Below are 56,052 nucleotides of genomic sequence, written 5' to 3'. Positions count from 1 at the left end.
ACCGAGGACATGCTCAAGCCGCTGCGCGCGGGTATCATGGTCGATGGCCAGAAGTTCCAGCCGATGGAGGTCACCCTCGACCGCCAGCAAGGCGCCAACGCTTGGCTTACCGTCGGGCTGCGCGAGGGCAAGAACCGCGAGATCCGCCGTGCCATGGCCGATATTGGCCTGACCGTGAACCGGCTGATCCGCGTCTCCTACGGACCGTTCCAGCTGGGCGAGCTGAAGGAAGGCGAGGTGCAGGAGCTGCGCCCCAAGGTTGTGCGCGACCAGCTCGGCCTCGAAGGCGCGAAGCCCGACAAGCCTGCCCCGACGCGAAGCCGGCGCGGTGCACCGCCCAAGAAGCGGAAGTGACCGAGGCAAAGACGGCCGCGCGCGGGCAATACCGCCCAAGAGCGGCCAAATTTGACTTAACGCGCCGTTAACGCTCAAGAAGTTTTCACGGATTGGGCCGGAAGGCGCCCTCATTTCGCCCGGATTGAGCGACAATCATCGCAGCATGAGCACGCTTCTCGCCTTGACCATCCTTGCCGCGACCTCGGCCCTCGTTCTGGGGAATATCCGCATCGTGGCGTCGGACACCTTTCGCGCGCTGGCCAATGCCACCTCGCGCGCCCGCGCCAGCGGTACGCTCGGCCCGAAGCTGGCCTTCGCCGGGCTCTGGCTGCTGATCTTCCTGCTGGGTTACTTCTGACCCGGCCCCGCCCGATACCCTCCGGCCTTCCGGCCACCGCAACACGGAACTGACCATGGGAAAGACACGACCGTCTCGCAGGCAGCCCCCCGCGTCCGGCCCGCTGGAGTCCGGCATCGGCATCCTGCTTCTCGCGGCCTTTCCGTTGCTCCTGCTGCTGTTCCAGGGTCCGGCATCCACCGCCTTTACCGCCGTTCTGATGCTGGTGATCTTCGCCACCGCGTTGCGGCTGATCCACCGCGGCGCGGCGATCGCCGCCGCCTATGAGGCCGCCGAGACCGCCAAAGCCCCCCGCCTGCCCCGCAAGATGATCGGCTCCGCCCTGCTCGGCTTGCTGGTGATGATTCTCGCCGGGCATCATTTCGTCTCGCTGGCGATCCCGTCGGCGCTCGGCTTGCTCGGCTTCGGTCTCGGTGTCGCGGCCTTCGGCAGAGATCCGCTCACCAACAAGGAGGGCGCCCCCGACGAGGAACTGCGCCACCTGCGCACCCAAGAGACGCTGGACCGGATCGACGCGGCCATCGCCACTGCGGTTGCCGATGTCTCTGCACTCGGCGACGCCGAGCTCAGCCGCCGCGCCGAGGCCCTGCAGAGCGGCGTCATGGGGCTGCTTCACACGATTTCGCAGGATCCGCTTGCCGCCCGCCGCCTTCGCAAGCCCGTTGCGCGCTTCCTCGAGCTCCTTGGCAAGGAAAATGCCCGGCTGATCGAGGCCTGGGGCAGCGACGACCGGCTCAAGGCCCGGCGCCGCTACCTGACCCGGCTGACCGCGCTTGGCGAGGCCTTCGAAGACCGGTTGCGCAAGGCGGGCACCGAACAGGGGCGCGACGCCTACGATGTCGAAGCTGACCTGCTGTGGAACCGGATGGTCGACAAGCAGGTGGCCTGAGGCTTCGGTCCCGGAACTCCCCCCTAGCAAGTGCCCTGCGAAGCGCTTAGGTTCTTGTTGAACCGAGAGAGCTTGCGGGGATCATCATGACCGACAAGGGCTTGCGTAAGGTGGCCTATGTGCTGCTGATCGTGCTCCTCTTCGGAGTCACTTCCGGCTGGCTGGGAGGGCTCTGATCTTGGCACAGCGCTATGGCGGCAAGTACAGCCCTGACGGGTCTTCCAAGGATGCCGACACGCAAGACGAGCGTCCGCTCTACCATGGCGCGCGTGTCGACCCGGTCGGGGCCCGTTCGAACGTGCTGTTTGCCCCGCCGATCGTTCTTGCCGCCACCTCGCTGACCTCCGGGGCCGCCGGGCTCGCCATCGGGCTGGTCGGTGCCGGGGTGCTGCTTCTGGGCGCATGGCTGCTGCGTGACGGGCTGCGCGCGCAAGCGGCTTACGACGAGCGCAAGATCGCCCGTCGCCCCGCCATTCCACGCAAGTTCTTTGCCGCGGTCTGTGCCGGAGTCGGCGTTGCGCTCGCCGCCTTCAAGAGCGATCCCGGCATGATCGCCCCGGTGCTCTACGGACTGTCGGCCTTTGCGCTTCACATCGGAGCCTTCGGGATCGATCCGCTGAAACACAAAGGCATGGAAGGGATCGACACCTTCCAGCAAGATCGCGTCGCCAAGGTCGTGGACGAGGCAGAGACCTATCTCAACGCCATGGAAGACGCGGTGCGCCGCGCCGGCGACCGGCAGGTCGAGACACGGGTTCAGCGCTTCCACGCCAAGGCCAAGGACCTTATCCGCACCGTCGAGGAAGACCCGCGCGACCTGACCGCGGCGCGCAAGTACCTCGGGGTCTACCTGATGGGCGCGCGCGATGCGGCGGTGAAATTCGCCGACATCTACAGCCGTACGCAGGACCGCGGGGCGAAATCCGATTTCATGATGCTGCTGACCGACCTCGAAGAGAGTTTCGGCCAGAAGAATCAGAAGCTTCTGCTCGACAACAATGCTGACCTGACGGTGGAAATCGACGTGCTGCGCGACAGGTTGCAGCGCGAAGGCGTGCGGCTGACAGAGCCTGAATGAGAGACAGTCACGGAGGAAGTCCGATGTCCGAGAACGTGAGAACCAAGGCCCAGCAGGAGCTGGCACTGGTGGAAGAGGTGAATGCTGTGATCCTGCCCGACCCCAAGCCCGCGGACGACGTGGAGACCTTTGACGCCGCCTCGCCCGAGGTGACCGAGGAAATCCGCGCGCGCATGGATGAGATCGACATGGAGGACACCCAGTCGATCGTGTCCTTCGGCTCGGCCGCGCAGGCCGAGTTGCAGGAGATCAGCCAGGCAATGCTCGCCGACGTGCGCAACAAAGACGTCGGCCCCGCAGGCGACAGCCTGCGCGACATCGTCACCACCATCCGCGGGTTTTCGGTCTCGGAGCTGGACGTCCGCCGCAAGCGGAGCTGGTGGGAGAAGCTGATCGGCAAGGCCGCTCCCATGGCCAAGTTCACTGCCCGCTACGAGGAGGTGCAGACGCAGATCGACAACATCACCGACAATCTGCAGAAGCACGAGCACACGCTGCTCAAGGACATCAAGTCGCTCGATCTGCTCTACATCAAGACGCTGAGCTTCTACGACGAGCTGGCGCTCTACATCGCCGCCGGCGAGAAGAAGATCGCCGAGCTCGACGCCAATGACATCCCCGCCCGCGAAGCGGCGGTCGAGGCGGCCTCCGAGGACCAGAAGGTGATGCGGGCGCAGGAGCTGCGCGACCTGCGCGCCGCCCGCGATGACCTGGAACGCCGGGTGCATGACCTCAAGCTGACACGGCAGGTCACCATGCAGTCTCTGCCGTCGATCCGGCTGGTGCAGGAGAACGACAAGAGCCTCGTGACCAAGATCAACTCGACGCTGGTCAACACCGTGCCGCTCTGGGAGACCCAACTGGCGCAGGCGGTGACCATCCAGCGCTCGTCCGAGGCGGCCGCCGCCGTGCGCGACGCCAACGACCTGACCAACGAGCTGCTCACCGCCAACGCCAAGAACCTGCGCGAGAGCAATGCCGCGATCCGCACCGAGATGGAGCGCGGCGTCTTCGACATCGAGTCTGTCAAGCAGGCCAACGCCGACCTGATCGCCACGATCGAGGACAGCCTGCGCATCGCCGACGAGGGCAAGGCGCGCCGTGCCAAGGCCGAGGAAGATCTCAAGACCATGGAATCCGAGCTGCGTGACACGCTGGCGTCGGCCAAGGCGCGGTCCACCGGAACCGGCGACAACGCGGCCACCTCGGTTCCCGCGGGGTCATGATCACATGCGGAGTTGGGGTCGCCTCGTACTGGGCATCTTGGTTTGCGCGGGCCTCGCGGCCTGCGACAGTTCCGCCCTTGCTCCGCGCAGCACCGGCGTGCTGCCGCAGTCCCGCCCCTCGGGTCTGAGGCCGCCTGAACCGGCCAAGAACACGGTGCCGCGCCAGTCTCTCGCCAGCTACGACCTCGGCGTCTATTACGCACGGGTGCAGGCCGACCTGCTGTCGCAGGGGCTGTTGCGCACCGACGGCGGCGGCCCGGACACACCGATCACCGACACCATGCTGGTGCGCAACTTCGAGCGCATCGCCCTCGCCGAGGAATACGCCCGCGGCGAGGGGCTGAAACCTTCTCGCGGCGAGCTTGGCCGGGTGAAGAAATGGGAAAAACCGGTGCGCGTCGCGGTCGAATTCGGTGCCCATGTGCCCGAGAACCAGCGGGTCACCGACAGCAACATGCTGGGCTCCTACGTCGGTCGCCTCGCCCGGATCACGGGACATCCGATATCCATGTCCACCGGCCGGCCGAACTTCCACGTGCTGTTCATGTCCGAGGACGACAAGGCGACCATAGCCCCGCGCATCAAGCAACTGGTGCCGGACGTAAACCCCACCGCGCTTGCGGTCTTCGACAACCTCCCGCGGGAGATTCACTGCCTCGTCATCGCCTTCTCGGAAGAGCCGGGAGGCTATGCCTACGGGCAGGCGATCGCGGTGATCCGCTCGGAGCACCCAGACCTTCTGCGCCGTTCCTGCGTGCACGAGGAAGTGGCGCAGGGCCTCGGGCTGGGCAACGACAGCCCGCAGGCCCGGCCGTCGATCTTCAACGATGATGACGAGTTCGCTTTGCTCACCAGCATGGACGAGATGCTGCTGAAAATCCTCTACGACCCCCAGCTCAAGCCCGGCATGGACGACGCCGCCGCAAGACCGATCGTGGCGGGGCTTGCCGCACAGATGACCGGCGGCCTCGGACCGAGCTGAGCACCCCCTCATGGGGGCGGACCAACACAGGAGACGATCATGGGAATTCTGGATTTCCTCTCGGGACAGTTCATCGACGTCATCCACTGGACGGATGACACCCGCGACACGATGGTCTGGCGCTTCGAGCGCGAGGGGCACGAGATCAAGTACGGCGCCAAGCTCACCGTGCGCGAAGGGCAGGCGGCGGTCTTCGTCCATGAGGGGCAGATCGCCGATGTCTTCACCCCCGGTCTCTACATGCTCGAGACCAACAACATGCCGATCATGACCACGCTGCAGCACTGGGATCACGGCTTCCGCTCGCCCTTCAAGTCCGAGGTCTACTTCGTCAATACGACGCGGTTCAACGGACTGAAGTGGGGCACCAAGAACCCGATCATCTGCCGCGACCCCGAGTTCGGCCCGGTGCGGCTGCGCGCCTATGGCACCTATTCGGTGCGCGTGTCGGACCCGGCGAAGTTCCTCGTCGAGATCGTCGGCACGGATGGCGAGTTCACCTCGGGCGAGATCAGCTTCCAGATCCGCAACATCATCGTGCAGGAGTTCTCGCGCCTCATCGCCTCCTCGGGCATCCCGGTGCTCGACATGGCGGCCAACACCCAGGAGCTGGGCCAGATGCTGTCAAAGGGCATCTCGTCGACCATCGCCGAATACGGTCTGACCTTGCCCGAGCTCTACATCGAGAACATCTCGCTGCCCGACGCGGTGGAGAAGGCGCTCGACAAGCGCACCTCGATGGGGGTGGTCGGCGATCTCGACGCCTACACCCGCTTCCAGGCGGCCGAGGCGCTGGGGGCCGAGGGATCGGCCGCCGGGCAGGCCATGGGCACCGGTTTCGGCGCGGGCATGGGCATGGCCATGGGCGGCGCGATGACCGGCGCGCAGGCCGGGCCGTGGGGCGCGCGTCCGCAGCAGACAGCGGCGGCGGCACCGCCGCCTCCCCCGCCGCCGCCGGTCGAGCACGTCTGGCACGTGGCGATCAATGGCCAGACCCAAGGTCCCTTCTCGAAGGCGCGCATGGGCCGCATGGCGACCGATGGTGAGCTAACCCGCGAGAGCTACGTCTGGACACAGGGCCAGGACGGCTGGAAACGTGCCGAGGATGTCACCGAGCTGGCGCAGCTCTTCACGGTCCTGCCGCCGCCTCCGCCGGGCGCATAACCGGAACAAAGGAGGCGGGCATCACCGCCTCCGGCTGCATCTCGGTGTCCGTCCGGCCCAGCAACGCCGGGGCAAGACAGGCATCCCCCGGGAAACTGACCGCATCGTCGCGCGTCGCCGGGAAGGGCCGCGAGGGCGTCACCTGCGAGGCGGTCACCAGTTGTCCATTCAGGCACAAGTCCTGCGCCGCGTTGCCGATGTTGAAGCCGAAGCCTTCGCGCCCGCAGTCATTGCCGAAACCGTTCATGTTCCAGGCCTGCGGCATCGGGCTTTCCTCGCCGAAAACCTCGAAGGCATCCTGTTTCGGGCGGAAGGTCAGCGACCAGCTGGTCTCGTCGGTCTTCATACCGAGCGCCCAGCGGCCGATCGGCTTGTCCTCGTGGTAGCCTTCGACGACGAAGCACTCGACGTCCTCGGCATAGACGTAGTCGCGCTCGGCCAGCGCCGCGTCGATGGCGATTGCCCCGCGCATCTCGTAGCCGCCGTTGCCCTGCCATTCGAAGCGCCATGCGAGATCGGCCGCTTGTACCGCGCCCGCCCCGACCGCCAGCGCCAGCCCGGCCATGACCGCGCCCCTCGTCCAACCCGACATGTGTTTCCCCACTATCCCCGTTCTGGCGACAGCCTAGAGGCAACGGCGCGGAATGCAAAAGTGGAGGATGTGAACTTCTCGTGTGCAGGGCGCTGCGACACGCACGCAGCCCGACGGCGGCGCATGCCTCGGATGCCCCGCGCCTGCGACCGGGAGGCAGAGGCTCGGGGCCGACGCAAAACCGGTTTCCTCTCCCGCGCGTCCCGCCTAGGGTGGCCCTGCCGGAAAAAGGCGGTTCTGGAGGATCTTCGGGCATGAACGAAACCCACCGTTTTCCCTGCGAGCAATGCGGCGCCGACTACCGCTTCGACCCTGCCGCCAACGAGCTGGTCTGCGATCACTGCGGGCACAGCCAGCCGGTCGAATCCGCCGGCCCCTGGGAAAGCGACATCCGAGAGCTCGACTTCCGCGCCGCCATGGAGAACCTGCTGCCGCTGCAGGAGATGGAGGACCTGCGGGTCACCAAGTGCCCCAACTGCGGCGCCGAGGTGGAATTCGATCCCGATTCCCATGCCACCGAATGCCCCTTCTGCGCCACACCCGTGGTCGCCGACACCGGCACCAACCGCCAGATCAAACCCAAGGGCGTGCTGCCTTTCGCGCTCGACGAGAAGACCGCGCACAAGGCGATGAACGACTGGCTCGGGCGGCTCTGGTTCGCGCCCAACGGGCTGAAGGAATATGCGCGCAAGGGCCGCAAGATGCAGGGCATCTACGTGCCCTACTGGACCTTCGACGCCAAGACCCGCAGCGAGTACAGCGGCGCGCGCGGCATCGTCTACTACGAGACCCATACCGTCATGCGCGACGGCAAACGCCAGCAGGTTCAGGTGCCCAAGGTGCGCTGGACCCCGGTGCGCGGGCGCGTCGCGCGCTTCTTCGACGACGTGCTGGTGCTGGCCTCCAAGTCGCTGCCGAAGCGTTTCACCGACGCGCTGGAGCCGTGGGATCTGAGCCGGCTGGAGCCCTACCGCCCCGAGTTCCTCGCCGGTTTCCGGGCCGAGGGCTACCAGGTCGATCTGGACGCCGGCTTCGTCGAGGCGCGGCACATCATGGACCGGCAGATCACCCGCGACATCAAGTTCGACATCGGCGGCGACCAGCAGCGGATCACAGCGGTGGACACGCAGGTCTCGGAAGTCACCTTCAAGCACGTGCTGTTGCCGGTCTGGCTGGCGGCCTACAAGTTCCGCGGCCAGACCTACCGCTTCGTGGTCAACGGCACCACCGGGCGGGTGCAGGGCGAGCGGCCGTGGTCCGCTTGGAAGATCGCCGTTGCGATCATCCTCGGCACCATCGCCGCGGCGCTGATCGGCTACATGCTGTCGCAGTCGCAGGGCGGTGGCGGCTTCACGGTGCCCATTGGCTATTGAGCGCCCCCTGCCCGGCGGGCTAGGTATAGCGCTAACGCATCTCGAGGGAAGAGGGAGCGAGAGATGATCCTGTGCTGCGGTGAATCGCTGATCGACATGCTGCCCCGGACAAGCACCGGCGGCGAACCCGCCTTTGCCCCGGTGGCCGGCGGCGCGGTGTTCAACACCGCCATTGCCCTTGGCAGATTGGGAGCACCGGCGGGCTATTTCGGCGGGCTGTCGACCGATCTCTTCGGCACGATCCTCGCCGATGCGCTGACCGCCTCGCAGGTCGCTTTCACGGCTGCCCCCCGCTCGGACCGCCCCACCACGCTGGCCTTCGTGACGCTGGTGGACGGGCACGCGCGCTATGCGTTCTACGACGAGAACACCGCCGGACGGATGCTGGCGGAGGCCGACCTGCCCGCGCTCGGCGACGAGACGACGGCGCTGTTCTTCGGTGGCATCAGCCTTGTCGTGGAGCCCTGCGGCGACACCTATGCGGCACTCTGCGCGCAGGCGGGCGAACGGGTGGTGATGCTCGACCCCAACATCCGCCCCGGTTTCATCAGGGACGAGGCGCGCTACCGCGCCCGGCTCGCAACCATGCTGGCGCGGGCCGACATCGTGAAGATCTCGGACGAGGATATGGCCTGGCTTGGCACCACGCCCGAGGCGCTGCTCGACGGCGGCACGGCGCTGGTGCTGGAGACCCGCGGCGCCGAGGGGGCGCTGGCCGTCACCGCCCGCGGTCGGATCGAGGTGCCAGCGACTCGCGCCGAGGTGGTGGACACCGTGGGCGCGGGTGACACGTTCAACGCCGGGCTGCTGGCAGGGCTGGCGCGCGACGGGCTGCTGACCCGCGCCGCGCTGCGCGAGACCGACATGGAGGCGCTGCGCCCCGCGGTCGCCCTGGGCGCGCAGGCGGCGGCGGTGACCGTAAGCCGCGCCGGCGCAAACCCGCCCTGGCTGCGCGAGCTGGAGGCGAGCGCATGAGGGCGCTGATCCAGCGCGTATCGGAGGCCAGCGTGACGGTCGAAGGCGCGGTGATCGGCGAGATCGGCCCGGGTCTGATGATCCTGATCTGCGCGATGCAGGGCGACACCGAGGCGCAGGCCGACAAGCTCGCCGCCAAGATCGCCAAGCTGCGCATCTTCCGCGACGACGAGGGGCGGATGAACCGCTCGGTTCTCGACACCGGGGGCGCGGCGCTCGTGATCAGCCAGTTCACCCTTGCCGCGGACACCCAGCGCGGCAACCGCCCCGGGTTTTCCACCGCCGCCGCCCCGGCGGACGGCGAGCGGCTCTACGAGTATTTCGCCGGACGCATCGCCGCGCAGGGCATCGCCACCGCCACCGGCCGCTTTGGTGCCGACATGAAGGTGGCACTGATCAACGACGGTCCGGTGACGATCTGGATGGACAGCGAGGGCTGAGGGTCGCGCACCTGGCCCATGCGGGCAGCATTGCGCGCCGGCAGTGCGCGCCGGCAGTGCCATCCAAATAATAGCCTGATTGGGGCGGGTCAGCTCATCAGCGCCGAGATGAGCGGCATCTCGTGCGGCGCGTCACAGAGCGTCATCAGCAGATCGGAGAGTTCGGGCTCGTCCACCCGCTTCGCCGCCGCCTTCGGGGTGAACCACTTGCGCTTGCGCTGCTTGCGCTCTTTCCAGTCGCGCGAGAGCTTTTCGACGATCATCGGATAGACGCGGACGCGGCAGCGCAGTTCGGCGCCATCCTCGAGGCGCTTGGGATAGTGGTAGATGCCGATCTCCTTGCGGCCCACGTGCCCCTTGGCGCCGGCCTCTTCCAGCGCCTCGATCTCGGCAGCGGCCCAGGGTTTCTTGCCGTCCATCTCCCAGCCCTTGGGCATCACCCAGCGCCCGGTATCGCGCGATGTCACCATGAGCACCCGGAGTTTTCCAGTCTTGTCCCATTGCATGGGAAGGGCAGCGATTTGCTCACCGAGTGAGGGCATTCAATAGGATACCTGTTGGGAAACCCGAGCCTGCTACATGTGAAATGTAACCCGGATGTGACAACAGGCAATGAACCGCAGCAAAACGAAAAGGGCGGCCCATGAGCCGCCCTTGCGCGAGAGGTCGGTGACCTTCAGCTGTCGTCTTCGGATTCGGCCACCATGCGCGCGTCCTCGCGCAGTTCGAGCCACATCGCGTTCATCACCGCGAAGAGCGCCGCCAGCGGCAGGCCGAGGATCCAGGCGAAATACCACATCAGTTCTCTCCTTATCTCAGTAGGCGCTGTGCGAGCTGGTCACGTCTTCCTCGGTGACCTTGCCCCAGAGCACTTTGTAGACCCAGGCCGTGTAGGCCAGGATGATCGGCATGAAGATCACCGCTGCCACCAGCATCACGAAAAGTGTCAGGTGCGAGGACGAGCTGTCCCAGACGGTGAGCGAGCTGCGCGGATCGACGGTCGAGGGCAGGATGAAGGGGAACATGGTCAGCCCGACGCTGGAGATGACCCCGAGGATCGCCAGTTTCGACCAGAGGAAGGTCGAGACCTCGAAGCCCTCGCGCAGGCCGCGCACGGCCATGAACATGCCGGCGAAGCCGAGGATCGGCGCGATCAGGATCCACGGGCGCTCGGTATAGGCGATCAGCCAAGAGCCCTCGTGCGCCACCTCCTTGAAGAGCGGGTTGGAGGGGCCGTCCTTGACGATCTCCGAGGTGATGTGGAAGCCGTCGATGCCGAAGGCCAGCCACAGCCCCGCCAGCGCATACCCCCCGGCGGCGACCATGCCGGCGACGGTGCCGATGCGCTGCGCGCGGAAGGCGACCATGCCCTTGGTCTTCACCGACAGCCATGCCGCGCCGTGCATGATCAGCATCGACAGCGACACCACCCCGCAGAGCAGCGCGAAGGGGCGCAGCAGCCCGAGGAACTTTCCATAGAAGCTGCCGTCATACATCGGCATCAGGTCCTCGGTCAGATGGAAGGGCACGCCCAGAAGCACGTTGCCCACCGCCACGCCAAAGAGCAGCGCCGGTGCCGCACCGCCGACAAAGAGCGCCCAGTCCCAGCTGCTCCGCCACTTGGCGCTCTCGCGCTTGGAGCGGTATTTGAAGCCCACCGGGCGCAGGATCAGCGCCGCGAGGATGGCGAACATCGCGAGGTAGAAGCCCGAGAAGCTGACCGCGTAGAGCGGCGGCCATGCGGCGAAGATCGCGCCGCCGCCGAGGATGAACCAGACCTGGTTGCCCTCCCAGACCGGACCGATGGTGTTGATGACCACGCGGCGCTCGACATCGGTCTGCCCGACGAAGGGCAGAAGCGCGCCGACCCCCATGTCGAAACCGTCGGTGAGGGCAAAGCCGATCAGCAGCACGCCGAGCAGCGCCCACCAGATCAGGCGGAGGACTTCGAAACTGATAAGATCATGCAAAATCATGACGGTTACTCCGCAGGCACATCGGCAAAGGGACCCTTGCCGTCATGGGTGCGCAGCCGGTGCTCGTGCCGCTGCATCCATTTCTCGGTTTCCTCGACATCCTCCTGCGGGCCCTTGCGGATGTATTTCAGCATCAGGCCCATCTCGACGATGAAGAGCACGGTGTAGAAAATCGCGAAGCCCGCAAGGGTGAACAGCAGATCGCCGACGCTCAGGTGCGAGGCCGAGAGGGCCGTCGGCAGGATGCCGTCCACCGTCCAGGGTTGGCGGCCGAACTCGGCGACGATCCAGCCCATCTCGGCGGCGATCCAGGGCAGCGGGATCCAGGCGACGGCCAGCATCAGCGCCCAGCGTGGGTAGGCCCCGCGCCGGAAGTTGCTGAGCACGAAGAAGAGCCCGGTGAGCGCGATGAACGAGAAGCCGAGCGCGACCATGATGCGGAACGACCAGAACAGCGGCGCAACGCCCGGAATGGTGTCATCGGCGGCCATCTTGATCTGCTCTTCGGTCGCCTCGCGCGGGTCATCCACGTAGCGCTTCAGCAGCAGCGCGTAGCCAAGGTCAGCCGAATGCTGTTCGAAGCTCGCGCGCACCTCCGCAGGGGTGGCGTCACGCTCGGCCCGGATGGTCATCAGCTCGTCATAGGCGATGATGCCCGAGCGGATGCGCGCCTCGGATTCCTCGACCAGCTCGCTGATGCCGGGGATTTCCTGGGTCAGCGAGCGCGTCCCGATCAGCCCCATGACCCAGGGGATATGCACCGCGTAATGGGTCTCGCGCGCTTCCTGGTCGGGAAAACCGATCAGGGTGAAATGCGCGGGCGCGGGTTCGGTCTCCCACATCGCCTCGATGGCGGCGAGCTTCATCTTCTGGGTGTGGCTGGCCGAATAGCCCGACTCGTCGCCAAGCACGACGACGGACAGCGAGGCGGCGAGGCCGAAGGAGGCGGCGACCGAGATCGACCGGCGCGCCAGCTCCACGTGGCGGCCCTTCAGCATGTACCATGCCGAGACGCCAAGCACGAAGATCGAGGCGGTGATGTAGCCCGCCGAGACGGTGTGCACGAATTTCGCCTGCGCGACCTCGTTGAAGACCACCTCGAAGAAGTTGGTCATCTCCATGCGCATGGTCTCGGGGTTGAACTCGGCGCCGACCGGATTGACCATCCAGCCGTTGGCGATGAGGATCCACAGCGCCGAGAAGTTCGAGCCGATCGCCACCAACCAGGCGACGATGCAATGCGCCACGCGCGAGAGCCTGTCCCAGCCGAAGAAGAACAGGCCGACGAAGGTCGCCTCGAGGAAGAATGCCATCAGCCCCTCGACCGCCAGCGGCGCGCCGAAGATGTCGCCGACGTAGTGGCTGTAATAGCTCCAGTTCATGCCGAACTGGAATTCCATGGTGATCCCCGTGGCCACGCCGAGAACGAAGTTGATCCCGAACAGCGTACCCCAGAATTTCGTCATCTGTCGCCAGATCGGGCGCCCGGTCATCACGTAGACCGTCTCCATGATCGCCACGAGGATCGAAAGACCCAGCGTCAGCGGCACGAAGAGGAAGTGATACAGCGCCGTCATCGCAAACTGCAAACGCGACAGCTCGACAACATCGAGCTCCATGTCAGTACTCCTCAGTCCATGTGCCCGGGGGGAGGAGCCCGGGTCACAATTCAAAAAGTCGAGGTGGGCGGATACTTGTTACCGTGCGACACCTTTCAGATGCCCTGCTACACCCCGGCAGTGTGACAGCGGTTTGATCTGCATCAAGTCATCATGATTCAGGGATATAGCTTTTGAGGTCGATCACCTGATCGGCCGCCTCCAGCTCTGCGGCGCGATGAGACGCGGTGACAATCGCGGCGTCCGGAAGGAATTTTCTAATTCCAGCAAGAACTTCCCTTGCGGTCTCGGCATCCAGACCCTCGGTCGGCTCGTCCAGCAGCAACATCTTTGGTCGCCGAAGCAGCGCCCGTGCCAGCACCAGCCGCCGTGCCTGTCCGCCCGACAGCCCGGCCCCGCCCTCACCCAAAGGTGAACTCAGGCCACCCCGCGCACCGACGGTTTGCGCCAGGTGCACCGCCTCCAGCGCGGCGACCGCCTCGGCCTCGGTCAGCCCGGGGCGGGCCAGCGCGAGGTTCTCCAGCACCGTGCCGGAGACAAGCGCCGCGCGCTGCGGCACAAGGGTCAGCACTTCGCGCAAATCGGTCTCCGGCCATGTCGCCAGCGGCCTGTCGAGCAGCGACACTTCTCCCGCGGTCACCGGCTCCAGCCCCGCGATCACGTCGAGCAGGGTCGACTTTCCGAGACCCGAGGCGCCGCGCAGGGCAAGCGTCTCTCCTGGCGCGAGGGCAAACGACAGGTCATGCAGCAGCAGGCGCGACCAGCCGGGCCGCGCGAGCGACAGGTGGCGCAGTTCCAGCACCGCCTTCCCCGGGACCACCGCAGGCGAGGACTCCGACAGGCGCTTGAGGTTCCGTGCGGGCGGCTCGGCCAGCACCCGACCGGCCGCATCGCGCATCCGTCCGATCTCGGCCATGCCGCGGCGCAGGGGCAGCAGCGTTTCGCCAAGCGCCAGCGCCACGAAGACGCCGATGGCCCCCAGCGCCGGGTCGAGGTCTGCCTCGACCACCAGCCATCCGGCCAGCGCGAAGACCCCGGCCACGATCAGCGTGATGATGGTGCTCAATGCCATGCCCGCGCCGCTGTCGATCCGGTCAAGCTCATCCATCGCCGCGCGCGCCTCGGCCTCGGTCGCATCCAGCCCGGCGCGCCAGCGCGGCAGCGCGCCCTGCAGGATCGCCTCGCGGCGGCCTCGGAACAGGCCGATCGCCCGGCGGCGCAGATCCTGCGTGGCGCTCTCGGCCCGCGCCGAGAGGCCGAGCGTTGCCCGCCCGACCCGCCACAGCACGAGACCGCCGCCCAGAAGATATCCCGCCGCGACCGAGATCGCGACCGCATGTGAAGTCAGGGCCCAGAGGCCGAGGAAGACCGCCGCATGGGTCAGCAGCGCGGCGGAGATGGGCAGCGCCAGCCGCAACACCACACCGTCGAGCGCGTCCACGTCGGCGGTGATCCGGGTCAGTGCAGAGGCGCCGCGCAGGCGCCGGAGTTCGGCGACGGGGAAGCGTTCGAGCCGCGCCAGCAGGGTGACCCGCAGCGCCGCCAGCGCGCGCAGCGTGGCGTCATGGGTGAGCAGCCGCTCGCCATACCGCGCCGCCGCCCGTCCGAGCGCCAGCCCGCGCACTCCGGCGCTGGGGCGGAAGACGTCAAAGGCGATGCCCACACCGGCGATGCCCGCCAGCCCGGTCGCGGTGATGAACCAGCCGGAGAGGCCGAGCAGCGCCGCGCCCATCAGCAGCACCAGCACTGCCAGAAGCGCACCGCGCCACATGGCGGCGGGATGGGCGCGCCACAAGAGGCGCAGGACCTGCCAGAGCTTCAGCATTGCGCGGCCTCCAGGTCGAGCGCGCGTCCCATGGCCGCAGCCAATGCCGGATCATGGGTGGCGACGACCACCGTGCGGCCCTCGGCGCAGAGCCCTTGCAGAACCTCTATGATCGCGGCCCCGGTGGTGGCGTCGAGATCGGCGGTGGGCTCATCGGCAAGGATCACGTCGGCCCCCCGGATCAGCGCCCGCGCCAGCAGCAGGCGGCGGGCCTCGCCTCCGGAGACCCCGGCCCCGCTTTCGCCAAGTACCGTCTCCAGCCCTTCGGGCAGGGCGGCGACAATGCGCGTGGCCCGGGCCCTGTGCAGGGCTTCTGGCGGGACCTCGCTCGTGGAATCTCCGGTGAGGAAGGTCCGCAGGGTCATGTCGGGGATATGCACCTCCTGCGGGATATAGGCGATGCGGGCGCGCCACGCGTCTGCGGTGTCATCAACCAGAGCGTGGCCCGCGACCCGTGTCTGTCCCGTCTCCGAGACGAGAAGCCCCGCCACCACGTCGAGCGCGGTAGACTTTCCCACGCCGCTCGCGCCGCGCAGGGCCAGCGACTCGCCGGGCGAGATCTCGATGTCGGGCAGAGTCACCACCTGCTCGCCTCGCCTCACTGACACCCCGCGCAACGAGATCGCGGCTGGACCGGGCAAGGGCGGGGCGTCACCGCCCTGCCCCAGCACCGGAACCAAGCGGTCCTGACGGAGGTCGCCCAGTTCCTCTGCCACCGCCTCGGCCGCGGCCCTGTCGTGCCAGGCTGCAGCGAGATCGCGCAGCGGCTGAAAGAAATCGGGGGCCAGCAACAGCAGGAAAATCCCCTGAAACAGCGTCAGTCCCGGCCCGAAAAGGCCCCACGTGCCGATGGTGATTTCACCCAGCAAAGAGAAGCCGACGTAGACCGCCACCATCGCCACCCCGAGCGCCGAGAAGAGCTCGAGCACCGTCGAGGACAGGAACGCCACGCGCAGCACCGCCATGGTCCGCTCGCGCAGGCCCTCGGCGCGGGCCGCGAACTCGGCGCGCGACGCCGCTGCGGCGTTCAGCAACAAAAGGTCCGGCAGCGCCGAGATGCGGTCGATGAGCAGCGTGTTCATCGCCCCCACCTCGACCATCTGCTTCTGGCTGGCATCCTTCGCCGCCATTCCCACCAGCGCCATGAACACCGGGATCAGCGGGCCGGCGACGAGCAACACCAATCCCGCGGCCCAGGAGATCGTCAGGATGACGGCAAGGTAGAGCAGTGGCAGCAGACGCGCCCGCGCCATGGCCGGGCGGTAGCGGGTGATCCATGGCCCGAGCACCGCCAGCTTCTCGGTCAGCAGCGCCGAAAGAGCGCCGGAGGAGGCTCCCCCGAGGCGCAGCGCTTCGCGATCCAGCAGGGCCTGTCTCTGGGCGTGCAGCACCTGATCCGCGGCGCGGTAGGCCAGCCGCGACGCGAGGGCGTCACCCTGGGCGCGCAGCAGCCCGAGCAGCGCGAAGACGAGCGCCATCCACAGGGTCCGCGAGAGCGGCGCGTCCTCGGCCCAGCCCGCGATCCCCCAGGCCAGCGCGGCGGCCTGGGGCAGCCAGAGCGCGGCGGCGATGGCGGAGAGGCGCGCCGCGCGGGACAATCGCCGCTGCGCGTCGGGTCCGAGCAGGCTCTCCGCCCGCTGCAGCTCCGGCTCGGCGGCAGAAGACACTGGGGCAGACGACATGGCGGCTCCACGAGAAAATCCGTTTCTCGCTCAATGAGATAGATGAACGCACGGGGTTGCAACCCCATGCCGCGCCGCGCGTCACTCTGCCGCCAGCCACCAAGGTGCCTGCGGTGCTGGCACTGCGAGCACGGCGCACACTGCCAGACACGGCGGAGATTGCATGGCACCCGAGCCCGTGCCACGCTGGCCGGATCAGCCGACAGGAGAATTGCCCGATGCCCCAGCCCCATAGCCGCAAGGCCGTCCGGTCATGAGCGCCCTCGAAGAAGTACTGTCGGAGATTGATTCCGCCAACGCGCAGGACCCGAACCAGGAAGAGGGCCGCCCGGCCGCCCTGCTCTACGGCGAGCGGATGAGCGGGGAACTGGCGCGCCTCTTCCCCGAAGCCTCCGAGGTGCTGCAGATCGCCGCCCGCGGCCAGCACGTCGAGCGCTGGCTGTTGCCGCGCGATTCCTACCCGATGGACCGCCCCGGCTATTTCGCCTGGCGCAAGGAGCAGGGTCGCCGCCACGGCGCGCGCCTCGCCGGGATGATGTCAAAGGCAGGTTACGACGCAGCAACGCAGGAGCGCGTGGGCGTGCTGCTGCGCAAGGAGGGGATCAAGCGCGACGCCGAGGTGCAGGCGCTGGAGGACGTGATCTGCTTCACCTTCCTCAAGTGGTACTTCTCGCCCTTCGCCGAGGGCCGCGATGCCGAGGGGCTACAGCGCATCGTCGAGAAGACCGCGCTGAAGATGTCCTCCGAGGGCCGCGCTCGGGTCCTGCAGGAATTCGACCTGCCCGAGCCGTTGGCAGGAGCCTTCCGCGATTGAGCCATGCAAGTTCCTTCGAAGGAACTTGCAAGAGTTTTCGAAAACTCTTGCGGCGCTAGATGGCGCCGCAGGACCGACCACCGAGAGCCGAAGACATGCCCCGAACTGCCCTCATTGTCGCCCATGGCAGCCCCTCTGACCCCGACCCGCAGGAAGCAGCGCTGAGAGACCTCGCCGTGCGCGTCGCCGCGCTGCTGCCCGGCTGGCGCATCGGCGGCGCGACCCTGGCCAAGCAGGGCTCTTTCGATGCCGCCGTGGCGGAACTGGGGACCCCGTGGGTCTACCCCTATTTCATGGCCCGCGGCTATTTCACCAAGAAGGTGCTGGCCGAGAGGGCCGCGCCGCAGGGCCTGCGGGTGCTCGAGCCCTTCGGCACCGAGCCCGCGCTCGTGCAGAGCGCGGCCCACGCGCTGCGCCGGGAGCTGGATGGCCGGGGATGGCAGGCGGACGGGACGACCTTGCTTGTCGCGGCTCATGGCAGCGCTGTCTCTCGTACCAGCGCGGAGAGCGCGCGCGACTTCGCTGCCGCACTGAAGTCCGAGATGGGATTCGCCGAGGCGCGCGCCGGCTACGTCGAAGAGCCGCCCTTTCTCGCCGACTCGGCGCAGGGACTGGGGCAGGCAGTCTGCTTGCCGCAATTCGCACTCAACGCGGGCCACATGCTGGAGGATGTGCCGGAGGCGCTGGCGGAGGCGGGCTTTGCGGGCCCGGTCCTTCCGGCCTTCATCGACTGGCCTGAAACCCCCGAGCTGATCGCGCAGAGCCTTGAAAGACAGGCCAACTCCGCGTGATCCGGGAGGACGAAAGCACAAAAAAAGAAGGCCACCGCGGTGCGGTGGCCTTCTTTTTTGCCGTCCCCCGGTGGGGAGTGGCGGACCGAGGAGGATTCGAACCCCCGACCCCTTGATTCGTAGTCAAGTACTCTATCCAGCTGAGCTATCGGTCCGTGAGGGCGGGGTTTAGAGTTTGTTCGGAGGATGCGCAAGAGCGATTTCGAAGAAATTTCCAATCTTACCCTAAGTCACCGGTCGGCAAGCGAATTTCGAAGCAGGTTCCCTCTTGGCCAGAGCGAATGAGTTGCAGTTTCCCGCCGTGATTCCGCACCAGTTCCGCGACAATGGCCAAACCGAGTCCCGCCCCGCCCTTTCGCGCGCCGCCCTGGAATGGCTGGAACAGGTGCTCGCGCGCCTTCGGCGGCAGACCCGGCCCGGTGTCGGTCACTTCAATGATCCAGGCCTCTTCCTCGGCGCGGGCGGAGACGGCGATTTCACCCTCCTCGCCGGAGCCAGTGATCGCCTGACGTGCGTTGCGCACGAGATTCGCGATGGCGCGATAAATCTGCTCGGGATCGCCCCTGATCTGCATCGAGGCGGGGATATCCTCGGACAGGCTCACCTCGTGCTCGCCGATTGCCAGCCGCTCGGCCTCAAGCACCTCGTTGACCAACTCGGCAAGGTTGAACTGGGTCAGCAGCGGCGCCGGCTCCTCGGCCTTGCCAAAGGCGAGCGTGGTCTCGCAGAGCGACACGGCCCGGGTGATCGAGCTGACCAGCTTTGGGGCCATGCGCTTGACCGTGGGGTCCTCGGACATCTCGATGCGGTCGGTGAAAAGCTGCGCCGAGCTGAGGATATTGCGCAAGTCATGGCTGACCCGCGCCACCGCGCCGCCGAGCTGCGCCAGCCGCTCCTTCTGCCGCAGCGACTGCGACAGCTGGGTCTCGAGCGACTTCAGCGCCTCCTCGGCCTCGCGAATCTCGCGCACGCTGGCGACGGGCTTGATGATCCGTCGCGCGTCCTCGGGATCTTCGGCATAGCGCTGCATGTGCCCCACCACGCCTTTGATCGGCTTCACCAGCAGCACCCGCACCGCGAGGAAGAGCAGCAGCGCGGTAATCAGCGACAGCAAGGCCGAGACCAGCAGCACGCCGAGCCCGAAGTCGATCATTGCCGTGCGCAGCGGCAGGCTGTCCATGGTGACCTCGATCAGCTCACCACCGTCATCCTTGGGATAGCCGAGCACCCGGATCAGGCGCGGCTGCGTGTCGAAGAGCCGCAGAAGCGCGTCCTTCATCAGGATCACCGGGCCCGCCTCGCGCAGATCGTAGGTCTCATCCACCGATCCCGGCATCGGCGACGACAGCGCCAGCTCGCGGCGCTCATCGCGCTGCAGCACGACGTTGTAGACACCGGCGTTGTCCAGAAGCTCGGCCTCGAGCTCTGGCGCCAGCACGTCGTCGGCCAGCAGCGCGAGCGAAGCGATCTGCGCACGCTCGAGGTGGTCGTTGAGGAAATCCTCACGGAACCGCGCCACGGAGGGCACGAAGATCAGCACTTCGGCCAACATCACGAAAATGGTCGTGAGAACCAGAAAGCGGCCTGAGAGCGAGTTAAACATGTAGACCAGTCTTGGGCTTTCAGGGGAGCAGGCGTTGAACTGTTCGTGTAACAGCCTTGACCGTGCGGTTTTCAAACAATCTGGGTGTGAAATAGGATCCGGCAACCCGTTTGTTAAGCTCTCCCAGCGTCGGATAGGGCGCAACCATGCCCGCGACCTGCGCGATTTTCACTTTGGCCGAGAGCGCGAGCGCCCAGGTCGAGACGAGATCCCCTGCCTGCGAGCCGACGATCGTGGCCCCGACCGGGCGCCCCCTGTGCACCATGACCTTGGCCAGTCCCGCCGTCTCGCGCTCTGCAATGGCGCGGTCATTGTGTTGCAGCGCCTCGCGCAGCACCTCAAGCCGGTCGCCGTAGCGCTGGCGCGCCTCAACCTCGGTCAGACCGACATGCGCGAGCTCGGGGCGCGTATAGGTGGCGCGGGGAACGTGATACGTCGAGGCCTTGGCCGGCAGGCCGAAAAGCGCCGAACGGATCACGATGCCTGCGTGATATCCCGCAAGATGGGTGAACTGCAGACCGCCCGCCGCATCGCCGATGGCGTAGACACGGCGGTTGGTCGTGCGTAGCCCGGCGTCCACGCGGATCCCGGTCTTGGTCGTCTCGATTCCCGCCTCGGCCAGCCCGAGCCCTTCGGTATTGGGCATGCGCCCCGCCGCGACGAGCAGGTGCGAGCCGGTGAGCACCTTGCCACTGCCGAGGCGCAGTTCGATGGCGCTGCCGTCCTGACGCGCCGAGGTCACCATCTCGCCCTCGAGAATCGTCACACCTTCGCCGCGCAGATGGTCGAGCACGATTGCCGCCATCTCCGGGTCCTCGCGCCCCAGCGCCCGCGCGCCCTCGACCACGGTGACCTGGGCCCCGAGACGGCGGAAGGCCTGCGCCATCTCCATGCCGATGGGTCCGCCGCCGAGAATCAGCAGGTGCGAGGGCAGCTCCTGCAGGTCCCACAGCGTCTCGTTGGTCAGGTAGGAGACATCCTTCAGCCCCGACACCGGCGGCACGGCTGGCGACGAGCCGGTCGCCAGCACGATTCGGCGGGCGATGATGCGATGATGCCCCGCCTCGACCTCGCGCTCCGACACGAAACGGGCGTGCGCGCGGATCACCCGCACGCCGAGGCCTTCGAATCGCTCCTGCGAATCCACCGGTGCGATGCGGGCGATGGTTTCCTGCACATGGTCGCGCACCCGGGACCAGTCGACCCTTGCCGGGTCCAGATCGACGCCGAAGGCCCCGGACAGCTCGGGTGCATGGGCCTGCGAGGCGGCAGCGATCAGCGCCTTGGAGGGCACGCAGCCGTAGTTCAGGCAGTCTCCTCCCATCTCGCCGCGCTCCACCAGCACAACGCTGGCGCCCATCTGCACCGCCCCCGCCGCGACCGAGAGCCCGCCGGAGCCCGCGCCGATGATCAGAAGGTCGGTCTTGATCGATTCCATGGCACTCGTACTCCCGAGATCAGACACCTCTGCGCGCCCGCCAGGCACGCAGGACTATGGGCAGCGCCGCCAGCGCGGCGAGACCGAGCAGTGGGCCGATCACCTGCGGCGCCCAGAGCAGGCTGAGGTCCGGCGTCTCGCCCCGGTCAAAGACCGACCCCACCCCAACCCCGATCGAGGTGAAGACCAACGCGCCGGGGATGATGCCCAATGCAGTGGTCCAGGCGAAGTTCCCCAGTCGGACCCCGACCAGCGCGGGCAGCAGATTCGCTACGAAAAACGGCACCGCAGGCACCAGTCGCAGCAACAGAAGCACGCTGATCTCGTTCTCGCGCAGCCCGTCCCGGAGCCGGCGCAGCCGTCCTTCAGAGGCATCGAGCTTGGCCGAGAGCACCTGCCCCAGCCCCGCCCGTGCCGCGAGAAAGATGGCGATCGCGCCGATGCTGGCCGAGAGCACGTTCAGCGCCGTGCCCGACCCGAGCCCGAAGAGAAAGCCGCCGGTGACCGAGGCGACCGCCGCGCCGGGCAGAGAGAAGGCGACGATGGCCACGTAGGCGGCGACGAATCCCCCGGCCATCAGCAGGTAGTTGCTGTCGCGCAACTCCAGCAGCGCGGCGCGATTCTCGCGCAGCGTATCGAAGCTGATGTAATCGCGCAGCGTGACGGCACCGATCACCGCCACAAGCACGATCAGCGCCAGCGGAAGGTGGCGCAGCAGCCGCGCGCGGGGCGCGGTGGGAGGGCGGTCTGACTCGGTCATGGTCCTAGAATGGCGCGGGGAATCGCCCGCGCACAGCCTTATCACGCGGCCTTGATCGACAGTCATCCCGGAGCCGTGTTTTGCGCCTCGCGCGGGGCGCGTGTTACACCACCTCCATCCCTCGTGCCGGAAATGTTGCACCTGCGTCGGGATAGAGGTTTGACACGGAGCCCACTCCTGCCTATAGCACGGGCCTCGAATGACCCGGCCCGGCGAATCCGCTTAGGGCCGTCTGTGATGTAAGCTCTTGCTGCCGAAATGTCGGCACGTCGGGCGGACGCCGCAGGCAGCAATGAGACCATAGTAGACAGACCGGCCTCCCAAGAGGCCAGATCAGACGGAGAAGAGCGCGATGAAACGCACCTTTCAGCCTTCGAACCTCGTTCGCAAGCGCCGCCACGGCTTCCGCGCACGGATGGCCACCAAAGCTGGCCGCGCGATTCTGAACGCGCGCCGCGGCCGCGGCCGCAAGAAGCTCAGCGCCTGAGCCGCGCGCTCTGCCCATGGCGGAGCGTGTGCACAAGACACCGGCCAAGGCCGCTTCGGGAGAGACCGAAGCGGCCTTTGCGCTTGGCGTGCGTGCGGATGCGGATCATAGCAAAGCCGAAGGCGATGCCCTGATGGGGGAGGATACCCCGATGCTCGAGGTCCTGCGCAAGCGCAGCGATTTCCTCGCGGCGGCGCGTGCCCGGCGGCAGCCGGTGCCGTCCTTCCTGCTGCAGGCGCGGTACCGCGATGACGGTTCCGACCTGATCCGCGTCGGCTTCACCTGTTCCAAGAAGGTCGGCAATGCCGTTGCCCGCAACCGCGCCAAGCGCCGGCTGCGCGAAATCGCGCGCCTCGGCCTGCCACAGTTGGGCAAGCCGGGCTGGGACTACGTGCTGATCGGCCGCGCCGGCGCCACCGCCGAGCGCGAGTTCACCGCGCTGCAGGGCGACCTTGCGCAGGCGGTGCGGCAGATTCACGCCCCCAAGTCGCAAGGTCCCAAGCCGCACGGTCCGAAAGGCGCGCGCCCCGGGAAGCCGCGGACGCCGCAGTCGTGAGTCCGCTCGCGCATATCGCCGCCCTGCCCGTCCGCGCCTATCGCCTGATCTTCTCTGCTTGGGTCGGCCATGGCTGCCGATTCCAGCCGACCTGCTCCGCCTACGCGCTCGAGGCGCTCGAAAAGCACGGGGCCTTCAAGGGTTCCTACCTGACGATCCGCCGCATCCTGCGCTGCCACCCGCTCGGCGGGTCCGGCATCGACAACGTCCCCGATTGAGGCCGCCCATGTTCGACGACGACGCCGACGACATCCACCCGCTGTTCTACGGTGCCCCCAAGAGCACCGAGTTCAAGAAGCTGCGCAAGCGCATCGTGCAGAACACCCGCGAGGCAGTGGAGCACTACGGCATGATCGAGCGCCGCGAGGATGGCGCGCTGCCGAAATGGCTGGTCTGCCTCTCGGGCGGCAAGGACAGCTATACGCTGCTGGCCGTGCTCCATGAGCTTAAGTGGCGCGGGCTGCTGCCGGTGGAGATTCTCGCCTGCAACCTCGATCAGGGCCAGCCGGGCTTTCCGGCGACGGTGCTGCCCGAGTTCCTCGAGAAGATGGGCGTGCCGCACCGGATCGAGTATCAGGACACCTATTCCGTCGTCATGGACAAGGTTCCGCAGGGCCGCACCTACTGCGCGCTCTGCTCGCGGCTGCGCCGCGGCAACCTCTACCGCATCGCCCGCGAGGAGGGTTGCTCGGCGGTCGTGCTCGGCCATCACCGCGACGACATCCTCGAGACCTTCTTCATGAACCTCTTCCACGGCGGGCGGCTTGCCACCATGCCGCCGAAGCTGGTCAACGAGGAAGGCGATCTCTTCGTCTACCGGCCCCTCGCCCATGTGGCCGAGGTGGATTGCGAGAAATTCGCCAGGGCCATGAATTATCCGATCATTCCCTGCGACCTCTGTGGCTCGCAGGATGGGCTGCAGCGCCAGCAGGTGAAGCAGATCCTCGACGGCTGGGAAAAGAACTCCCCCGGCCGCCGACAGGTGATGTTCAAGGCGCTGACCAACATCCGCCCGTCGCACATGATGGACCCGAAGCTCTTCGACTTCGCCGGGCTGATGCGCGACATGAGCAAGCGCGCTCCCGATGCGGACGACGGGATTCCCGACCTGCGTTAAGCGGCGCCTTACCCTCTTGCGCTAGGTCTGGATCCGACTCGGATGATGCAGGGGGCGGACCATGCCACCGGATCTCGCGCACAAGGTTCAATTTCCAAAGGCCGCAAAGCTGCGGTCGGCACTGCGCCGCTGGACCTTCGGTCCGCATATGCTCGCCTTCCTCCCGGCGCTTTGCCTTGCCGGGTTCTGGGTGGGGGGCGAGCCGGTCCTCCTCGCCTTCTCGCTGCTGATCCCGCTGGTCTACGGTCTGCTGCTGAGCGGCGAAACCGCTGGCTTGAATCGGGGATTGCGCCAGCGAAACGACGATCTGGTCAGCATGGCAACGGCGCAGGATCTGACCGAGCACGCCTTCGAGCAAGCCCGCGCCGCGCAGATGCACACCGCCTGCCTTCTGTTCGAGGCCGAGGGGCTGGAGACGATTTCCCGACGCATGGGAGACGAGGTCGCGGAAAGCCTGCGCATCCTGTTCCTGCAGCGCCTGCGCGATCTCCTGCGCCCCGAGGACAGCGCGATGCGCATCGGCGATTCCCGCTTCATGGCACTCGTCGCCCCCGGCCTGCGGCTCGACCTCGAAGCTCTGCTCGCGCTGGCCGACCGGCTTCAGCGCGGCCTCGAAGAGCCGGCGGCGACCGACACCGGTGTGCACTACCTCTCGGTCGCAGTGGGTTTCTGCGGCTCGGCGCGTCTGCGCGCCGGGGCGGATGGCACAGACATGCTCGACTGCGCCCAGGCCGCGCTGCGCGAAGCGCTGGAGAATGCGCCCTCGGCCATCCGCGCCTGGAGCGAAGGGATGCGCGCCGAACGGCGGGCACGGAACGCCCTTCTCTCCGAAGTAGAAGTGGCGCTGGCGAAGGGACAGATTCAGCCCTGGTACCAACCCCAGCTCTGCACTTCGACGGGCGAGATCAGCGGAGTCGAGGCGCTGGTGCGCTGGATGCACCCGCAGCACGGAATCATTCCCCCCGCGCGATTCCTGAGCGCCCTCGAAGAAGCCGGCCGCATGGGGCAGCTGAGCGAGGCGGTGCTGCATCACAGCCTGACCGCCCTGCGGAGCTGGGATGACGAGGGGCTTCACATTCCCCGCGTGAGCATCAACTTCTCCGAGGCCGAACTGCGCAACCCGCGGCTGGTGGACCGGCTGAAATGGGACCTGGACCGCTTCGGCCTGCCGGCGAGCCGGCTCGGAGTCGAGGTGCTCGAGACCGTCATCGCCGAAAGCCCCGAAGGGATCATCGCGCGCAACGTCTCGGATCTCGCCCGGCTCGGCTGCCGGATCGATCTCGACGATTTCGGCACCGGCCATGCCTCGATCGGCGCGCTGCGCCGCGTCACCGTGCACCGGCTGAAGATCGACCGCAGCTTCGTCACCCGCATCGACCGCAGCGAAGACCAGCGTCGCATGCTCGCGGCCGTGCTCGGCCTTGCCGACAGGCTGGGGCTGGAAACCGTCGCCGAGGGTGTCGAAAGCAGCGGCGAGCACGCGCTGCTCGCGCAGCTCGGCTGCGATCATGCGCAGGGATTCGGCATCGCCCGCCCAATGCCGGCCCCGCAACTGGCGGATTGGGCGCGGGACCATGCCCTGCACATAGCCGAGGCGCAGAAACTCGGGCGCGGCAACGGCTGACCACCTCTTCGCTGGCGCGAACCACACCGGCGACGGGCCCCGATCCACCGCCCCCCGCGTCCTGCGAGCCCGCCTCGGAGGCCCGGAGAATCCTTCCGAACCAAGGAAACCACCGCAAGAGCCTGAGTTAGCTTCCCCGGATCAGTCGCATCGGCGCCACCGGCGGGGCACAAGGGTTGCCCCGCGCCCGCTCTCGGGCCGCGCGGTGACCGGCAACCGCAACCGTGGCCCCGCCGGTAACGCCACGCTCCAAGGCCCGAAACGCCGACAAACCCCCGTTGCCAGCACGATTCGGCTTGACCTTTGGGGGTGTCACCTGTTGAACCCGGCTTTGACTTTCCAAGGACAGGTGGCGGTCTCTCGCATGGACAATCAGAACAAGAATCTGCTCATCGCCACGGCGCTGAGCTTCGTCGTGATCCTCGTCTGGTTCGTACTCTTCCCCCCACCCGAAGCCACGGTGGACGAGACCGCGCCGACGACCGAGCAGACGCTCGAGACCGCGCCGGGCGTGACCGCGCCGAGCGCCGCATCCGACGCGCCCGCGACCACCTCCGCAGCGACCGCAGCCCCCGAGGCCGCGCTCGACACCGCGCGGGTCGAGATTGACGCCCCCGCGCTGATCGGCTCGATCGCGCTGACCGGCGGCCGCATCGACGAGTTGAGCCTGCGCAACTACCACGAGACCAACGACGAAAGCTCGCCGGTGGTGCAGCTGCTCGAGCCCGTGGGCGGTGCCAACCCGTACTATGCCGTCTACGGCTGGGCCCCCGGCAACGGGCTGCAGGCCGCCGACGTGCCCGGCCCGAACACCGTCTGGAGTGTCGAGAGCGGCGAAACCCTGGGTGTCGACAGCCCGGTCACCCTGCGCTGGGACAGCCCCTCGGGTCTGATTTTCCGACGCGCCTTCACCGTGGACGAGAAATTCATGTTCCGCGTGACCCAGTCGGTCGAGAACACCTCGGGCAACGAGGTGTCGGCAGCGCCCTACGGCATCCTCGCCCGCCACGGCGAGCCGTCGGATCTGAAGAACTTCTTCGTGCTGCACGAAGGCGCCATCTCGATGACCGATGGCACGCTCGCTGAGAACAAGTACAAGAAAATCCGTGACTTCGACCCCGCCGCCGAAGCCGGCACCCGCGCCGAGACCTACCAGGTGTCGGAAAACGGCTGGATCGGTTTCACCGAGCACTACTGGGAAACCGTGCTGATCCCCGACAGCGGCACCAGCTACCGCCAGGCGATCAAGTACAACGAAGCCCGTGACATCTACCAGGCCGAGATCGTTCTGCCGACGCAGACCATCGCCCCCGGTGCCACCGCCGAGGTCTCGACCCGCATGTACTCGGGCGCCAAGGTCTGGGAAGTGATCAACGAATACCAGGACCAGGGCGTCGACCGCTTCGTCGACAGCATCGACTGGGGCTGGTTCTTCTTCCTCACCAAGCCCATCTTCTGGCTGCTGCACCACCTGCACCAGTGGATCGGCAACATGGGCGTGTCGATCATCGCCCTGACCATCTTCCTCAAGGCACTGCTCTTCCCGCTGGCCTACAAGTCCTACGTCTCGATGGCGAAGATGAAGGAACTGCAGCCGCAGATGGAGGAGATGAAGAAGAAGGCCGGCGACGACCGCCAGAAGCTTCAGCAGGAGATGATGGCGCTCTACAAGCGCGAGAAGGTCAACCCGGCCTCGGGCTGCCTGCCGATCCTGCTGCAGATCCCGATCTTCTTCTCGCTCTACAAGGTGATCTTCGTCGCCTTCGAGTTGCGCCACGCGCCCTTCTTCGGCCCGTTCCAGGACCTCTCGGCGCCCGACCCCACCTCGCTGTTCAACCTCTTCGGTCTGCTGCCCTGGGCCGCTCCCGAGGCAGGCACGACGCTGGCGCTGGTCTTCATCGGCATCCTGCCGATCCTGCTGGGCATCTCGATGTTCCTGCAGCAGAAGCTGAACCCGACGCCGACCGATCCCGCGCAGGCGATGATCTTTGCCTGGATGCCCTGGGTGTTCATGTTCATGCTCGGCGGCTTCGCCTCCGGCCTGGTGCTCTACTGGATCACCAACAACACGATCACCTTCACCCAGCAGTACCTGATCATGCGCAGCCACGGGGCCAAGCCTGACGTGTTCGGCAACATCAAGTCGACCTTCAAGCGCAAGCCCAAGGACGCAAAGTCGGACGGAAAATGAGCGGACGGGTCACCCAGATCTGGCGCCACCCGATCAAGGCCCATGGCCGCGAGGCGCTGGACCGGGTGACCCTGAGCGCCCACGAATGCCTGCCCTTCGACCGGGCCTGGGCCGTGGCGCATGAACTATCAGACGCGGACGGGTCCGAATGGGTCCGCTGCGGGAACTTCAGCCGGGGCGCCAAGGCGCCCCAGCTCATGGCGATCAGTGCCGAGATGGACGAAACGGCGGGCACCATCACCCTGCACCACCCGGACCGCCCCGACCTGACAATCGATCCCGATCGCGACGGCACGACCTTCCTCGACTGGGTTCGTCCGCTGATGCCCGAGGACCGCACGCAATCGGCGCGGCTCGTCCGGGCGCAGGCGCGCGGCATGACCGACGCGCCCTTCCCCTCGATCACCATCTGCAACATGGCCTCGCACCGCGCGGTCGAGGCGCAGATCGGCCAGCCCCTGTCGATCCACCGCTGGCGCGGCAACATCTGGCTCGAGGGGCTGGAGCCCTGGGAAGAATTCGACTGGATCGGGCGCGAGATTCGCATCGGCGGCGCGACCTTCATCGTGCGCGAACGGACCGGCCGCTGCGCCGCGACAACTGCAAACCCCGAGACAGGCCAGCGCGATGCGGATACGCTGGGCGCGCTGCGTCACTGGGGACATACGGATTTCTCGGTGCAGGCCGAAGTGACGACGGGCGGCGAGATCGCCCATGACGACGAGGTGACCCTGCTGTGACGACCCCCCTTCCCTTTCCCATCGCCGAAGAGCCCGACGATGCGACCCGCGAGGCGGCGCGCAAGGCCTTTGCCGGTGACGTGCAATTCCTCAAGGGCGTGGTCGCCATGGACGGGCTGCCGCCCGACGACCGGCCCGAGGTCTGCTTTGCCGGGCGCTCGAACGTCGGCAAGTCGAGCCTGATCAACGCGCTGACCGGCCGCAAGGGCATTGCCCGCGCGTCGAACACGCCGGGCCGCACGCAGGAGATCAACTTCTTCACGCTGAACGAGAGCCACTATCTCGTCGACCTCCCGGGCTACGGCTTTGCCAATGCGCCGGTGGCCGTGGTCGAGAAATGGCAGCGCTTGCTGAAGCAGTATCTCTCGGGGCGCGTCTCGCTGCGCCGGGCCTTCGTGCTGATCGACGCGCGCCACGGCGTGAAGCCGGTGGACGAGGAGATCATGGAACTGCTCGACAAGTCCGCCGTGACCTTCCAGGCGGTGCTGACGAAGACCGACAAGCTCAAGGCGAAAGACCTCGACAAGATCCTGACGCAAGTGCGCGAGAAGCTCTCCAAGCACCCAGCCGCCTATCCCGAGATCGTGCTGACAAGCTCGGAAAAGGGCGACGGCATCCCGACGCTGAGGGCGATCATCACCGGACTTTCCTGAATTTCCCCTTCGCAATCCCGAACGTAGAGTCTAGTTCTGCCAAGCAGAGACCTTTCCCGCATCGAGGATGCACCCCAGATGAAGAAGCAGACGATGAACCGAGACTGGATCGCCACCGCCCGCACTCTGAACGAAGCCCTGCCCTACCTGCAGCGCTACACGGGCGCGATCGTGGTGGTTAAATTCGGCGGCAATGCCATGGGCGATACCGATGCCATGGCGGAATTTGCCCGGGACATCGTGCTGATGCGCCAGGTCGGCGTGAACCCGGTCGTCGTGCACGGCGGCGGCCCGATGATCAACGACATGCTCGCCAAGCTGAACATCCAATCCGAGTTCAAGCGCGGCAAGCGGGTCACCGACCAGGCCACCGTCGAGGTGGTCGAGATGGTGCTGACCGGCCTCGTCAACAAGCGCATCGTGCAGGCGATCATGGACGAGGGTGGTCGCGCCGTGGGTCTGTCGGGCAAGGATGACGATCTCATCGTCTGCGAGGCGGACGATCCGGAACTGGGCTTCGTCGGCCGCCCGGTCGAGTGCAACGTGCAGGTGCTGCACGACCTCTTCGCCGCAGGGATCATCCCCGTGGTGGCACCGGTCGCGACCGGCATGGACTATCTCGAGACCTTCAACGTCAACGGCGACACCGCCGCCGGCGCGCTGGCCGGGGCGCTGAAGGCCGATCGCCTGCTGCTGCTGACCGACGTGTCGGGCGTGAAGAACAAGGCCGGCGAGGTGGTTACCCAGATGACCCCCGAGGATGTCCGCGCGATGACCGAGGATGGCACCATCGCAGGTGGCATGATTCCCAAGACCGAGACCGCGCTGAAGGCGGTCGAGGACGGCGTGCGCGCGGTGGTCATTCTCGACGGGCGCGTTCCGAACGCCTGCCTGCTCGAACTCTTCACCGAACATGGCGCCGGCTCGCTGATCCGCCGCGCCGATCTGGAGCCGGTGCGCCCGCGCACGTGACCCTTCGCGAGATCGACGCCGCGGTGCGGATGGAAGGCCTTGCCCTGCGCGGCGCCTTCCACCCTGCGCCCGGCGACGGTGCTCCGGAGAATTGCGGCACGCTGTTGCTGCTCGGCCCGGACGAGCCGGGTTTCTGGACACTCTTTTCAAGTTCTCCCGAATACCTCGACGGCAACCCCGACCCCATGGACCGCTGGTCCAAACGGGTGATCGGCGGCCTGGCCAAGCGCTTGGGCGGCACGGCGGTCTTCCCCTCGGACGGGCCGCCCTACCCATCCTTCTTCGCCTGGGCACAGGCGAGCGGAGAGGCTTTTGCCTCCCCGCCGGGACTTCTGGTGCATACGCGTGCGGGACTGCTCATCAGCTATCGCGGGGCCATTTCCCTGCCCCGGAAACTGCCGCTGCTGCCGCGTGCCGCATCGCCATGCGCAGCTTGTCCTCAGCCCTGCCGCACCGCCTGCCCGGTCGAGGCGCTCGGCTCCGGCGCGCACTATGACGTCGATGCCTGCCAGCGCCACCTGCGCAGCCCGCAGGGGGCCGAGTGCCGGACCGAGGGCTGCCTCGTCCGCCGCGCCTGCCCAGCCTCGGCGCAGATGCAACGCCCCCCGGCGCAGGCCGCTTTCCACATGGCCTCGTTCATGGAACACTGGAGCCCGGAGACAGGGGGCACCTCATGAAACGGCTCATTCTCATGCGCCATGCGAAATCCGACTGGTCGGTGGGCATGCCGGACCACGCACGTCCGCTCAACGCACGCGGCCAGAAGAGCGCCGGCTCGCTGGGAGACTGGCTGCGAGCGCAAGCGGTTCTGCCCGATCAGGTGCTCTGCTCCTCATCGGCGCGGACACGCGAGACGCTGGACCTACTGGGTCTCGGCGACGTGCCGACCCGTTTCGAGGATCGGCTTTACCTGGCCGGGCCGGGGACATTGCTGAAGAGCCTGCAGGGCGCGAGCGGCGAGACGGTGCTGATGCTCGCGCACAATCCGGGGATCGGCGAGTTCGCCAACAGTGTGGTCGAGCGGGGGCCCGATCACCCCAAGTTCGCTGCCTATCCGACCGGCGCAACGCTGGTCGCGGATTTCGATGCCGGCGGCTGGTCAGCGATCCGCATGGGCACGGCGCGGTGCCATGCCTTCATCGTGCCGCGTGAGCTGACCTGAGCAAGTGAGCTGTCCCTGAAAAGAGTGACGCCCGCGATCCCCCTCCCAAAGGACCGCGAGCGCCGCTGTAGCCGGTCACGTGGCAAAGGCCCCTGACGCGATGTGGTCCGGGTCAGCCGTATCGTATCGCGCGTCCTCCCCTACGGCGATCCGATCGCGGGCGACACTCGGACGACCACTGAGCGCAAGGCCCTTCATAGAAACCGGTACAGATTCCATTCGGTCTGTGACCGAAAAGCGCCAAATTAAGGCGCTTCGTAACGGACTGTAACACAAGCGACAAAAAAGCGAGCCCCAAATTTATCGGGACTCGCAAATATTAATCAGGTTTTCTGTGGATTAGTGCCCGAGAATCTGGCTCAGGAAGAGTTTCGTCCGCTCGTGCTGCGGATTGTTAAAGAATTCTTCGGGTTCATTCTGCTCCACGATCTGTCCGGCATCCATGAAAATGACCCGATTCGCGACTTGGCGGGCGAATCCCATCTCGTGCGTGACGCAGAGCATGGTCATTCCCTCTTCGGCCAATTCGACCATCGTATCGAGCACTTCCTTGATCATCTCGGGATCGAGCGCTGAGGTCGGTTCGTCAAAGAGCATGATCCGCGGCTTCATGCACAGCGAGCGGGCGATCGCCACCCGCTGCTGCTGACCACCCGAGAGTTGGCCGGGGTACTTGTTGGCCTGCTCCGGGATCTTCACCTTCTCGAGGAAGTGCATCGCGGTCTCTTCGGCTTGCTTCTTGGGGATCTTGCGAACCCAGATCGGCGCGAGCGTGCAGTTCTCGAGAATTGTCAGATGCGGGAAGAGATTGAAGTGCTGGAAGCACATGCCAACCTCGGAACGGATCTTGTCGATGTTCTTGAGATCCGAGCTCAGCTCGATCCCGTCCACCATGATGCTGCCCGCCTGATGTTCCTCAAGGCGGTTGATGCAGCGGATCATCGTAGACTTGCCCGAACCCGAGGGGCCGGCGATGACGATCCGCTCGCCGCGGTAGACGGTCAGGTCGATGTCGCGCAGCACGTGGAAGGTCCCGTACCACTTGTTCATCTTGCTGATCTGGATGGCCACCTCGTCGGAGACCTTCATCTGGCTGCGATCGACTTCGCGTGTTGCAAGTTCAGACATTGGAGGTCTCCTTAGCGGTGCTCTCTACGGAGCTTTTTCTCGAGGAAGAGAGAATAGCGGCCCATGCTGAAGCAGAAGATGAAGAAGCACAGACCGATAAAGACGAAGAGTTCCCAGTAGACGCCGTTCCAATCGGTGGTCGCCCGGATCGAGTTGGACAGGCCGATGGGATCGAGAAGGCCGATGAAAACAACCAGCGTGGTATCCTTGAACAGGCCGATGAAGGTGTTCACGATCCCGGGGATCGAGATCTTCAGCGCCTGCGGCAGGATGATCAGCCGCATCGATTTCCAGTAGTCCAGACCCAGCGCGTCCGCGGCCTCGTACTGGCCCTTCGGCAGCGCGGCGAGACCGCCACGGACCACCTCGGCGATATAGGCGGCCGAGAACAGGGTGACCATGATGATGACGCGCAGCATCAGGTCGAAGTTGGTGCCCGGAGGCAGGAAGTAGTTCAGCAGCAAGGACGCGGTGAACAGCCAGACGATCAGCGGGACGCCGCGGATGATCTCGATGAAGGCGACGGAGAACTTGTTGATGATGAACATGTCCGACTGACGCCCCAGCGCCAGCAGGATGCCGAGCGGCAGCGACAGTACGATGCCCGAGACGCCGATGATCGTGGCCAGCATGAAGCCGCCCATGTTCTGCGTCGGAACCGTTTGCAGCGACAGCGGCACCACCGAGGCGAGGGCCCCGGCCAGCGGGCCGCAGAGCGTGAGCCAGTAGATCACCGGAACGACGATCGCGAGGATCACCGAGATCAGATTGCCGATCTTCGGCGCGGCAAAGGTCAGGATTGCCCAACCGATGACGAACCCGAGGATGGCGGCGATCGGACCCCAGAGCGAGCCACCCCAGATCAGCCAGAACAGCACGAAGGGAGCGAGGGCCGAAACCCAGAGCATCTTGCGCGGCACCGAGCTGAACAGCACCGGCGCGACTGCTGCGAGGAAGATCAGGAACGCGAGGATCGGCCGCCAGTAAAGCTCCTTGGGGTAGAAGCCGAAGATCAGCTGCGGCCAGCGTTCCGCCAGCACAGCCCAGCAGGCCGCCGGCTTGTCGGGACCGTAGAGCTCCGCGATGATCTCGCGGCATTGCGAAAGGTTCGACGCGTCCCAGATGCCCCGCAGCGCCCAGGGCAGCAGGTGGCTCAGGGCCGCATAGATCACCCAGAGCGACAGCAACGTGAGCAGGATGTTGAGCCAGCCGGAGAACAGGTTCTCGCGGATCCACTTCACCGCACCGGTCTGGTTCAGCGGCGGGTCCTGCTGGTCGAGCATCGTGTCGCGGACATAGGCGACGGTTTGTGCGTGAGTATCGCTCATGTCACCGCTCCTTCAGCTTAACGGAGGAGTTGTAGACGTTCATCACGCCCGAGATCAGCAGGCTCAGCACCAGGTAGAAGAGGCCCAGCAGCAGCATGCCTTCGAGCTCCCGGCCGGTCTGGTTGATGGTGATGCCCCCGAGGGTCGAGCGCACGTCCATGTAACCCACGGCGATGGCCAGCGAGCTGTTCTTGGTGAGGTTGAGGAACTGCGAAATCAGCGGCGGGATGATCACCCGCAGCGCCTGCGGCAGGATCACCAGGTTCATCGTGGTGCCCGGGCGCAGACCCAGAGCATAGGCCGCTTCGGTCTGACCCTTCGAGATAGCAAGGATGCCACCGCGCACGATCTCGGCGATGAAGGCACCGGTATAGAGCGACAGCGCGAGCCACAGGGCGATCAGCGAGTTGCGCAGGTGCACGCCACCGTCGAAGTTGAAGCCTCCGAGTTCGGGCTTGTCGAGCGAGGCGCCGAGCAGCACCAGCACCACGATCAACGGCACCAGTACCGATGCGATCTGCAGCGGCAGGGTCGTCGGCCGCTTGCCGGTCGCCTCCTGAATGCGGGTCGCGCGCTTGCCGAGCACTTTTGCGCCAATGCTGCCGGCGATGAGCACAGCGAGGATCAGCAGCCAGTCCCAGCCGGAAGAGGTCGGGATGACTTCACCGCCTTCGGCACCGGAGCCTTCTGCGGCGCCGGTGGTCGCGGCGGAGTCGGTCTGGCCGGTCTGCACGCCTGCACCGCCGGTGGCGATGCGGCTCGCGCCGTAGGTGCCCGCCATGTTGGTGGTGGCAGCAGCCGCGGCCGGTGCCTCGGGCTCAGGGGCTGCAACCTCGTTGCCGCCCAGCGAACGGCTGAACACCACGTTGGGAATGTAGACGCCGCGGTTGGTGATCGCGACGCTCTCGCCAAGGATCATCGACGAGCCATCCTCGCCGCGGAAGTCCCGCGGTGTCGGCATGGATTCGGTCATCAGCGCGAAGATCAGCACGATCCAAAGCAGCAGCGGCACGTTCCGGAAGCCCTCGACGTAGACCGCGGTCAGCCGCGAGACGATCCAGTTGTTCGACAGGCGCAGCACGCCGGCGACAACGCCCAGCACGGTGGCGAGCGCGCAGCCCAGGACTGCCACGAGAAGGGTGTTCAGGATGCCCACCAGCGCGGCGCGGCCATGGGTCATCTGGTTGTTGTAGTCGATCAACTGTTGGTTGATGTCGTACCCCGCCGGCTGCGAGAGGAATCCGAAATCGAAATCCTTGCCCAGTGCCTCGAGGTTATGGATCGTGTTGGAAATCAGCCACGACAGCAGCAATCCGATCAGGATCATCGCGACGACCTGAATGGTCATCGAGCGATAGCGCGTGTCGAAAATAAGCTGACTCAGCCGGAAGCCACGCTCCGGCGGATCCGAGATGGTCGCCATTTAGTTCTCCCCGGACGCTTCCATCATGAACGGGTGCCGCGGTGGTTGCTCCACCGTCTGCCCTGCAGGAAGCGCGCTTTCGTTTTATGAAGGCGAAATCGTCAATTCAGGTGGAAAGGGGCGCAGGTTTCCCCTGCGCCCCTCGCCAAGTCCGGTATCAGCGGAAGGGCGGGCTGTAGAGCAGGCCGCCTTCGGTCCACTGCGCGTTCAGACCGCGCGACAGGCCGATCGGGGTGGCTTCGCCGATGTTCTTCTCGAAGATCTCGCCGTAGTTGCCGCCCGCCATGATGGCGCGCTTGGCCCATTCGGCATCGAGGCCGAGCATCGCGCCCAGTTCACCCTCGGTGCCGAGCAGACGGTTGATCTCGGGGTTGTTGGTCGGGGCCGAGGACAGCTCCGCGATGTTGGCCGAGGTCACGCCGTATTCTTCGGCCGCGATCAGGGCGTTGAGGGTCCAGCGCGCGATGTCGCCCCACTCGTTGTCGCCGTGGCGGACGAGCGGACCGAGCGGCTCTTTCGAGATGATTTCCGGCAGGATCACGTGATCGGCCGGGGTCTCGAAGGTGGCGCGGGTGGCGGCGAGGCCGGAAGCGTCGGTGGTGTAGACGTCACAGGCACCGGCCAGGTACTGCTGCTGCGCTTCGGCGTTGGTCTCGATCGGAACCGGCTCGTAGCTGATGTTGTTGGCGCGGAAGAAGTCCGCGAGGTTCAGCTCGGTGGTGGTGCCGGTCTGGATGCAGACGGTGGCGCCATCGAGTTCCTTGGCCGAGGCGACGCCCAGCGACTTAGGTGCGATGAAGCCCTGGCCGTCGTAGTAGTTCACGCCGACGAATTCGAACTTCAGGTCGACGTCGCGCGAGAAGGTCCAGGTGGTGTTGCGGGCCAGCACGTCGATCTCGCCGGAAGCCAGCGCGGTAAAGCGGGTCTGACCGGTGGTCTGGGTGAAGGCAACCTTCATCGGGTCGCCCAGAACCGCTGCGGCGAGCGCGCGGCAGTACGCCACGTCAAAGCCCTGCCAGACGTTGTTTGCATCGGGTGCCGAGAAACCGGCCAGACCCGTGGACACACCGCACTTCAGCTCCCCGCGCGCTTTCACGTCGTCCAGGGTCGCGGCGCCAGCTGCGCCGGCCGCGAGTGCGGCGACGGTCAGAGCGCCGAGAGTTACGGTCTTTTTCATGTTAACCTCTTCCTGTTGTCCGGTCCTGATGACCGGTTCCTTGATCCTTGTGGATCGGCTTGTTCAGCCAGGGGCTCCCTCCCTGTGCTGACGGGAGTTTGGGAGCAAAGTTTTGGCGAGGTCAAGCCGGTGCGGCGCGAAAAAGGCAAGCAAATGCCCGGATCTTACGCAAGGATCAGTGAAGAGGATTCAGATTAGGCAGCTTGGCAGAGGGCAAAAAAGCGGTGCGCGTGAAGGAAGGCCTGTCTTTTGATTTCAGCCGCTTCCTGCGCTTCTTCGTCTTCGCCCCAGAGCTCTTCCTGGAAGGTCTCGTCGAGCCGCGACAGCGCCCAGAGTTCCTTTGCGTCATGCTCTTGCCCGGTCGCCGCGAAGCCGAGCACCAGAGAGCCAGTCAGCGCCACGAGGTCGTGAAAGGCCGCGAGTTCGAACGGGGTGAAGCCATGGGTGCGCTCGGCAAGGATGCGCAGCGGCGCCTCGGGTTGCGAGGCGTGCATGATCCCGGCGCGCGGTTCCAGCCGAGCCCCCATCTCGCGCGCCGCCCAGTCAAGCAGCGGGTCCCAGCGCTCGGCCTGCCGCGCAACCAGTTCGGCCGGGCTTTCGGCACGGTAGCACAGCAGATCGCTGTCGCCGTATTCCGCCAGCATGTCAGCCACTTCGGGGTGCTGTGGCGCGACCTTGTCGATGGCGCTGTTGGCGGTGCGAGTGAAGGGCATCGTGCGCGGGTCGATCTTTTCCGCCTGCGCGCGCCACTCCTCGGCCATGGCCTCGGCAATGGCGCGGGTCGGCACCACCAGCGGCACCTTGCCCGGGGTGCGCAGCGGGCGCCCGTCGAGATGCACGATGAAACCGCCCTCGGCCTCTTCGACCGTGGCGTCCTTGTAGAAGCGGCGGGGGGCCCATTCGCTCATGCGGCTTGGCTCCAGAGTTGGTCCAGCAGCGCCGGAAGCGTGCGGATGTCGTCGATGATTGTACGCGCGGAGGCGAGCCGCGCGCGGTCGTGATAGCCCCAGCTGACGCCGATACCGTGAACCCCGGCGTCGCGCGCCATGTCCATGTCGAAGCTGGTGTCGCCCAGCATCACCGCCTGATGCGGCTCGACGCCGGCCTCGGCCAGCGCCGCTTCGATCATCGAGGGGTGCGGCTTGGAGGGGTGGTCGTCGGCGCATTGCTGCGTGACGAAGAGACTGCGGATGCCGTGCCCGTCGACCAGCCGGTCGAGCCCGCGCCGGGACTTGCCTGTGGCAATGCCGAGCAGCCACTCGGGCCGGGCGTGCAACGCGCCCAGCACCTCGCGGACGTGCGGGTAGAGCGGCGAGCTGGCCTCGGTGCCGTTGGCGGAGCGAAGGCGCATGTAGCTCTGCTTGTAGCCCTCGACCATCACCTCGAGCGTCGCGGCGTCGGCGTCCGGCGCGAGCCGGGCGATCGCCAGCGGCAGCGACAGGCCGACGATGCCGAGGATCTCTTCGCGGCTCGGAGCCGGTCTGCCGACTTCGGCAAAGGCACCACGCATCGAGGCCAGAATATCGGCCTGACTGTCGACCAGCGTGCCGTCGACGTCGAAGATGATCAGCTTGAGGTCCATGCGATCAGTGCAGCTCTTCGAAGGGGTCGTCGGCGGCCAGGTCCTCGGTCCAGCCGAAGGTCTCCCAGCTCTGCGCCATGTGGTCGGGCAGCGGCGCGGTCACGGTGACCGGCTTCTTGGTCGCCGGGTGCAGGAAGGTCATCGAGCGGGCGTGCAGGTGCAGCTTCTTCGAGATGATGCCGCCGAGCTGGGCGCCCCAGCCATCGCCGAGGTTCTCCTGCCCCGAGCCGCCGTATTTGCCATCGCCGATGATCGGGTGACCGATCTCGGCCATATGCGCGCGCAGCTGGTGGGTGCGGCCCGTAATGGGCTCCATCGCCACCCAGCTCGCCCGGCCCGCGACGCGGTAAAGCGTGGCATAGAGCGTATGGGCGCGCTTGGCTCCGGGGGTGCTGTCGATCTCGCGCGGGTGGATGGCGCGCATCTTCTCGCCCTCGCCCGAGGCGCCATGACCGCCGGCCTTCACCAGCCCGTACTTGATCTCGCCGAGGTAGGGCGTCGGCACACCGGCGACCAGCGCCCAGTAGATCTTTCGCGTTTCCTTGTGGCGGATCGCGGCGGTGAGCCCCTGCGCCATCTCGCGGGTGCGCGCCAGCAGCAGCACGCCCGAGGTGTCCTTGTCGAGCCGGTGCACGAGGCGCGGCTTCTCGTCGTAGCCGAACTTCAGCGCCTCCGAGAGCATGTCAACGTGGCGGGTCTGCTTGGAGCCGCCCTGCGTCGGCATCCCCGGCGGCTTGTTCAGCGCGATGATGTGATCATCCTTCCACAGCACGCAGGACTGGATCAGCTTGGTGTCAGCGTCCGAGATCTTCGACTTCGGCTGCGCCGCGACCTTGGCCATTTCCTCGGGCTCGGGCAGCGGCGGGACGCGCACCTGGTTGCCGACCTCGAGGCGGGTCGAGGCCTTCACCCGGCCGCCATCGACGCGGATCTCGCCCTTGCGGCACATCTTCTCGATGCGGCCCTGCGGGACGTGCGGGAAATGCCGCTTCATCCAGCGGTCGAGGCGCTGATCGCCGTCGCCCGGCCCCACGGTGACTGTCTGAACGCGGCTCATGCGAAGAAACTCCGAGTGACGGACAGCCCCGCGAAGAGCGCCGCCAGCGAGACGGCCACCGAGACCGCCACATAAAGACCCGCCTGCGCGATGTCGCCGCGCTCGTAGAGCGTGGCAAAATCCAGCGAGAAGGCCGAGAAGGTGGTGAAGCCGCCCAGCACGCCGGTCATCAGGAACGGCGCGAAGCGGTTGCCCGCGGTATTGGCCAGCAGCACGACGATGACCCCCATGGCAAAGGAGCCGAGGATGTTCACCGTCAGCGTACCCCAGGGGAATCCCTTGCCCAGCAGCCGCGACATGGCGAGGCCGGTCAGATAGCGCCCGCTGGCGCCCAGCGCTCCGCCGAGCGCGACTTGTAAAACCGTGAGGATCATCCGCGGGACATGTGCGAGGGGGGGCGGAATGTCAAGATTTTCGCATGTTCGGAGCCACGCCGGGCGTGCAAGCCCGTCATGCCCTCGGGTCAGGAGAGCGGCAGGCGGGGCTCCGGGGGCGCGGACTCCCCCGGGTTATTTGCACCTAGAAGAAAATCAGCTGCTCCGTTCGCGGCGCAGCTTCGCGAAATATTCCAAGCGTTTCTTCAAGTCGCGCTCGAAGCCGCGCTCGACCGGGGCGTAGTAGCTGTCGCGACCGATCTCCTCGGGGAAGTAGTCCTGGCCCGAAAAGCCGTCCTCGGCGTCGTGGTCGTAGGCATAGCCGCTGCCGTAGCCCTGCTCCTTCATCAGCCGGGTCGGCGCGTTGAGGATGTGCTTGGGCGGGCGCAGCGAGCCGGTCTTCTTCGCGGCGGCGCGCGCGGCCTTGTAGGCGACGTAGGTGGCATTCGATTTCGGTGCCAGCGCCAGGTAGACCAGCGCCTGCGCAAGCGCCAGCTCGCCCTCGGGCGAGCCGAGCCGCTCGTAGGTCTGCCAGGCCTGCAGGCAGATCGCCTGCGCCTGCGGGTCCGCAAGGCCGATGTCCTCGACCGACATGCGGGTGATGCGCCGGGCGAGGAAGCGCGGGTCCTCGCCGGCTTCGAGCATCCGGGCGAACCAGTAGAGCGTCGCATCGGGATCCGAGCCGCGCACCGATTTGTGCAGCGCCGAAATCAGGTTGTAGTGGCCGTCGCCGGACTTGTCGTATTGCGCCGCGCGGCGCATGAGCCGGGTCGAAAGCGCCTCGGTGGAGAGCGCGCCTTCGACCGTCCATGCCATGATCTGCTCGATCAGGTTCAGCAGCGTCCGACCATCGCCGTCGGCCATCTCCAGCAGCGCCGCGCGGGCGGCGGCGTCGAGTGGCAGTCTGCGGCCCAGTTCCTGTTCGGCGCGCTGTGCGAGCCGGTCGAGATCATCGCGCCCCAGACGCTCCAGAACCAGCACCTGCGCGCGCGACAGTAGCGCGGCGTTGAGCTCGAAGCTCGGGTTCTCCGTGGTCGCGCCGACGAGGAGGATCGTGCCATCCTCCATGTGCGGCAGGAAGCCGTCCTGCTGGGCCTTGTTGAACCGGTGGATCTCGTCAACGAAAAGCAGCGTGCCCTGGCCGTTGCGATGGCGGATCTTCGCGGCCTCGAAGACCTTCCGCAGTTCGGGCACGCCGGTGAATATGGCGCTGATCTGCACGAAATGCAGGTCGGTGGCACTCGCCAGAAGCCGCGCGATGGTGGTCTTGCCGACTCCCGGCGGCCCCCAGAAGATCAGGCTCGACAGCGCCCCCGAGGCGAGCATGACCCCGAGCGGTGCCTCCGGGCCGAGCACCTGCTGCTGGCCGATCACCTCGCCGAGCGCCTGCGGGCGCAGCCGGTCCGCCAGCGGGCGGGGACCGCCGCGTCCGGGTTCGGGGCTGCTGTCCGGCGCATCATCGAAGAGATCGGCCAAGAGCTTGCCTCCCCTAAACCCGGAAGCGCAGGGAGATGCGGCCGTTGCCGCGCTGCGCGTCGATCTGGATGCGCGGCGCAGCCTTCTTCAGCAGCCCGTCCACGTCGCCCGGCACCTCGATGCCCTGTCCGTTCACAGCGCGCAGCAGATCGCCGCGCTGCAGCCCAATCCGGGCACCCCAGGGCCCCGGATCGACAACCACCACGCCCTCGCCACCCGCCAGAGGCATCCCGAGCTCGGTCTGCACCGCCGGGTTGAGCCGCGCCAGCGTCAACCCCGGCAGCACCGCGCGCTCGTCCAGCGTGACGCGCTGCTGCGGCGGATCGTCCGGGGCGGCGATCATCGCGACCTTGGCCTCCTGCTGCGCGCCATCGTGCAGGTAGGTGATCCGCGCCTCATGGCCGAGCCCTGTGACCGACATGCGGTACAGCATCTCCGGCGGGGTATTCACCCCCTGCCCGTCCACCGCCAGCACCACGTCGCCCACATCGAGACCGGCCCTTGCGAAGGGGCTGGCTGCGTGCAGCTGCGAGATCAGCACACCGCCGGGAAGCCCCATGCCGAGGCTCTCCGAAAGGTCCGCATCGACGCTCTGCCCGGTCATCCCGGCCCAGGGCCGCTCGAAGGAGGTCTTGCCCGCCTCGGCCTGCTCGACGAATTGCTGCACCAGCGCCGAGGGGATGGCGAAGCCGATGCCGTTGGAGCCGCCCGAGCGGGTGAGGATCGAGGTATTGACCCCGATCAGTTGGCCCTTCACGTCGATCAGCGCGCCGCCGGAATTGCCCGGGTTGATCGGCGCATCGGTCTGGATGAAGTAGCCGCGGGCATTGCCGGTGGCGGTGCCCGACCGCGCCAGACCCGAAACGATGCCCGAGCTGACCGTCTGACCGACGCCGAAGGGGTTGCCGATGGCCAGCGCCAGTTCCCCCACCTCGACCGTGTCGCTGTCGCGCAGCGGCAGGAAGGGCATGTCCTTGGCCCCCTCGAGCTTGAGGATGGCGAGGTCGGCTTCCTCGTCGGCGAGCAGCACCTCGGCGTCGTATTCGGCACCGTTGTTGAGCACCACGCGGATGTCGGTGGCCTGGCCAACAACGTGGTAGTTCGACACCACGATGCCGTCGCCCGAGAGGATCACCCCGGAGCCGAGCGAGTTCTGCACTCGCGGACGGCCGCGGAAGTCCTGGAACAGATTGCCGAAGAGCGGGTCCCCCGCAAAGGGGCTGCGCGCCTCGACCACGCGGCTGGCGTAGATGTTGACCACGGCGGGGGTCGCCTGTTTCACCAGCGGCACGAAGGAGAGGGAGATTTCCGCCTGGCTCTGCGGCACCTGCGTCTCGGCAAGGGCCGGGGCTGCGGTGACGGCGAGGGCAAGGGCGGGAACGATCAGGATGTTTCGGAGCATTATGCGGTCCTCCAGTACCTTTCGATATGTCGGGGCAACCCCGCGATTGCAAGTCACGCCCCGGTGCGTTCCGCGTGCGCTTTTCGTGCACTGCGCCCGGCTCCGCCTTCGCGCGGAGACTGGAAAAGCCGCGCGCGCCGTGCCAGAAGCCGCCGCGTCAGACATTGGAGTGCCTCTCATGCAGATCGTCTCGCTCATCGCCCGCCCCGGCACATTGGACACCGCGCTGGTCGAGAGCCTGCGCAATGCCTTCGGCGGCGGTCCGGTCACCGTGCTCTCGGACGGCGAGGCGGCGGAATTCCCGGTCGAGGCGGTGCCCGGCAACTTCGAGGAGGTGCGCGCCTCGCTCGGTCAGCAGGCCGATCTGAACGTCGTGCCCGCCGAGGGGCGCCGGAAGAAGATGCTGCTGGCGGACATGGACAGCACGATGATCCAGCAGGAATGCATCGACGAGCTGGCCGAGGAAGCCGGCGTCGGCGCGCATGTGAAAGAGATCACCGCCCGCGCGATGAACGGCGAGCTCGATTTCGAGGGCGCGCTGACCGAGCGTGTGGCGCTGCTCAAAGGCCTGCCCGAGAGCGTCATCGGCAAGGTGCTCGAGACGCGCATCACCCTGATGCCGGGCGGCCCGGCGCTGGTCGCGACGATGAAGGCGAACGGCGCCTATGCTGCGCTGGTGTCGGGCGGCTTCACCGCCTTCACCGGACGCGTCGCCGAGATGATCGGCTTCGACGAGAACCGCGCCAATACGCTGCTGATGGAAGACGGCAAGCTGACCGGCGTGCCGGCCCGGCCGATCCTCGGCCGCGAGGCCAAGGTTCAGGCGCTGGAGGAGATCACCGCGCGTCTCGGCATTGCCGAGAACGATGTGCTGGCGGTGGGCGACGGGGCGAACGATCTGGGGATGCTCGGCCGCGCCGGCTTCGGCGTGGCGCTGCATGCGAAACCCTCGGTGCAGGCGGAATGCACGCTGCGCGTGAATCTCGGCGATCTGACCGCGCTGCTGTTCCTGCAGGGCTACGCACGCAGCGAATTCGCGGACTGAGAGGCGGAGGGCGCAGCGGAGGGCGCAGCGCAGGGGCTCCGCCCCTCTTGGCCTGCGGCCAATTCACCCCGGCGTATTTGGAAAGAGAAGAAGGGGCGCGGCAGGCGCCCCTTTCCTTTATGCCGCGAAGAGCGTGTCCAGCGGCCGAACCTCACCGGTCACCAGACCATCGAAGTTGCTCACCTCGGGGTTGAGGAAGCGGTGCACGTCGGGATGCGCCGGGTCCGCGACACCAAGCCGCACCAGCAGCGAGGCCATGACGCATTCCGCCGCGCGGGTCGCGCCGTCGAGAATCTTCACCGCGACGCCGAGACCGCGTTGCGGCAGGATGGCGACGAAATAGCCCTCGGCCCCGGTCTTGATCGCGATCGGCTCGAGCGCGGCGCGCATCAGCAAGGTGCAGGCGCGGCCTTCGCCGGCCACCAGATCCGGGAACGCGTACATCGCCTCGACCAGCTGGGCACCGGCGCGGCTGAGCGAATCGTGGCGCTGGTGGGCGCTGGCAAACCAGCCCATCGCCCGGGCCATGCCGTGCATCGAGGTGGCGAGGTTGGGGGCCGAGCAGCCGTCGATACCGTAGCAGGGGCTGACCTCGCCGGTCACCTGCTCGAAGGCCTCGCGCACCGCCACCTGCACCGGATGTTCGGGCAGCACGTAATCGGGGCCGGCACCGAGATACTGGCTCAGCGTGAGGAAGCCCGCGTGTTTGCCCGAGCAGTTGTTGTGCACCCGGCAGGGGCTCTTTCCCTCGCGGATCATCTGCAGTTTCAGACCCTTGTCGCGGCTTGGCTGCGGCCCGCACCGCAGGTCGTCGTCGCAGAGCTCGAGATCGGCCAGCCAGGCTTCAACCGCGCCCACATGCATCGGCGCGCCCTGGTGCGAGGCGCAGGCCAGCGCCAACTGCGGCGGCGTCAGGTGCCAGGCCTCGGCGGCCCCCGAGGCGACCAGAGGCAACGCCTGGATCATCTTCGACGAGGAGCGCGGGTAGACCACCGCATGCGGGTCGCCCCAGGCCTCGACGATGTTGCCCCAGCCGTCGCAGATGACCGCGTGGCCCAGATGCAGGCTCTCGGCGATCGGGCCGCGGCGGACCTCGACCAGGGGCACGGCGGCGGTGACTGTGTCTTGGGGCATTCCGGTCCTCACAAACGAGAGATATTCTGCCATCGGGGCTTTCTCGCCCCGAGGGTTTCGGTCTATTGTCCCGCCGTCGAGCACGAATGGTCGCGCCGGTCAAGGGACCGACAGAGGTCACGAGAGACACCCGGGCGCGAACCGGCAACAACAAGCAAGCACGGCTGGAGGCTGCAGGTATGAAGTCAATTCTCGGTGGGGTTCTGGGCGCGGCACTCGCGTTGAGCGCGACGGCAGGGTTCGCGCAGGAAGAAAGCACCAACCGGGTGAACGCGATCACCGACTGGTCGGTCTTCGAGGGCAACAGCCCGCGCGAATGCTGGGCGGTGACCACCTACAAGGAAAGCGTCAACACCAAGGACGGCCGCGTCGTTTCCGTGAAGCGCGGCGACATCCTGCTGATGGTCTTCTACCGTCCCGAGGCGAACGTCATGGGCCAGGTGGCCTTTACCGGCGGCTATCCCTTCGCCGGCGGCTCGACCGTGGGCGTGGACATCTCGGGCGAGAAATTCGACCTCTACACCGAGGGTGAATGGGCCTGGCCGGCGACCCCGCAGGACGATGCGAAGATCATCGCAGCGATGAAGCGCGGCGCCGACGCGGTGCTGACCGCGGGATCGAGCCGTGGCACGCAGACGAAGGACACCTTCTCGCTCCTCGGCTTCACCGCCGCGGTGGAAGACGCCGAAAAGCGCTGCTCGGGCTGAACCGGCACCGGTGAGTATTTGGAGAAAGATGAAAGGCACTCGCCAGCCTTTCATCTTTCCGAAAATACTCGAAAGCGGCGCTTCCTGTCGCGCTCCACGGTTGAAATTCGCACGGCCATCCACAGATGAGCTGCAGCAAGGGGACGCGCCCGCGCGTTCCCTTTGACTTATTGCCGCCGAATCCTGTATGGACAGGCCTTCTTTTTCCGAGGATGACGTGATGACTGCCAGCGCGCCGATCACCCAGGACGTGGTGACGATCCCCCGCAAGCTGCCGGAAGACGGCAAGCTCAACCTCGTGGGGCTGACCCGCGACGCCCTGCGCGCCGCGCTGATCGAGGCCGGCACGCCCGAGAAGCAGGCGAAGATGCGCGTCAACCAGATCTGGCAGTGGGTCTATCACTGGGGCGTGCGCGACTTCGGCGCGATGACCAACCTCGCCAAGGACTACCGGGCGCTGCTCGACGACAAGTTCAGCATCGAGCTGCCCGAGATCGTCTCGAAGCAGGTCTCGGCCGATGGCACCCGCAAGTACCTGGTGCGCATCGCCGGCGGCCATGAAGTCGAGGTGGTCTACATTCCCGAGGAAGGCCGCGGCACGCTCTGCATCTCTTCCCAGGTGGGCTGCACTCTGACCTGCTCCTTCTGCCACACCGGCACGCAGAAGCTCGTGCGCAACCTCACCGCGGGCGAGATCATCGGTCAGGTCATGCTGGCGCGCGACGATCTCGACGAATGGCCCGCGCCGGGCACCGGCACCGGCGAGGATGGCCCGCGCCTGCTGTCGAACATCGTTCTGATGGGCATGGGCGAGCCGCTCTACAACTTCGACAACGTGCGCGACGCGATGAAGATCGCCATGGACGGCGAGGGCATCGCCCTGTCGCGCCGCCGCATCACCCTGTCGACTTCGGGCGTCGTGCCGGAGATAGCCAAATGTGCCGAGGAGATCGGCTGCCTGCTGGCGGTCAGCTTCCACGCCACCACCGACGAGGTGCGCAACAAGCTGGTGCCGATCAACAAGCGCTGGAACATCGAGGAACTTCTCACTTCCTTGCGCGAGTATCCGCGGCTGTCGAACTCCGAGCGCATCACCTTCGAGTACGTGATGCTCAAGGACGTGAACGATACCGACGCCGACGCGCGCCGATTGGTGAAGCTGATCCAGGGCATTCCCGCCAAGATCAACCTCATCCCGTTCAACGAATGGCCCGGCGCCCCCTACCAGCGTTCGGACTGGGAGCGCATCGAGCGCTTTGCCGACATCATCTACAAGGCCGGCTATGCTTCGCCGATCCGCACCCCGCGCGGCGAGGACATCATGGCCGCCTGCGGCCAGCTGAAATCGGCCACCGAACGCGCCCGCAAGTCGCGCAAGCAGATCGAGGCCGAGACCGGCCTCGGCGGCGCCGCTTGACTTACCTGATCTAAACAATCAGGATTACCTCACCCAGCCAGTCCCGTCTCCGGGACAGCCCGGATCGACGGCCCCGCGCGCGGGGCGACTGGCTGGGAGAGGTTCCATGCGACATGAACGTTTCGACCGCGTCGAGCTGCGGCCCGCGGAAATGCGGGTGGTGCAGCTTCTGCGGCTCTGGCGCGCCGATGACGAAGCGGGCGCGCAACTGCTGCTGCGCGATGCGCTCGGCTTCACCCGGGCCCGCTCCTGCCTGCGTGCCTTCGGCGATCTTGCCGAACTGCTCACACGCCATGGCTGGCACGGCCCGCTGATCCTGCCGCAGGAAGCGCAGGGCATCTCGGACGACGAACGCGCCATCGCGCGTTTCGTGCTGACCGCCACCGAACAGGACCGCGAGCTGGCGCTGGCCGAGGCCACGATGCTGGTTACCCCGGCGCATATCCTGACGTTGACCAATGCCGCCGAACGTGTCGGCCTGCCGCTCCTTTGCGAGGAATGCCGCGCCCGGCTGAACTGCCCTCTGAGCTGACGCGCTCACCGGGGTGTGCCAAGCGCAAACGCCCCCTTGACCTTCCAGTGACTGGAACCCCTATCTAGAGGACCAACCTGGATTGGAAGGAGTCGCGTGATGGCACATGAGAGCTTGCGCTTCGAGGTGACGAAGATGACCTGTGGCGGCTGCGCGGGACGCGCGCAGAAGGCGCTGGCCGGGGTCGAGGGCGTAACCGACGCCTCGGTGAACCTCGCGACGAAGATGGCCCGTGTCGAGGGCAGCGCAGGGGTGCCCGCGCTGCGCGCCGCGCTGGACAAGGCGGGATATCCTGCGGGCGAGTCGACCCTGCGGCTCGGCATCGAGGGCATGAGCTGTGCCTCCTGCGCGGGCCGGGTCGAGCGGGCGCTGGCCGATGTGCCCGGCGTGCTCTCGGCGCATGTGAACCTCGCCAGCGAGACCGCCGAAGTGAAACTGCTCACCGGCTCTGCCGAGGCGCCCGCGCTGATCCACGCGGTCGAGGGCGCGGGCTACAAAGCCAACCTCGCCAGCGACGACAGCGCCGAGCACGAGGCACGCAAGCAGGTCGAACATGCCGCGCTGAAGCGAGACCTGATCATCGCCGCCGCGTTGACCGCGCCGGTGTTCCTGATGGAGATGGGCGGGCATTTCATTCCCGGCGTGCATCACCTGATCGCTTCCACCATCGGCACCACCACCTCGTGGCTGATCCAGTTCGTCTTGGTCACCGCGGTGCTGGTCTGGCCCGGGCGGCGCTTCTACCAGATCGGCCTGCCGCTGCTTGCCAAGGGCGCGCCGGACATGAACTCTCTGGTGGCGCTCGGGACATTGGCGGCATGGCTCTATTCCACCGTCGCGCTCTTTCTGCCCGGGCTGCTGCCCGAGGGCACGCGCGCCGTCTACTTCGAGGCCGCCGCCGTGATCGTCACGTTGATCCTGCTCGGCCGTTTCCTTGAAGCACGAGCCAAGGGGCGTACGGGGGCTGCTATCAAGCGGCTCGTGGGTCTGAAGCCCTCGACTGCGCGGGTCGTGCGGGATGGCGAGATCGTTGAGTTGCCGATTGCCGAGGTCGTCGCGGGCGATGTGCTGCACGTGCGCCCCGGCGAGCGCATCGCCGTCGACGGCGAGGTGCTGACCGGGCGTTCCTATGTCGACGAGAGCATGATCACCGGCGAGCCGGTGCCCGTGGAGAAATCCCAGGGCGCCACGGTCGTTGGCGGCACGGTCAACGGTGCGGGCGCGCTCAGCTTCCGGGCCACGGCGGTGGGTGCCGACACCATGCTGGCGCGGATCATCGCCATGGTCGAGGAGGCGCAGGGCGCCAAGCTGCCGATCCAGGCGCTGGCCGACAAGGTGGTGATCTGGTTCGTCCCCGCGGTCATGGCCGTCGCCGCGCTGACCTTCCTCGCGTGGCTGGTCTTCGGCCCCTCCCCCGCGTTGACCTACGCGCTGGTCGCCGGGGTCTCGGTGCTGATCGTCGCCTGCCCCTGCGCCATGGGCCTTGCCACGCCGACCTCGATCATGGTCGGCACCGGTCGGGCCGCCGAGCTGGGCGTGCTGTTCCGCAAGGGCGACGCGCTGCAGCGGCTGGAAAGCGTGCGCATCGTCGCCTTCGACAAGACCGGCACGCTGACCGAAGGGCGCCCCGAGCTGGTGCGCACCTCCGCGGCGCCCGGCTTCGGCGAGGCCGAGGTGCTGCGGCTCGCCGCCAGCGCCGAGCAAAGCTCGGAGCACCCCATCGCGCGGGCGCTGGAGCGGGCCGCCGAGGGCACCTTTCCGCAGGCCGAGGAGGTCGAGGCCATCGCGGGGCACGGGCTCAGCGCCCGCGTGGACGGCCGCCGCGTGCTGGTCGGGGCCGCGCGGCTGATGGCGCGCGAGGGGATCGACCTCGGCCCACTGAGCGCCGCACATGACGAGATCGCAACCGCCGGTCAGACACCGGTGCTGGTCGCCGTGGACGGGGCGATTGCCGGGGCGCTGGCCGTCGCGGACAAGGTCAAGCCGGGCGCCAAGTCGGCCATCGCCAAGCTGCACGACATGGGCCTCAAAACCGCGATGATCACCGGCGACACGCGGGCCACGGCGCAAGCCATCGCCGCAGAGCTGGGCATCGACCATGTCGAGGCCGAGGTGCTGCCCGAGGGCAAGCGCGACGCTGTGCGGGCACTGCGCGCGGCGCATGGCGCGGTGGGCTTCGTGGGTGACGGCATCAACGATGCCCCCGCGCTGGCCGAGGCCGAGGTGGGCCTTGCCATGGGCACAGGCACGGATGTCGCCATCGAAAGCGCCGACGTGGTGCTGGTCTCGGGCGACACCCGGGGCGTGATCGAGGCGGTTCACCTGAGCCGCGCCGTACTGCGCAACATCCGGCAGAACCTGTTCTGGGCCTTTGGCTACAACGTGGCGCTGATCCCGGTTGCGGCAGGGGTCTTCTACCCGGCCTTCGGCACGCTGCTCTCGCCGATGCTCGCCGCCGGAGCCATGGCGCTGTCGTCGGTCTTCGTGCTCAGCAACGCGCTGCGCCTGCGGCGGCTGCCATCGGCGATGCCGCCAGAGCGCCTGATGTGCGGCACGCCCTTCATGCGCGCCAAGGAGAAGGAGGCCGAGGCATGAATATCGGAGACGTCGCAGAGCGTGCCGGGCTGCCGCCCAAGACCATCCGCTACTACGAGGACATCGGACTGGTGACCCCGCACCGGGGGGCCAATGGCTACCGCGCCTTCACTGAGCAGGACGTGCACAAGCTGGCCTTCCTCGCCCGCGCACGCACGCTGGGGTTCACCATCGAGGACTGCCGCGCCCTGCTCGCGCTCTACGAGGACGAGAGCCGCGCCAGTTCCGAGGTGAAGCACATCGCCGAGGAGCATCTCGCGCAGATCGACGAGAAGCTGGCCCAGCTGCAGCAGATGCGCGACACGCTGGCGCATCTGGTCCACGCCTGCCACGGCGACGACCGGCCCGATTGCCCGATCCTCAGCGACCTGGCCTGCAAGGCGAGCTGAAGCTCAGTCTTGCAGCTCCAGCTCGCGCAGCGCCTTGCGCGTGGCGTGCCAGACCGGCAGCAGCGCGTCGAGGCTGTCGGCGGGCAAGGGATCGCCGCTGCGCGCCTTGTCCTCCTCGCGGCGCAGCGCGCCGTGAAGTGCGCTGGCTCCGAAAACCGCTGCCGAGCCGGCGATGCGGTGCACCTTCTCGGCATATTGCGCGGGGGCGATCCCCGCTCCCAACTCCTCGGCCAGCCCCGCGAGTCCGGTTTCCGTCTCTGCCAGGAAGCGATCCCGCAGCGAGGCAAACAGATCGGGCCCGAGCGAGGTCGCCGCGGCGCGCAGCGTCACATCGTCCAGCACCTTGTCCGGCACCGCCATGGCAACGCCTGCCTCTGTCGTCTCGCTGCCGCTGCCCGAGGCGGGCGCGATTCCCGCGATCACCCCGGCCAGCGCGCGCCAGGTGATCGGCTTGGTCAGGGTCGTGCTCATCCCGGCCTCGCGAAAGCGCGCGATGTCGGCGGGCAGCGCATGCGCCGTCAGCGCGACGATCGGCGTCCCGACATTGGGTCCTCTGCCACCCCGCAGGCGCCGCGTGGTCTCGACCCCGTCGAGTCCGGGCATCGAGATATCCATCAGGATGATGTCAAAAAGCTCGGAGCCCGCGACACGCAGCCCTTCGGCGCCGTCCTGCGCCTCGGTGACCGAATGCCCCATCTTGCGCAGCATGGCGGTGGCCACGAGGCGGTTCACCGGGTTGTCCTCGACGACGAGGATCCGGGCAGGTGCCATGTCGGGAAGCGTGTCGACCGGTTGTGGCGGCACTGCATTGAGCGGCGCGCGCTCCCCGGGCAGCGTGACGAAGAAACGTGTGCCCTGCCCCGGCGCGCTGGTGACCGTCACCTTCCCTCCCATCGCACTCATCAACCTTCGCACGATGCCCAGCCCGAGGCCGGTGCCTTCGGCGGCGCGCATGTAGGAGGAATCGAGCGTGACGAAATCCTCGAAGATGCGCTCGAGCTGATCCTCGGGAATACCGATGCCGTTGTCGGCCACCTCAAACGAAAGCGTTCCGTCGCCGGACACCCCGCGCAGCGAGAGCTGGATCTCGCCGTTCTCGGTGAACTTGATGGCATTGCCGACAAGGTTCACCAGCACCTGCCGCAAGCGCGCGCGGTCGCCCATGAGCATCGGGCAACCCTCTTCGGGCAGCCGCACCTGCAGCATGTTGCCCCGCGCCGCCGCGGAGGGACGCAGTACGTCCACCACCTCAGTCGCAAGCTCGGTCGGACAATATGGCGCGCGGGCGAAACTGAATTGCCCGGTCTCGAGCCGCGAATGGTCCAAGACGTCGTTCACGTGCTGCAACAGCACGTCCCCGGCCCGGCGCAGGATCTCGACGTATTCTCGCTGGTCGCGGCCAAGCTCGGTCTCGCGCAGCAGTTCGAGCGCGCCGATCATCCCGTTGAGCGGCGTGCGCATCTCGTGGCTCATGATCGCGACGAAGCGGGCCTTGGCCTGCTCGCCCTCGACCGCGCGGTCGCGCGCCTCGACCAGTTCTTCCTCGGCACTGATGTCGCGGGTGATGTCGCGGAAGTAGACCGCCCGCAGCACATCCCCCTCGTTTTCCGTCTCGGTGACCGACAGTTCCATCGGGTAGCGAGTCCCGTCGGCACGCAGGCCCTCGCAGCGGACCCGTCCGCGCCCCGCGTGTAGCGCAAGCCCTGTATCCTTCGCCTCTTCGGTGCCGGGCGGGAACAGAAGGTCGGCCGCCCGGCGTCCGAGCACCTGCCGGCTCTCGAAGCCCGATATGCAACCGGCCGCACCGTTGAACTGCAGGATGAGTCCATTGCGGTCGGTGACGACGATCCCGTCCAGCGCAGTCGACACCACCGCTTCGAGCCGGTGGTTCGCCTTGGCCCGCCGGTGCGCCTGATCGCGTGCGACGTGCATCAGCTGCCACAGGGCGACGACGCCGAGCGCCAGCGCCAGAACGAGGATCAGCGCCATACCCGAGAGCCGCACGAGCGAGTTCATCACCTTGCGACGCTGCATGTCCGACGCTGCCGAAAAGGCCCGAACCCCGGACAGCGAGATCTCGCGGACCGCCAGCCTTACGCCCTGCGCCTGCTCGCGCAGTTCGGGCAGACCCGAAACGAGCTCGGCATCCGGCGCGTCGATATATTGCACGGCGGTGTCGAGGAAGGCCCTGATGGTGCTCATCGGCTGGCGGGCACGAGGGGTGTTCACGATGTCGGCGTAGAGCCCGCCCCGGGACACCGTCTGGTAGCGGCTGTAAAAGATATCGAATGCCAGCCGCAATTCTTCGGTATCGAGGTATTCGGGGGATCTTTCCAACTCGCTCTGAAGGCGTCCGAATTCCACCTCCATTTGCGCGAGGGACCATTGGCCGTTGTCGGAGTTCGCCGTGGCGAGCCCCTGGATCTGGCGCGCGGCATCCACCGTCAGCAGGACCAGCGCCGCGAGGCAAAGCACGATGAACGGGGCACTGAGCGCCGCCCAGCGTTTGCGAGTCGGCAGGCTGCTGCCGTCGCCCGGTGCCGCCCCCTCGCTCACGGTTCGACGACGATCCGGTTGAGCTGCCAGATGCTGCGCGCGAAGATGATCTCACTGCGGTAGTCCGGGTTGAGGTCATAGGGATAGACGACCCACAGCGGTCCCTTGTCCCGGACGCTCATCAAAGAGCCGTTCCGCGCCCAGGCAATGATCGGCCCGTCGGGCACCGCGTCCTCGACCGGGATTTCGGCGGAGTAGTCGTTGATCGCCACCGCGCGGAGCTTTCCCTCGGACACGCCAAGCGCGGCGACGAGGTCGTGCAGGGAGACGCCGGTGAACCGCTGCGGCCCCTCGGTCCAGATCGTGGTCGTGGTAAAACTGGTGGTACCGAGCGCTTCCAGCATGTGCAGATCGAAGGCAGCGCCCTCCGGGGAGTTCGTCTCCGGCACATCACCGCTGACGGTGAGCAGGACCGCCCCCTGCGGCGTACCCAGCGGCAGAGCTGCCGCGGGAAGCGCCGAAAAAAGGCAGATCACGAAGAAAACGACCCAACGGAACATAAACCTCTACCTCCTTGCGAACCTTGTGGTCGCTCAATATCATACGGTCCTGTTACCCAAGCGCAAAGTCCTACCACATTGCGAGTGCCCGAGCCAGTTTCTGAAACGATCCGGTAATACTTTTGCGCCAGAAATCGCTTGCTGCATAGGTCGCACCAGGAGGACATATGCGTATTCTGGTCGCTGATGACCACGACCTCGTCCGAGAGACGATTGCCGCCTTCCTCCGCTCGGAAGGTATCGATGACGTGGACACCGCGGCAACGTTGGACGAAGCCATTGCACTCGTCGAACGCGGCATTTCCTTCGACCTGATCCTGCTCGACTACAACATGCCGGGCATGTCCGGCCTCACTGGCCTGGACCGCATGCGCGAGATCAGCGGCGGCGTTCCGGTCGCGCTGCTGTCGGGCACCGCCACGGCGGACATTGCGCAGGCCGCCATCCGCTCGGGCGCGGCGGGTTTCATCCCCAAGACATTGCCGTCAAAAACCATCGTCAGTGCGGCGCAGGTGATGGCGGCGGGCGAGGTGTTCGCCCCCTACAGCTTCATGACACAGGTGCCCGACGGGAAGGCTGCGGAACTGACCCCGCGCGAGCGCGAGGTGCTGCGCGGCCTCTGCGAGGGAAAATCCAACAAGGAGATCGCCCGCGATCTCGACCTGCAGGAAGTGACGATCAAGCTGCACGTGAAGACCCTGAGCCGCAAGCTCGAGGCGCGCAACCGCACCCATGCGGCGATGATCGCCAAGGAACTCAACCTGGCCTGATCCCCCGGCCCGGGCGCAGCCGCGCGGGCCTGTCGCAGCCGGATCAGATCCAGCGCAATCGGCGCAGGATCAGCAACTGCAGACCGACCACCACGGTCAGACCACCGCAGAACACCCAAAAGGCCAGTGGCTCGCCCGCGCCCGGCATGCCCGCCACGTTGATGCCGAAGAGGCCGGTCAGGAAGCCCAGCGGCAGGAACAACGCCGAGAGCACCGACAGCATGTACATGTTGCGGTTCAGCCGGTCAGACAATTGCCCTGCCAGCTCGTCCCGCACCAAAGCCATGCGTTCGCGCATCGCGTCGGCATCCTCGACCACCCGCTCGACGGCATCCAGCTCCTCCTCCAGCTGGCGCATGTCGTCCTGTTCGAGCCAATCCGGATGGCTGCCCTGCAAGGCGCGAAGCGCATCTCGCTGCGGCAGCAGGTAGCGCCGCAGGATGATCGCCCGCCGGCGCAGTTCCGCAAGCTGCTGCCGCATCTCGTCGTGGCCCTCCTCCAGCACGTCCTCCTCGAGCTGATCCGCCTCGTCCTCGATGCCGCCCCAGAAGCTCTCGATCCGGTAGGTCAGCCGCTCCACCAGCAGCGACAGGAAGGCCGCACAATCGTCAGGCCCGCCGCCCAGCTCAAGCGCCTGCGCAATGTCGTCTACCGCGCGCACCTTGCGCCGCGACAGGCTGACGATCCGCTGCTCGTCGATCCAGAGCCGGATCGAGACCATATCCTCGGGGTCCGCGCCCTCGGCGGTGTTGATGCCGCGCAGGATGACGATGAGACCCTCTCCGATGCGGGTGATCCTCGGCCGTGTCTCCTCGGCCACCAGAGCGTCGATGATCGTCGGGTCCAGATAGGAGAGATTCTCGACAATCCAGCCCGGTGCGTCCGGATGCGCGGCGCGCAGGTGCACCCAGCCCAGCGTGTCGCTGCGAAGCACCTCCGGGGCCTCGGTGGCGTTCATGCGAGTCCCGGCGGAGGGCCCCGAGAGGACGAATCCGGTTTCGATCAGGTCTTCGGGGCGCGCGACAAGGTTTTGCATGGGCAGAAAGTACATCGGCACGGGCAAAGGACAAGCCCCCGCTTGCGGCGAGAAAATCTCATGTTTTCAAAGCGTCCCCACCGGTCGGGACAGGGCCCTCCCGCGCTGTGCAAATTCGCACAGTACGTGGTTGTTTTTTGGAAACCCGGGTGTTTTGCAAGTGTAGTTCACGGATTTCCCGCGACCTGAAACTGAACTCATAAGTTCATTTTTCAGAAAAGCTTCACATTTCTCTTCCGTTGGAATTCGTCTCCTCACTTTCAAGCCCACGATTCCGCGAGCGACCGTGAGCGATCCGGTGATTTGATAAATCCCTTCTGAACAACGATTTATCTCCTGTCCCCGGCAGACACGGGACGCGGCGACGCAAGAAGCCGCACTCAAATCAGAAACAGGAATGTTGTTATGAAAACGCTTATCGCATCCGCCCTCATCGCCTCCGCAGCCCTCACCGGCGCAGCCTCCGCGGCTGTCGCAACCGCCTCCCCGGCCCGCGCACAGATTGAACGCGCGCTCCCCGGTGCGGACCTCAGCGGGCTGAGCGCCGACCAGATCGTGCTCGTCGCACAGGTGATCGACAGCGCCGACAACGACAACGATGGCGCTCTGGCCGCCAAGGCTCTGATCCAGAACCTTCGTTGAGCGTAGACGGCGGGCAAGGCCCTGCCCGACGATCCCGAGACAAGGGCAAGGCCGGTTCCGTCAGTGAACCGGCCTTTTCCGTTACCGGCGCATGCGCCACGGCACGAGCGCAGCAAGCGTGCCAAAAGGCCCCTGCAGGGCACACTCCAGGATGCCCCCAAACGCGTCTATGGCCCGGCTTTAAACAGGGCTCCTAGCCCGGCCCAAAGGCGAGCCCTAGACTGCTCCCAGCTGCGCCTCCTGTGCTGCTCAGGGAGCCTCCGACAGCGCCTCTGCAAAGGAAAAGGGGCCGCCCGATGGGCGGCCCCTTTCGTGATGTCCACGCACCGGTCCCGGAAGGACCGGATCAGCGCAGGATC

At 66.7% G+C, this 56,052-nt stretch carries 55 protein-coding genes and 1 tRNA gene (1 of these 56 only partly in view); 31 read left to right on the top strand and 25 right to left on the bottom strand.

Going from position 1 to position 56,052, the window contains the following annotated elements; translation table 11 throughout:
• The 7 genes from BM397_RS09745 to BM397_RS09715 form a co-directional block, all read left to right on the top strand.
• Positions 1-354: the end of a pseudouridine synthase gene (locus tag BM397_RS09745; protein WP_092423392.1), read on the top strand. 861 nt of this gene lie to the left of the window's left edge; 354 of the gene's 1,215 nt are visible here — the last part of the coding sequence; its start codon lies off the left edge, out of view; its stop codon occupies positions 352-354.
• A gap of 145 nt (positions 355-499) precedes the next feature.
• Positions 500-694: a hypothetical protein gene (locus BM397_RS09740; protein WP_092424047.1), complete on the top strand. Its 195-nt coding sequence runs from the start codon at positions 500-502 to the stop codon at positions 692-694.
• 55 nt (positions 695-749) lie between these two features.
• Complete coding sequence (locus BM397_RS09735; protein WP_092423390.1) at positions 750-1,583, top strand: hypothetical protein; 834 nt, start codon at positions 750-752, stop codon at positions 1,581-1,583.
• 178 nt (positions 1,584-1,761) lie between these two features.
• Positions 1,762-2,661 (top strand): 5-bromo-4-chloroindolyl phosphate hydrolysis family protein, encoded by a 900-nt coding sequence (locus BM397_RS09730; RefSeq protein ID WP_092423388.1) that lies wholly within the window; start codon positions 1,762-1,764, stop codon positions 2,659-2,661.
• 23 nt (positions 2,662-2,684) lie between these two features.
• Positions 2,685-3,887, top strand: coding sequence for a toxic anion resistance protein (locus BM397_RS09725; RefSeq protein ID WP_092423386.1), 1,203 nt, complete (start codon positions 2,685-2,687; stop codon positions 3,885-3,887).
• A 4-nt stretch (positions 3,888-3,891) separates the two neighbouring features.
• Positions 3,892-4,869: a DUF2927 domain-containing protein gene (locus tag BM397_RS09720; RefSeq protein WP_176806583.1), complete on the top strand. Its 978-nt coding sequence runs from the start codon at positions 3,892-3,894 to the stop codon at positions 4,867-4,869.
• Positions 4,870-4,908: 39 nt separating this feature from the next.
• Entirely contained in the window at positions 4,909-6,033 is a 1,125-nt protein-coding gene (locus tag BM397_RS09715) for an SPFH domain-containing protein (protein ID WP_092423384.1), read from the top strand.
• Here the strand turns inward: BM397_RS09715 and BM397_RS09710 are convergent.
• Entirely contained in the window at positions 5,999-6,625 is a 627-nt protein-coding gene (locus tag BM397_RS09710) for a hypothetical protein (RefSeq protein WP_092423382.1), read from the bottom strand. The genes BM397_RS09715 and BM397_RS09710 overlap by 35 nt on opposite strands.
• A 254-nt stretch (positions 6,626-6,879) precedes the next feature.
• Between BM397_RS09710 and BM397_RS09705 the strand changes: the two genes are divergently transcribed.
• The 3 genes from BM397_RS09705 (at position 6,880) to dtd (ending at position 9,413) form a co-directional block, all read left to right on the top strand.
• Positions 6,880-7,998 carry a TFIIB-type zinc ribbon-containing protein gene (locus BM397_RS09705; protein WP_092423380.1) on the top strand — a complete coding sequence of 373 codons (1,119 nt, stop codon included), beginning with the start codon at positions 6,880-6,882 and terminating at the stop codon, positions 7,996-7,998.
• Positions 7,999-8,061: 63 nt separating this feature from the next.
• Positions 8,062-8,973: a carbohydrate kinase family protein gene (locus BM397_RS09700; protein ID WP_092423378.1), complete on the top strand. Its 912-nt coding sequence runs from the start codon at positions 8,062-8,064 to the stop codon at positions 8,971-8,973.
• A complete protein-coding gene (gene dtd, locus BM397_RS09695; RefSeq protein WP_092423376.1) occupies positions 8,970-9,413 on the top strand; it encodes a D-aminoacyl-tRNA deacylase in 444 nt (147 codons plus the stop codon). Before BM397_RS09700 ends, dtd begins: the two co-directional genes overlap by 4 nt.
• An 89-nt stretch (positions 9,414-9,502) precedes the next feature.
• On the opposite strand, the gene BM397_RS09690 is transcribed toward dtd, so the two are convergent.
• The 6 genes from BM397_RS09690 to cydD all read right to left on the bottom strand — a co-directional run bounded on the left by BM397_RS09690 (position 9,503) and on the right by cydD (position 16,515).
• Positions 9,503-9,955, bottom strand: coding sequence for an NUDIX hydrolase (locus tag BM397_RS09690; protein ID WP_092423374.1), 453 nt, complete (start codon positions 9,953-9,955; stop codon positions 9,503-9,505).
• A gap of 134 nt (positions 9,956-10,089) precedes the next feature.
• Positions 10,090-10,212, bottom strand: coding sequence for a cytochrome bd-I oxidase subunit CydX (gene cydX / locus BM397_RS09685; protein WP_092423373.1), 123 nt, complete (start codon positions 10,210-10,212; stop codon positions 10,090-10,092).
• A 16-nt stretch (positions 10,213-10,228) separates the two neighbouring features.
• On the bottom strand, positions 10,229-11,389 hold the full coding sequence (cydB, locus tag BM397_RS09680; protein ID WP_092423371.1) for a cytochrome d ubiquinol oxidase subunit II: 1,161 nt from the start codon (positions 11,387-11,389) through the stop codon (positions 10,229-10,231).
• Positions 11,390-11,394: 5 nt separating this feature from the next.
• On the bottom strand, positions 11,395-13,008 hold the full coding sequence (locus tag BM397_RS09675) for a cytochrome ubiquinol oxidase subunit I (RefSeq protein WP_092423369.1): 1,614 nt from the start codon (positions 13,006-13,008) through the stop codon (positions 11,395-11,397).
• 151 nt (positions 13,009-13,159) lie between these two features.
• Entirely contained in the window at positions 13,160-14,833 is a 1,674-nt protein-coding gene (locus BM397_RS09670; RefSeq protein WP_092423367.1) for an amino acid ABC transporter ATP-binding/permease protein, read from the bottom strand.
• On the bottom strand, positions 14,827-16,515 hold the full coding sequence (gene cydD / locus BM397_RS09665) for a thiol reductant ABC exporter subunit CydD (protein ID WP_092423365.1): 1,689 nt from the start codon (positions 16,513-16,515) through the stop codon (positions 14,827-14,829). Before cydD ends, BM397_RS09670 begins: the two co-directional genes overlap by 7 nt.
• Positions 16,516-16,768: 253 nt before the next feature.
• Here cydD and BM397_RS09660 point away from each other — a divergent pair, with 253 nt between their 5' ends.
• Together BM397_RS09660 and BM397_RS09655 are read left to right on the top strand one after the other, a co-directional pair.
• Complete coding sequence (locus tag BM397_RS09660) at positions 16,769-17,329, top strand: DUF4202 domain-containing protein (RefSeq protein ID WP_092423363.1); 561 nt, start codon at positions 16,769-16,771, stop codon at positions 17,327-17,329.
• A gap of 95 nt (positions 17,330-17,424) precedes the next feature.
• Positions 17,425-18,120 (top strand): CbiX/SirB N-terminal domain-containing protein, encoded by a 696-nt coding sequence (locus BM397_RS09655; RefSeq protein ID WP_092423362.1) that lies wholly within the window; start codon positions 17,425-17,427, stop codon positions 18,118-18,120.
• Between the two features lie 78 nt (positions 18,121-18,198).
• On the opposite strand, the gene BM397_RS09650 is transcribed toward BM397_RS09655, so the two are convergent.
• The 4 genes from BM397_RS09650 to BM397_RS09635 all read right to left on the bottom strand — a co-directional run bounded on the left by BM397_RS09650 (position 18,199) and on the right by BM397_RS09635 (position 21,921).
• Positions 18,199-18,275: transfer RNA gene (locus BM397_RS09650), tRNA-Arg, on the bottom strand.
• 65 nt (positions 18,276-18,340) lie between these two features.
• A complete protein-coding gene (locus tag BM397_RS09645) occupies positions 18,341-19,723 on the bottom strand; it encodes a sensor histidine kinase (RefSeq protein WP_092423360.1) in 1,383 nt (460 codons plus the stop codon).
• Between the two features lie 19 nt (positions 19,724-19,742).
• On the bottom strand, positions 19,743-21,161 hold the full coding sequence (locus BM397_RS09640) for a dihydrolipoyl dehydrogenase family protein (RefSeq protein ID WP_092423358.1): 1,419 nt from the start codon (positions 21,159-21,161) through the stop codon (positions 19,743-19,745).
• 19 nt (positions 21,162-21,180) lie between these two features.
• Positions 21,181-21,921: a TVP38/TMEM64 family protein gene (locus BM397_RS09635; protein WP_092423356.1), complete on the bottom strand. Its 741-nt coding sequence runs from the start codon at positions 21,919-21,921 to the stop codon at positions 21,181-21,183.
• 352 nt (positions 21,922-22,273) lie between these two features.
• Here BM397_RS09635 and rpmH point away from each other — a divergent pair, with 352 nt between their 5' ends.
• The 11 genes from rpmH (at position 22,274) to BM397_RS09580 (ending at position 31,423) form a co-directional block, all read left to right on the top strand.
• The gene (rpmH, locus tag BM397_RS09630) at positions 22,274-22,408 is read left to right on the top strand and encodes a 50S ribosomal protein L34 (protein WP_066102660.1); all 135 of its coding nucleotides are present in this window, start codon (positions 22,274-22,276) and stop codon (positions 22,406-22,408) included.
• A 133-nt stretch (positions 22,409-22,541) separates the two neighbouring features.
• Positions 22,542-22,964, top strand: a complete 423-nt coding sequence (gene rnpA / locus BM397_RS09625) for a ribonuclease P protein component (protein ID WP_218124871.1) — start codon at positions 22,542-22,544, stop codon at positions 22,962-22,964.
• A complete protein-coding gene (gene yidD, locus BM397_RS29510) occupies positions 22,961-23,182 on the top strand; it encodes a membrane protein insertion efficiency factor YidD (protein ID WP_218124868.1) in 222 nt (73 codons plus the stop codon). Before rnpA ends, yidD begins: the two co-directional genes overlap by 4 nt.
• Positions 23,183-23,190: 8 nt before the next feature.
• Positions 23,191-24,081, top strand: coding sequence for a tRNA 2-thiocytidine(32) synthetase TtcA (gene ttcA, locus BM397_RS09615; protein WP_092423352.1), 891 nt, complete (start codon positions 23,191-23,193; stop codon positions 24,079-24,081).
• Between the two features lie 61 nt (positions 24,082-24,142).
• Entirely contained in the window at positions 24,143-25,705 is a 1,563-nt protein-coding gene (locus BM397_RS09610; RefSeq protein ID WP_245696037.1) for a GGDEF domain-containing phosphodiesterase, read from the top strand.
• A 364-nt stretch (positions 25,706-26,069) separates the two neighbouring features.
• Positions 26,070-27,896 carry a membrane protein insertase YidC gene (gene yidC / locus BM397_RS09605; RefSeq protein WP_092423350.1) on the top strand — a complete coding sequence of 609 codons (1,827 nt, stop codon included), beginning with the start codon at positions 26,070-26,072 and terminating at the stop codon, positions 27,894-27,896.
• The gene (locus BM397_RS09600; RefSeq protein WP_092423348.1) at positions 27,893-28,636 is read left to right on the top strand and encodes an MOSC domain-containing protein; all 744 of its coding nucleotides are present in this window, start codon (positions 27,893-27,895) and stop codon (positions 28,634-28,636) included. The genes yidC and BM397_RS09600 overlap by 4 nt, the downstream gene beginning before the upstream one ends.
• Positions 28,633-29,289 carry a ribosome biogenesis GTP-binding protein YihA/YsxC gene (gene yihA / locus BM397_RS09595; RefSeq protein WP_092423346.1) on the top strand — a complete coding sequence of 219 codons (657 nt, stop codon included), beginning with the start codon at positions 28,633-28,635 and terminating at the stop codon, positions 29,287-29,289. The genes BM397_RS09600 and yihA overlap by 4 nt, the downstream gene beginning before the upstream one ends.
• Before the next feature lie 78 nt (positions 29,290-29,367).
• Positions 29,368-30,261, top strand: a complete 894-nt coding sequence (gene argB, locus BM397_RS09590; RefSeq protein ID WP_092423344.1) for an acetylglutamate kinase — start codon at positions 29,368-29,370, stop codon at positions 30,259-30,261.
• Entirely contained in the window at positions 30,258-30,938 is a 681-nt protein-coding gene (locus tag BM397_RS09585) for a ferredoxin (RefSeq protein WP_245696036.1), read from the top strand. Before argB ends, BM397_RS09585 begins: the two co-directional genes overlap by 4 nt.
• A complete protein-coding gene (locus tag BM397_RS09580; protein WP_092423342.1) occupies positions 30,935-31,423 on the top strand; it encodes a SixA phosphatase family protein in 489 nt (162 codons plus the stop codon). Before BM397_RS09585 ends, BM397_RS09580 begins: the two co-directional genes overlap by 4 nt.
• Before the next feature lie 339 nt (positions 31,424-31,762).
• Here the strand turns inward: BM397_RS09580 and BM397_RS09575 are convergent, their stop codons facing one another.
• The 10 genes from BM397_RS09575 to BM397_RS09530 all read right to left on the bottom strand — a co-directional run bounded on the left by BM397_RS09575 (position 31,763) and on the right by BM397_RS09530 (position 42,370).
• A complete protein-coding gene (locus tag BM397_RS09575; RefSeq protein WP_092423340.1) occupies positions 31,763-32,551 on the bottom strand; it encodes an amino acid ABC transporter ATP-binding protein in 789 nt (262 codons plus the stop codon).
• 11 nt (positions 32,552-32,562) lie between these two features.
• Positions 32,563-33,879, bottom strand: a complete 1,317-nt coding sequence (locus tag BM397_RS09570) for an amino acid ABC transporter permease (RefSeq protein ID WP_092423338.1) — start codon at positions 33,877-33,879, stop codon at positions 32,563-32,565.
• 1 nt (position 33,880) lies between these two features.
• A complete protein-coding gene (locus BM397_RS09565) occupies positions 33,881-35,302 on the bottom strand; it encodes an amino acid ABC transporter permease (protein ID WP_092423336.1) in 1,422 nt (473 codons plus the stop codon).
• Between the two features lie 157 nt (positions 35,303-35,459).
• Positions 35,460-36,479, bottom strand: coding sequence for an amino acid ABC transporter substrate-binding protein (locus BM397_RS09560; protein ID WP_092423334.1), 1,020 nt, complete (start codon positions 36,477-36,479; stop codon positions 35,460-35,462).
• Positions 36,480-36,673: 194 nt separating this feature from the next.
• Complete coding sequence (locus BM397_RS09555; protein WP_092423332.1) at positions 36,674-37,387, bottom strand: ATP12 family chaperone protein; 714 nt, start codon at positions 37,385-37,387, stop codon at positions 36,674-36,676.
• A complete protein-coding gene (locus BM397_RS09550; protein ID WP_092423330.1) occupies positions 37,384-38,061 on the bottom strand; it encodes an HAD-IA family hydrolase in 678 nt (225 codons plus the stop codon). Before BM397_RS09550 ends, BM397_RS09555 begins: the two co-directional genes overlap by 4 nt.
• Before the next feature lie 4 nt (positions 38,062-38,065).
• Positions 38,066-39,118 (bottom strand): RluA family pseudouridine synthase, encoded by a 1,053-nt coding sequence (locus tag BM397_RS09545; protein ID WP_092423328.1) that lies wholly within the window; start codon positions 39,116-39,118, stop codon positions 38,066-38,068.
• On the bottom strand, positions 39,115-39,492 hold the full coding sequence (crcB, locus tag BM397_RS09540; protein WP_092423326.1) for a fluoride efflux transporter CrcB: 378 nt from the start codon (positions 39,490-39,492) through the stop codon (positions 39,115-39,117). The genes BM397_RS09545 and crcB overlap by 4 nt, the downstream gene beginning before the upstream one ends.
• A 156-nt stretch (positions 39,493-39,648) precedes the next feature.
• On the bottom strand, positions 39,649-40,968 hold the full coding sequence (locus BM397_RS09535) for a replication-associated recombination protein A (protein ID WP_092423324.1): 1,320 nt from the start codon (positions 40,966-40,968) through the stop codon (positions 39,649-39,651).
• A gap of 13 nt (positions 40,969-40,981) precedes the next feature.
• Complete coding sequence (locus tag BM397_RS09530) at positions 40,982-42,370, bottom strand: trypsin-like peptidase domain-containing protein (protein WP_092423323.1); 1,389 nt, start codon at positions 42,368-42,370, stop codon at positions 40,982-40,984.
• A 178-nt stretch (positions 42,371-42,548) separates the two neighbouring features.
• Between BM397_RS09530 and serB the strand changes: the two genes are divergently transcribed.
• The gene (gene serB / locus BM397_RS09525) at positions 42,549-43,415 is read left to right on the top strand and encodes a phosphoserine phosphatase SerB (RefSeq protein WP_092423321.1); all 867 of its coding nucleotides are present in this window, start codon (positions 42,549-42,551) and stop codon (positions 43,413-43,415) included.
• A gap of 117 nt (positions 43,416-43,532) precedes the next feature.
• On the opposite strand, the gene BM397_RS09520 is transcribed toward serB, so the two are convergent.
• Entirely contained in the window at positions 43,533-44,549 is a 1,017-nt protein-coding gene (locus BM397_RS09520; RefSeq protein WP_092423319.1) for an asparaginase, read from the bottom strand.
• Positions 44,550-44,728: 179 nt separating this feature from the next.
• Here BM397_RS09520 and BM397_RS09515 point away from each other — a divergent pair, with 179 nt between their 5' ends.
• The 5 genes from BM397_RS09515 to cueR all read left to right on the top strand — a co-directional run bounded on the left by BM397_RS09515 (position 44,729) and on the right by cueR (position 50,189).
• Positions 44,729-45,256: an invasion associated locus B family protein gene (locus BM397_RS09515; RefSeq protein WP_176806581.1), complete on the top strand. Its 528-nt coding sequence runs from the start codon at positions 44,729-44,731 to the stop codon at positions 45,254-45,256.
• A gap of 220 nt (positions 45,257-45,476) precedes the next feature.
• Positions 45,477-46,673 carry a dual-specificity RNA methyltransferase RlmN gene (rlmN, locus tag BM397_RS09510; protein WP_092423317.1) on the top strand — a complete coding sequence of 399 codons (1,197 nt, stop codon included), beginning with the start codon at positions 45,477-45,479 and terminating at the stop codon, positions 46,671-46,673.
• Positions 46,674-46,779: 106 nt separating this feature from the next.
• Positions 46,780-47,205, top strand: coding sequence for a hypothetical protein (locus BM397_RS09505; protein WP_176806579.1), 426 nt, complete (start codon positions 46,780-46,782; stop codon positions 47,203-47,205).
• Positions 47,206-47,304: 99 nt separating this feature from the next.
• Positions 47,305-49,800 carry a heavy metal translocating P-type ATPase gene (locus tag BM397_RS09500; protein ID WP_092423315.1) on the top strand — a complete coding sequence of 832 codons (2,496 nt, stop codon included), beginning with the start codon at positions 47,305-47,307 and terminating at the stop codon, positions 49,798-49,800.
• Positions 49,797-50,189 (top strand): Cu(I)-responsive transcriptional regulator, encoded by a 393-nt coding sequence (gene cueR, locus BM397_RS09495; protein WP_092423313.1) that lies wholly within the window; start codon positions 49,797-49,799, stop codon positions 50,187-50,189. Before BM397_RS09500 ends, cueR begins: the two co-directional genes overlap by 4 nt.
• Positions 50,190-50,192: 3 nt before the next feature.
• Here cueR and BM397_RS09490 read toward each other — a convergent pair whose 3' ends face one another.
• Both BM397_RS09490 and BM397_RS09485 read right to left on the bottom strand, forming a co-directional pair.
• Positions 50,193-52,745, bottom strand: a complete 2,553-nt coding sequence (locus BM397_RS09490) for a hybrid sensor histidine kinase/response regulator (RefSeq protein ID WP_092423311.1) — start codon at positions 52,743-52,745, stop codon at positions 50,193-50,195.
• The gene (locus BM397_RS09485; RefSeq protein ID WP_092423309.1) at positions 52,742-53,245 is read right to left on the bottom strand and encodes a putative pterin-binding protein; all 504 of its coding nucleotides are present in this window, start codon (positions 53,243-53,245) and stop codon (positions 52,742-52,744) included. Before BM397_RS09485 ends, BM397_RS09490 begins: the two co-directional genes overlap by 4 nt.
• 167 nt (positions 53,246-53,412) lie before the next feature.
• On the opposite strand from BM397_RS09485, the gene BM397_RS09480 reads away from it, so the two are divergent.
• Complete coding sequence (locus BM397_RS09480; protein ID WP_092423307.1) at positions 53,413-54,015, top strand: response regulator; 603 nt, start codon at positions 53,413-53,415, stop codon at positions 54,013-54,015.
• Between the two features lie 43 nt (positions 54,016-54,058).
• On the opposite strand, the gene BM397_RS09475 is transcribed toward BM397_RS09480, so the two are convergent.
• Positions 54,059-55,051: a zinc transporter ZntB gene (locus BM397_RS09475; RefSeq protein WP_092424039.1), complete on the bottom strand. Its 993-nt coding sequence runs from the start codon at positions 55,049-55,051 to the stop codon at positions 54,059-54,061.
• A 405-nt stretch (positions 55,052-55,456) separates the two neighbouring features.
• Here BM397_RS09475 and BM397_RS09470 point away from each other — a divergent pair, with 405 nt between their 5' ends.
• Complete coding sequence (locus BM397_RS09470; RefSeq protein WP_092423305.1) at positions 55,457-55,693, top strand: hypothetical protein; 237 nt, start codon at positions 55,457-55,459, stop codon at positions 55,691-55,693.
• Positions 55,694-56,052: the final 359 nt, after the last annotated feature.

The organism is Alloyangia pacifica, from assembly GCF_900116195.1.
Taxonomy (GTDB): Bacteria; Pseudomonadota; Alphaproteobacteria; order Rhodobacterales; family Rhodobacteraceae; genus Salipiger; species Salipiger pacificus.
This window is presented reverse-complemented; position numbering and strand designations above follow the sequence as displayed.

Bases quoted from the DNA above. Each gene is read 5' to 3' on its own strand.
- BM397_RS09670 (WP_092423367.1), bottom strand. From the start codon at position 14,833: ATGCTGAAGCTCTGGCAGGTCCTGCGCCTCTTGTGGCGCGCCCATCCC.
- cydD (WP_092423365.1), bottom strand. From the start codon at position 16,515: ATGTCGTCTGCCCCAGTGTCTTCTGCCGCCGAGCCGGAGCTGCAGCGG.
- BM397_RS09640 (WP_092423358.1), bottom strand. From the start codon at position 21,161: ATGGAATCGATCAAGACCGACCTTCTGATCATCGGCGCGGGCTCCGGC.
- BM397_RS09560 (WP_092423334.1), bottom strand. From the start codon at position 36,479: ATGAAAAAGACCGTAACTCTCGGCGCTCTGACCGTCGCCGCACTCGCG.
- BM397_RS09710 (WP_092423382.1), bottom strand. From the start codon at position 6,625: ATGTCGGGTTGGACGAGGGGCGCGGTCATGGCCGGGCTGGCGCTGGCG.
- ttcA (WP_092423352.1), top strand. From the start codon at position 23,191: ATGTTCGACGACGACGCCGACGACATCCACCCGCTGTTCTACGGTGCC.
- BM397_RS09600 (WP_092423348.1), top strand. From the start codon at position 27,893: ATGAGCGGACGGGTCACCCAGATCTGGCGCCACCCGATCAAGGCCCAT.
- argB (WP_092423344.1), top strand. From the start codon at position 29,368: ATGAAGAAGCAGACGATGAACCGAGACTGGATCGCCACCGCCCGCACT.
- crcB (WP_092423326.1), bottom strand. From the start codon at position 39,492: ATGATCCTCACGGTTTTACAAGTCGCGCTCGGCGGAGCGCTGGGCGCC.
- BM397_RS09645 (WP_092423360.1), bottom strand. From the start codon at position 19,723: ATGTTTAACTCGCTCTCAGGCCGCTTTCTGGTTCTCACGACCATTTTC.
- BM397_RS09690 (WP_092423374.1), bottom strand. From the start codon at position 9,955: ATGCCCTCACTCGGTGAGCAAATCGCTGCCCTTCCCATGCAATGGGAC.
- BM397_RS09635 (WP_092423356.1), bottom strand. From the start codon at position 21,921: ATGACCGAGTCAGACCGCCCTCCCACCGCGCCCCGCGCGCGGCTGCTG.
- BM397_RS09470 (WP_092423305.1), top strand. From the start codon at position 55,457: ATGAAAACGCTTATCGCATCCGCCCTCATCGCCTCCGCAGCCCTCACC.
- BM397_RS09480 (WP_092423307.1), top strand. From the start codon at position 53,413: ATGCGTATTCTGGTCGCTGATGACCACGACCTCGTCCGAGAGACGATT.
- BM397_RS09505 (WP_176806579.1), top strand. From the start codon at position 46,780: ATGCGACATGAACGTTTCGACCGCGTCGAGCTGCGGCCCGCGGAAATG.
- rlmN (WP_092423317.1), top strand. From the start codon at position 45,477: ATGACTGCCAGCGCGCCGATCACCCAGGACGTGGTGACGATCCCCCGC.
- BM397_RS09515 (WP_176806581.1), top strand. From the start codon at position 44,729: ATGAAGTCAATTCTCGGTGGGGTTCTGGGCGCGGCACTCGCGTTGAGC.
- BM397_RS09610 (WP_245696037.1), top strand. From the start codon at position 24,143: ATGCCACCGGATCTCGCGCACAAGGTTCAATTTCCAAAGGCCGCAAAG.
- rnpA (WP_218124871.1), top strand. From the start codon at position 22,542: ATGGGGGAGGATACCCCGATGCTCGAGGTCCTGCGCAAGCGCAGCGAT.
- dtd (WP_092423376.1), top strand. From the start codon at position 8,970: ATGAGGGCGCTGATCCAGCGCGTATCGGAGGCCAGCGTGACGGTCGAA.
- serB (WP_092423321.1), top strand. From the start codon at position 42,549: ATGCAGATCGTCTCGCTCATCGCCCGCCCCGGCACATTGGACACCGCG.
- BM397_RS09475 (WP_092424039.1), bottom strand. From the start codon at position 55,051: ATGCAAAACCTTGTCGCGCGCCCCGAAGACCTGATCGAAACCGGATTC.
- BM397_RS09655 (WP_092423362.1), top strand. From the start codon at position 17,425: ATGCCCCGAACTGCCCTCATTGTCGCCCATGGCAGCCCCTCTGACCCC.
- BM397_RS09720 (WP_176806583.1), top strand. From the start codon at position 3,892: ATGCGGAGTTGGGGTCGCCTCGTACTGGGCATCTTGGTTTGCGCGGGC.
- BM397_RS09580 (WP_092423342.1), top strand. From the start codon at position 30,935: ATGAAACGGCTCATTCTCATGCGCCATGCGAAATCCGACTGGTCGGTG.
- BM397_RS09545 (WP_092423328.1), bottom strand. From the start codon at position 39,118: ATGAGCCGCGTTCAGACAGTCACCGTGGGGCCGGGCGACGGCGATCAG.
- BM397_RS09725 (WP_092423386.1), top strand. From the start codon at position 2,685: ATGTCCGAGAACGTGAGAACCAAGGCCCAGCAGGAGCTGGCACTGGTG.
- cydB (WP_092423371.1), bottom strand. From the start codon at position 11,389: ATGATTTTGCATGATCTTATCAGTTTCGAAGTCCTCCGCCTGATCTGG.
- rpmH (WP_066102660.1), top strand. From the start codon at position 22,274: ATGAAACGCACCTTTCAGCCTTCGAACCTCGTTCGCAAGCGCCGCCAC.
- cydX (WP_092423373.1), bottom strand. From the start codon at position 10,212: ATGTGGTATTTCGCCTGGATCCTCGGCCTGCCGCTGGCGGCGCTCTTC.
- BM397_RS09570 (WP_092423338.1), bottom strand. From the start codon at position 33,879: ATGAGCGATACTCACGCACAAACCGTCGCCTATGTCCGCGACACGATG.
- BM397_RS09500 (WP_092423315.1), top strand. From the start codon at position 47,305: ATGGCACATGAGAGCTTGCGCTTCGAGGTGACGAAGATGACCTGTGGC.
- BM397_RS09485 (WP_092423309.1), bottom strand. From the start codon at position 53,245: ATGTTCCGTTGGGTCGTTTTCTTCGTGATCTGCCTTTTTTCGGCGCTT.
- BM397_RS09700 (WP_092423378.1), top strand. From the start codon at position 8,062: ATGATCCTGTGCTGCGGTGAATCGCTGATCGACATGCTGCCCCGGACA.
- BM397_RS09520 (WP_092423319.1), bottom strand. From the start codon at position 44,549: ATGCCCCAAGACACAGTCACCGCCGCCGTGCCCCTGGTCGAGGTCCGC.
- BM397_RS09740 (WP_092424047.1), top strand. From the start codon at position 500: ATGAGCACGCTTCTCGCCTTGACCATCCTTGCCGCGACCTCGGCCCTC.
- BM397_RS09660 (WP_092423363.1), top strand. From the start codon at position 16,769: ATGAGCGCCCTCGAAGAAGTACTGTCGGAGATTGATTCCGCCAACGCG.
- BM397_RS09705 (WP_092423380.1), top strand. From the start codon at position 6,880: ATGAACGAAACCCACCGTTTTCCCTGCGAGCAATGCGGCGCCGACTAC.
- BM397_RS09675 (WP_092423369.1), bottom strand. From the start codon at position 13,008: ATGGAGCTCGATGTTGTCGAGCTGTCGCGTTTGCAGTTTGCGATGACG.
- BM397_RS09575 (WP_092423340.1), bottom strand. From the start codon at position 32,551: ATGTCTGAACTTGCAACACGCGAAGTCGATCGCAGCCAGATGAAGGTC.
- BM397_RS09550 (WP_092423330.1), bottom strand. From the start codon at position 38,061: ATGGACCTCAAGCTGATCATCTTCGACGTCGACGGCACGCTGGTCGAC.
- BM397_RS09715 (WP_092423384.1), top strand. From the start codon at position 4,909: ATGGGAATTCTGGATTTCCTCTCGGGACAGTTCATCGACGTCATCCAC.
- BM397_RS09735 (WP_092423390.1), top strand. From the start codon at position 750: ATGGGAAAGACACGACCGTCTCGCAGGCAGCCCCCCGCGTCCGGCCCG.
- cueR (WP_092423313.1), top strand. From the start codon at position 49,797: ATGAATATCGGAGACGTCGCAGAGCGTGCCGGGCTGCCGCCCAAGACC.
- BM397_RS09530 (WP_092423323.1), bottom strand. From the start codon at position 42,370: ATGCTCCGAAACATCCTGATCGTTCCCGCCCTTGCCCTCGCCGTCACC.
- BM397_RS09565 (WP_092423336.1), bottom strand. From the start codon at position 35,302: ATGGCGACCATCTCGGATCCGCCGGAGCGTGGCTTCCGGCTGAGTCAG.
- BM397_RS09555 (WP_092423332.1), bottom strand. From the start codon at position 37,387: ATGAGCGAATGGGCCCCCCGCCGCTTCTACAAGGACGCCACGGTCGAA.
- yidC (WP_092423350.1), top strand. From the start codon at position 26,070: ATGGACAATCAGAACAAGAATCTGCTCATCGCCACGGCGCTGAGCTTC.